General features: G+C 45.3%; 36 protein-coding genes (1 of these 36 running past the window's edge). 13 read left to right on the top strand and 23 right to left on the bottom strand.

Annotated elements, in window-relative coordinates; all coding sequences use genetic code 11:
• A protein-coding gene (locus G8O23_RS11125) for an LPP20 family lipoprotein (protein ID WP_166364785.1) crosses the window boundary here: on the bottom strand, positions 1-412 show its 5' portion. It extends 968 nt beyond the left edge of the window; the window shows 412 of its 1380 coding nt (coding positions 1-412); the start codon lies at positions 410-412; its stop codon lies beyond the left edge, outside the window.
• Between the two features lie 6 nt (positions 413-418).
• The gene (locus G8O23_RS11120; RefSeq protein ID WP_166364783.1) at positions 419-1798 is read right to left on the bottom strand and encodes a tetratricopeptide repeat protein; all 1380 of its coding nucleotides are present in this window, start codon (positions 1796-1798) and stop codon (positions 419-421) included.
• A gap of 208 nt (positions 1799-2006) precedes the next feature.
• Here G8O23_RS11120 and G8O23_RS11115 point away from each other — a divergent pair, with 208 nt between their 5' ends.
• The gene (locus tag G8O23_RS11115; protein WP_166364781.1) at positions 2007-4046 is read left to right on the top strand and encodes a hypothetical protein; all 2040 of its coding nucleotides are present in this window, start codon (positions 2007-2009) and stop codon (positions 4044-4046) included.
• 71 nt (positions 4047-4117) lie between these two features.
• Here the strand turns inward: G8O23_RS11115 and G8O23_RS11110 are convergent, their stop codons facing one another.
• Both G8O23_RS11110 and metG read right to left on the bottom strand, forming a co-directional pair.
• Entirely contained in the window at positions 4118-6745 is a 2628-nt protein-coding gene (locus tag G8O23_RS11110; protein ID WP_166364779.1) for a valine--tRNA ligase, read from the bottom strand.
• Between the two features lie 287 nt (positions 6746-7032).
• Positions 7033-9069, bottom strand: a complete 2037-nt coding sequence (gene metG, locus G8O23_RS11105) for a methionine--tRNA ligase (RefSeq protein WP_166364777.1) — start codon at positions 9067-9069, stop codon at positions 7033-7035.
• Positions 9070-9200: 131 nt separating this feature from the next.
• Here metG and G8O23_RS11100 point away from each other — a divergent pair, with 131 nt between their 5' ends.
• Positions 9201-10130, top strand: a complete 930-nt coding sequence (locus tag G8O23_RS11100) for a S66 peptidase family protein (RefSeq protein ID WP_166364775.1) — start codon at positions 9201-9203, stop codon at positions 10128-10130.
• 8 nt (positions 10131-10138) lie between these two features.
• Here G8O23_RS11100 and cysS read toward each other — a convergent pair whose 3' ends face one another.
• Entirely contained in the window at positions 10139-11602 is a 1464-nt protein-coding gene (gene cysS, locus G8O23_RS11095; protein WP_166364773.1) for a cysteine--tRNA ligase, read from the bottom strand.
• Positions 11603-11888: 286 nt separating this feature from the next.
• On the opposite strand from cysS, the gene G8O23_RS11090 reads away from it, so the two are divergent.
• The gene (locus G8O23_RS11090) at positions 11889-12428 is read left to right on the top strand and encodes a YfiR family protein (protein WP_166364771.1); all 540 of its coding nucleotides are present in this window, start codon (positions 11889-11891) and stop codon (positions 12426-12428) included.
• Positions 12429-12442: 14 nt separating this feature from the next.
• A complete protein-coding gene (locus G8O23_RS11085; RefSeq protein WP_166364769.1) occupies positions 12443-14176 on the top strand; it encodes a methyl-accepting chemotaxis protein in 1734 nt (577 codons plus the stop codon).
• A 40-nt stretch (positions 14177-14216) separates the two neighbouring features.
• Here G8O23_RS11085 and nth read toward each other — a convergent pair whose 3' ends face one another.
• From nth to mce, 6 genes are all read right to left on the bottom strand, one after another.
• Positions 14217-14858: an endonuclease III gene (nth, locus tag G8O23_RS11080; protein ID WP_166364767.1), complete on the bottom strand. Its 642-nt coding sequence runs from the start codon at positions 14856-14858 to the stop codon at positions 14217-14219.
• A gap of 100 nt (positions 14859-14958) precedes the next feature.
• On the bottom strand, positions 14959-16119 hold the full coding sequence (locus tag G8O23_RS11075; RefSeq protein ID WP_166364765.1) for a sodium ion-translocating decarboxylase subunit beta: 1161 nt from the start codon (positions 16117-16119) through the stop codon (positions 14959-14961).
• A 4-nt stretch (positions 16120-16123) separates the two neighbouring features.
• A complete protein-coding gene (locus G8O23_RS11070) occupies positions 16124-16567 on the bottom strand; it encodes an acetyl-CoA carboxylase biotin carboxyl carrier protein (protein ID WP_166364763.1) in 444 nt (147 codons plus the stop codon).
• Between the two features lie 12 nt (positions 16568-16579).
• Entirely contained in the window at positions 16580-17002 is a 423-nt protein-coding gene (locus G8O23_RS11065) for an OadG family protein (protein WP_166364761.1), read from the bottom strand.
• A 15-nt stretch (positions 17003-17017) separates the two neighbouring features.
• Complete coding sequence (locus G8O23_RS11060) at positions 17018-18583, bottom strand: acyl-CoA carboxylase subunit beta (RefSeq protein ID WP_166364759.1); 1566 nt, start codon at positions 18581-18583, stop codon at positions 17018-17020.
• Positions 18584-18621: 38 nt separating this feature from the next.
• Complete coding sequence (gene mce / locus G8O23_RS11055) at positions 18622-19032, bottom strand: methylmalonyl-CoA epimerase (protein ID WP_166364757.1); 411 nt, start codon at positions 19030-19032, stop codon at positions 18622-18624.
• 184 nt (positions 19033-19216) lie between these two features.
• Here mce and G8O23_RS11050 point away from each other — a divergent pair, with 184 nt between their 5' ends.
• On the top strand, positions 19217-19945 hold the full coding sequence (locus G8O23_RS11050; RefSeq protein WP_166364801.1) for a tRNA threonylcarbamoyladenosine dehydratase: 729 nt from the start codon (positions 19217-19219) through the stop codon (positions 19943-19945).
• A gap of 409 nt (positions 19946-20354) precedes the next feature.
• On the opposite strand, the gene G8O23_RS11045 is transcribed toward G8O23_RS11050, so the two are convergent.
• The 11 genes from G8O23_RS11045 to G8O23_RS10995 form a co-directional block, all read right to left on the bottom strand.
• Positions 20355-22439, bottom strand: coding sequence for a S9 family peptidase (locus G8O23_RS11045; protein WP_166364755.1), 2085 nt, complete (start codon positions 22437-22439; stop codon positions 20355-20357).
• Positions 22440-22677: 238 nt separating this feature from the next.
• Positions 22678-22857: a MarR family transcriptional regulator gene (locus tag G8O23_RS11040; RefSeq protein WP_166364753.1), complete on the bottom strand. Its 180-nt coding sequence runs from the start codon at positions 22855-22857 to the stop codon at positions 22678-22680.
• Positions 22858-22922: 65 nt separating this feature from the next.
• Positions 22923-23564, bottom strand: a complete 642-nt coding sequence (locus G8O23_RS11035) for a cation diffusion facilitator family transporter (protein ID WP_219932496.1) — start codon at positions 23562-23564, stop codon at positions 22923-22925.
• Between the two features lie 62 nt (positions 23565-23626).
• Positions 23627-24817, bottom strand: coding sequence for an ATP-binding protein (locus tag G8O23_RS11030; RefSeq protein ID WP_166364750.1), 1191 nt, complete (start codon positions 24815-24817; stop codon positions 23627-23629).
• A gap of 82 nt (positions 24818-24899) precedes the next feature.
• Positions 24900-26072 carry a TolC family protein gene (locus G8O23_RS11025; protein ID WP_166364749.1) on the bottom strand — a complete coding sequence of 391 codons (1173 nt, stop codon included), beginning with the start codon at positions 26070-26072 and terminating at the stop codon, positions 24900-24902.
• 150 nt (positions 26073-26222) lie between these two features.
• Positions 26223-29327, bottom strand: coding sequence for an efflux RND transporter permease subunit (locus G8O23_RS11020; protein ID WP_166364748.1), 3105 nt, complete (start codon positions 29325-29327; stop codon positions 26223-26225).
• Positions 29328-29409: 82 nt separating this feature from the next.
• A complete protein-coding gene (locus G8O23_RS11015; protein WP_166364747.1) occupies positions 29410-30648 on the bottom strand; it encodes an efflux RND transporter periplasmic adaptor subunit in 1239 nt (412 codons plus the stop codon).
• 204 nt (positions 30649-30852) lie between these two features.
• The gene (locus G8O23_RS11010; RefSeq protein WP_166364746.1) at positions 30853-31242 is read right to left on the bottom strand and encodes a hypothetical protein; all 390 of its coding nucleotides are present in this window, start codon (positions 31240-31242) and stop codon (positions 30853-30855) included.
• A 301-nt stretch (positions 31243-31543) separates the two neighbouring features.
• Positions 31544-32209: a DUF3575 domain-containing protein gene (locus G8O23_RS11005; RefSeq protein WP_166364745.1), complete on the bottom strand. Its 666-nt coding sequence runs from the start codon at positions 32207-32209 to the stop codon at positions 31544-31546.
• A 50-nt stretch (positions 32210-32259) separates the two neighbouring features.
• Positions 32260-33630 carry a hypothetical protein gene (locus G8O23_RS11000; RefSeq protein ID WP_166364744.1) on the bottom strand — a complete coding sequence of 457 codons (1371 nt, stop codon included), beginning with the start codon at positions 33628-33630 and terminating at the stop codon, positions 32260-32262.
• A gap of 259 nt (positions 33631-33889) precedes the next feature.
• Positions 33890-35260, bottom strand: coding sequence for a sigma-54-dependent transcriptional regulator (locus G8O23_RS10995; RefSeq protein ID WP_166364743.1), 1371 nt, complete (start codon positions 35258-35260; stop codon positions 33890-33892).
• A 208-nt stretch (positions 35261-35468) separates the two neighbouring features.
• Here G8O23_RS10995 and G8O23_RS10990 point away from each other — a divergent pair, with 208 nt between their 5' ends.
• From G8O23_RS10990 to G8O23_RS10965, 6 genes are all read left to right on the top strand, one after another.
• A complete protein-coding gene (locus G8O23_RS10990) occupies positions 35469-37451 on the top strand; it encodes a tetratricopeptide repeat-containing sensor histidine kinase (RefSeq protein WP_166364742.1) in 1983 nt (660 codons plus the stop codon).
• A complete protein-coding gene (locus tag G8O23_RS10985; RefSeq protein ID WP_166364740.1) occupies positions 37441-38091 on the top strand; it encodes a response regulator transcription factor in 651 nt (216 codons plus the stop codon). Before G8O23_RS10990 ends, G8O23_RS10985 begins: the two co-directional genes overlap by 11 nt.
• A 1585-nt stretch (positions 38092-39676) precedes the next feature.
• Positions 39677-39826 (top strand): hypothetical protein, encoded by a 150-nt coding sequence (locus G8O23_RS10980; protein ID WP_166364738.1) that lies wholly within the window; start codon positions 39677-39679, stop codon positions 39824-39826.
• Between the two features lie 29 nt (positions 39827-39855).
• A complete protein-coding gene (locus G8O23_RS10975) occupies positions 39856-41178 on the top strand; it encodes a hypothetical protein (protein WP_166364736.1) in 1323 nt (440 codons plus the stop codon).
• 6 nt (positions 41179-41184) lie between these two features.
• On the top strand, positions 41185-41706 hold the full coding sequence (locus tag G8O23_RS10970; protein WP_166364734.1) for a hypothetical protein: 522 nt from the start codon (positions 41185-41187) through the stop codon (positions 41704-41706).
• Between the two features lie 30 nt (positions 41707-41736).
• A complete protein-coding gene (locus G8O23_RS10965; protein WP_166364732.1) occupies positions 41737-43173 on the top strand; it encodes a right-handed parallel beta-helix repeat-containing protein in 1437 nt (478 codons plus the stop codon).
• 107 nt (positions 43174-43280) lie between these two features.
• On the opposite strand, the gene G8O23_RS10960 is transcribed toward G8O23_RS10965, so the two are convergent.
• Entirely contained in the window at positions 43281-44846 is a 1566-nt protein-coding gene (locus G8O23_RS10960) for an immunoglobulin domain-containing protein (RefSeq protein WP_166364731.1), read from the bottom strand.
• Positions 44847-45472: 626 nt separating this feature from the next.
• Between G8O23_RS10960 and G8O23_RS10955 the strand changes: the two genes are divergently transcribed.
• Both G8O23_RS10955 and G8O23_RS10950 read left to right on the top strand, forming a co-directional pair.
• Positions 45473-55273, top strand: a complete 9801-nt coding sequence (locus tag G8O23_RS10955; RefSeq protein ID WP_166364729.1) for a beta strand repeat-containing protein — start codon at positions 45473-45475, stop codon at positions 55271-55273.
• Between the two features lie 721 nt (positions 55274-55994).
• Positions 55995-57389, top strand: coding sequence for an aminopeptidase P family protein (locus G8O23_RS10950; RefSeq protein ID WP_166364727.1), 1395 nt, complete (start codon positions 55995-55997; stop codon positions 57387-57389).
• Positions 57390-57671 lie beyond the last annotated feature (282 nt).

Raw genomic sequence — 57671 nt, 5'->3', positions numbered from 1 at the left:
AACGCACCTTGGAAAGGCGGTAGTACACCCAGTAGTTCTCAAGGTCTTCCCAAGAATCAACCAGCTCGTACCCCTCGAGATCTTGCTGTGTTTGTGCCCTTATGGTTGATGTAAAGTCTTCGCGAAAACCTAAGTTCGACTCAAAGGCATGAAGAACCGAATTGCTCGATATTGTGGTTGATATCTCCCCCGCCATATCGGCCAATGCATTCTGGCGGGCAGCCTGTTGGTACTGACTAACATCCATCGACTTGCGAACTGCCCCTATTCCATAGTAATACGTGGGAGACGAGGGTCTCATCTTAACCCACTCGGGCTGTGGTGCCAACTGAGCTTGCTGTGCTTTTTTACCTCCGCTACACCCTATCAGTACAAATAGTAAAGTTGATACAAGAAGTAATCTTATCTTCATATGCTATTATTGTTCGGGATTGTAACTACTAATCTTTTGGGTTACCCTTCTCTCAATCTCGGCAAGGGCACTATTTCGTAAATCTTCAGCAGACATAATGGTTTGCTTGCCTCCAAAAAGTTGCTGTAGATTTCGAACCGCCATGGTATTATCATCAATACGATCTTTAGGTGAATCCTTGTCACTAAACTCCCAATGCCCTGGCACAAGCTTCTTATGATCGCCTTTAAAGGAGGCGTAGTTTATATCATCGCTTTGGTTAATGTTTAGAACATCCGAAAGGAGAACGGCCCCTGTTTCGGTTGAGCTAAGCTGGTACTGAACCGAAACGGAGGCAGAATTTGACTTTTGCGTTACAGTGTACGATACCTTATGGTATTTGGTCTCTCTCCGTTCCTCATTTGTATTCTTGTCTTTATACGTTACTACCTCCTTTAGATACCCCCTTTTGGTTTCGGTTTGCAAGCGTCCCTCAACCATATCGAAACGTATAACGGAACCGTTTAGAATAGCTCTTGCGGCTAGAATTTGCCCCACCCTAATATCTGAACCTAATGTGGTTCCCTTAACCTGTTGGTTGAGGAATTGTTCGGTGTTTTTAATATCAACCAGCTTTATGAATGGATCGTTGATACTGCTTATGGCTTTGCTAAGGGAACTCTCAACCATAAGGTGCGCCGACCTAAAGCGAGTTTTGTTATCTATCTCACCAATGGCAATGGTAAGCTGCCCCTTAGCCAGAGCCTCATCCATTAAATCCTTTGAGTCCTTATAAAGCCCTGCTTTGGATATGATATTGTTAAAATTGGCGTAAGCCTTGCGATACAATCCTGCATCCATAAACTCTTTACCCTGCCTGTACAGAGGCTCGCTTTGCGATACCTTCATAAACTCATCTACACCCTCGTAGGCTGGGTCAATGCGTTTAATCTCAGCAAACTTGGCCTCGGATTCCCTAAATTTTTCCTCATCGAGGAGCAGTCGGGCCTCATAAAACAACGATTCGAGGTAACGTGGCTTGGCCTCCTCGTAGTACGAACGAGTACCTTCCGAAAGCATTAACGATACTCCCGTAGCATTTACCTTTTTGAGATACGCTTGAGCATCCAAGTAGCTATAAACGGTCTCACGATCGTTATTGTTGAAGTAGGCCTTATGCACTTGTAGCGATTTCTCATCGAGTAATCGTTGCCCGTTTTTCTTTAGACCAACCACTGCGTCAACATTTTTTGCATTGGCCACAACGGCTTGGTAGTAGAGATCGGCAGCCATTTCATACATTCCAGCCTGTTCAAACTTTAATCCACGCTTGGCTAGTCGTTTTGAGGCACAACCCGAGAAAATTATAGCTAAAATTAGAAGCGAAAGGGGTAAAAATCTTTTCATATAATACTTATTTGGGTAGATAACAGGCGCAATTTAGTAATAATTAGGCTTATTCGTTTTCATATGACCATAAAACCTATACAATTCTTGCATATAATAAGTTAATGGCTTAGCAAATGCATTATTATCAACAACAATACCAAAAACCAAACAGATTTCTTAGATTTGTGAAATTCTATATTTATTTAGTATCAAAAATACTCTAATTATGAAAAAGTTATTTCTTATCACCCTAACAGCGATTGTGCTAGCATCATGTTCCACTGTCACAAAGGATGCAATGGAAACCAGCCCAATTGATAAAAAAACCATTGATTTGGTTATTGATAAGCTGATGGAAAAGCACGGTTCCGATTTCGAGTTTCGTGTTACCCGTGGCGTAAACCAAACCGCTTCGTTGTGGCGCGAGTCTGATGGCACAGCTGCCGATTTTGAAAATTTCTGTATGCAACGCTTTATTGCCGATGCCAAGGAGTTGGATTTGGTGTTCGACAGATTGGCTAACAACTTTGAGTACCTTTACGGTTACCTCGGGCGTATTAGCTTTGAGTTTAACCGTCAAATCCACGAGGATCGCGGCCCAATTCACCCCATCGACCAAATATTTGGGGCGTATAGCCCTGGTGCTCACGTTCAGCAAGACTTTTACGCCAACAAGCTGGCCTTTATCATCACGCTAAACTTCCCCAATTACTCGCTTAAGGAGAAGAATACGCTGGGTAAGGACTGGACCAATCGCCAGTGGGGTTACGCTCGCCTTGGCGATATGTACACCGCACGGATTCCTGCCAAAATACTTCAGGAGAACAGCAAGGTTTACAGCGAGGGTAGGCTATACATATCAGAATACAACATCTTTGCCGATCAGCTCCGTAACAACGATGGCCAAAAGCTATTCCCCGATGGCATGAAGCTACTTTCGCACTGGAATATCCGCGACGAGATTAAATCGAACTACGACTACGACAATGGCTTGGAGAAGCAGGAGATGCTTTACAACGTTATGCTTCGCATTATAGGTCAGGATATTCCTAAGCAGGTGATTAACAACCCTGCCTACCAGTGGAACCCGCTAACCAACCAGCTGATGCAGGATGGGAAAGAGGTTGCCGCAGAGCCCGAGGGAACCATTAGGTACGAACATTTGTTGGGCAATTTCAATGCAATGCAGAAGCTTGACCCCTACTACCCTACCCTCGATACCTATATCAAGCGCCGATTCGAGAGCAGCATGGAAATTCCCTTAGAGGAGGTGGAAAGCTTATTCCGAGAATACGCCGCATCGCCACTTATCCGCGAAGCGGGTAAACTCATCAGCCAGCGCTTGGGTCGCAAGCTGCGCCCATTCGACCTTTGGTACAATGGATTTGTAGGCAGGGCTGGAATTTCGGAAGATCAGTTGGACAAAATCACCAAAAGCAAGTACCCCACTGCCGAGGCCATGAACAAGGATCTGCCAAGGATACTCAAGGCTTTGGGTTACGATAGCAAAACCGCTGAGTTTATTGCCTCGAAGGTTGAGGTTGATGCGGCCCGTGGCTCGGGACACGCCATGCGAGCCTCGATGCGCGATATGACCTCGCACCTGCGTACCCGCGTTGCCGCCGATGGAATGGACTACAAAGGGTATAATATTGCTGTGCATGAGTTTGGACATAACGTGGAGCAAACCATTAGCCTGCATATGGTGGATAACCACTTTATTAACGGCATACCCAACACCGCCTTTACCGAGGCGCTGGCCTTTATGTTCCAGAAACGCGACCTTGAGCTGCTTGGCATCAAGCAGAGCGACCCCATGATGGAGCATTTGGATGTTCTCGACATTTTCTGGGATAACTACGAGATGATGGGCGTTTCGCTGGTTGACATGAAGGTTTGGGAATGGCTTTATGCAAATCCGAACGCCAATGCTGAAGAACTTAAAGCGGCAGTTATAAGCATAGCCAAGGATATTTGGAACGAATACTACGCCGATGTGTTTGGCGAGAAGGATGTGCCACTGCTTGCAATCTACTCGCATATGATACAATCGCCCTTGTACCTAATGAACTACCCCTACGGCAGGCTAATCATGTACCAGCTGGAGGATTACATTGCCGATAAGAATTTTGCCGAAGAAACTCTCAGAATATTCTCCATTGGCAGCATCACCCCACAGCACTGGATGCAGAAGGCCGTGGGAAGCCAAATCAGCAATGAGCCAATTTTTAATGCGGTTGAAAAGGCATTGAAGGTTGTTAAGTAGCTTAACGCCAAAATAAAACAACGAAAGGGTGGAGCTAAGCTCCACCCTATTTATTTATAACTGTTACGTCATTACTTCTTAATTCCAGTCAGTCGCTCCTCAATAACCCTAATTTTCTCCTCGGCATCGGCCTGCTTTTTGCGCTCAACCTCAACCACCTGGGCGGGTGCGCCATTAACAAATTTCTCGTTGCTTAGCTTCTTCATCACGCTGGTCAGGAATCCTCTGGTGTAGTTCAACTCCTCGGTAAGTTTGGCAATCTCCTCCTCCTCATTTACAAATCCCTCAAGAGGAACAAAAAACTCCGACGATTTAACCAGGAAGCTTGCACTGCCATCAACCTTATCGTCTGTGTACTCCAACTTATCTAGTCCAGCCAGCTTAACGATTACACTCTCAATCTCGGGGTTAAGCTTTTGGGTAGATTTAACAAATAGCGAAAGGGTCTCCTTGTTGGGGATATTCTTCTCCTGCCTAATATTACGGATACCAGCCACAATCTCCTTCATCTCATCGAAACGGGCAAGCAGCTCGGCATCGAACTCGTTGGCCTCTGGTTGCGGAGCAACCATAATGCTATCGCCGGCTTTGCGCTCATCGAGCAGCTGCCATAGCTCCTCGGTAATAAAAGGCATAAATGGATGAAGCAACCTAAGCATCTTATCGAAAATGGCCATCACCTCCGATTGCGTTTTGGCATCGATTGGTTTTTGGTAAGCTGGTTTAACAATCTCGAGGAACCACGATGAGAACTCGTCCCAGAAAAGCTTGTACACCTCCATCAGCGCCTCCGATAGGCGATACTTGTCGAAATGATCGTTGAGCGTTGTCACCTCACGGCTTATCAAACTGTTAAGCCACTCCACCGCAACTGCAGAATGCTTGGGTTGCGCTATATTTGCATCAACCTCCCACCCTTTTACCAAGCGGAAGGCATTCCATATCTTATTGCAGAAGTTACGCCCCTGCTCGGGTAAGTTCTCGTCAAACAGCAAGTCGTTACCGGCGGCAGAGCACAATAACATTCCCATACGCATACCATCGGCACCGTACTTCTTCACCAAATCGAGTGGGTCGGGGCTATTACCCAACGATTTGCTCATCTTTCTCCGTTGCCCATCGCGCACTATACCATGCAGGTAAATAGAACTAAACGGTTTCTGTCCACGGTACTCGTAGCCAGCAATTATCATACGAGCCACCCAAAAGAAAAGAATTTCGGGAGCCGTAACAAGAATATTTGTTGGATAGTAGTACTTGATATCCTCATTATCGGGGTATCGAATACCATCGAACACCGATATGGGCCAGAGCCACGAGCTGAACCATGTGTCGAGCACATCCTCGTCCTGACGTAAATCGGCAACGGTAAGGTTTTGATTGCCCGATCTTTCCTTGGCAAGGGCCAAGGCCTGTTCCTCTGTTTCGGCCACCACGTAACCACCCTCGGGTAGGTACCAAGCGGGTATGCGATGTCCCCACCATAGCTGACGCGACAGGCACCAATCCTTCACGTTCTCCATCCAATGGCGATAGGTATTCACAAACTTATGAGGATATATTTGTATCTCACCACTCTCAACAGCATCAAGTGCTGGTTTGGCCAGCTCCTTCATATCGAGAAACCACTGCATACTAAGCTTGGGCTCAATTACCGCATCGGTACGCTCGCTGTAGCCAACCTTGTTCATGTAGTCCTCAATCTTATCCACATTGCCAGCCTTCTCCAAATCGATAACAATCTGCTTACGAACGGCAAACCGATCCATTCCAACGTAAAGCTGAGCGGCAGGACTTAGTGTTCCATCGTCGTTGAAAATATCAACTGACTCCAAGTTGTGCTTATCGCCCAGCATATAGTCGTTGATATCGTGGGCAGGCGTTACTTTAAGGGCACCTGTTCCGAACTCCATATCAACATAATCGTCGAAAATTACCGGAACGCTACGCTTGATTAGAGGCACAAAAAGACGTTTACCCTTAAGATTTGCATATCGAGGGTCGTTGGGGTTTACGCACACGGCGGTATCGCCCAGAATGGTCTCGGGGCGGGTTGTGGCAATGGTTACATAGCCATCCTCGCCATCGATAAAATATTTTAGGTAGTAGAGCTTGCTCTGAACTTCTTTGTAAATAACCTCCTCGTCGGACACGGCGGTTTTGGCCTGGGGATCCCAGTTTACCATCCGCACACCGCGGTAGATTTTGCCCTTGTTGTGCAAATCAACAAAAACCTTTATTACGCTCTCCGAAAGGCTCTCGTCCATAGTAAATGCTGTACGCTCCCAGTCGCATGCAGCGCCCATCTTTTTGAGCTGCTCAAGGATTATCCCGCCATGCTTCTCCTTCCACTCCCATGCGTGCTCAAGGAACTGATCACGCGAAAGGGTGTTTTTATCAATACCCTCGGCCTTTAGCTTGGCAACCACCTTTGCCTCGGTGGCAATGGATGCATGGTCGGTACCGGGGACCCAGCAGGTATTTTTACCCTGCATTTTGGCACGACGGACAAGCACATCCTGAATGGTATTGTTGAGCATATGGCCCATATGCAGCACACCTGTTACATTGGGTGGTGGAATAACAATACTAAACGGCTCTCGTTCGTCGGGCTCCGAATGGAACAACTTGTTGTCCAACCAGTACTTGTACCACTTATCCTCGACCTCGGCAGGATTATACTTTGCGGGAATATCCATAGAATTTATTTGTTTATGTATGACAAAAGCAAGACCGCAAAATTAAGAAAATCTGCATATTTGCAGCTTTGTTTGCGTAAGCTTTTGCTTGTTTTTTAGCTAAATACAATGGATGAGCAGGAATGGTTAATGTGTTTTATGAACCAACCTATCTTTAGGGGCGAAACCAAACCAACTTTGCATCCGATGAATAAAGAAAGATATAGCACGTTTTGTGGTTAGATGGCAAGGTTAGTAAATACCTCTTATAACAGAGTCCGCCATATAATTCATATCAATACAGAACTCTAGCTCACTCCCGAACCGCTATCGACAGCCTCGTTGGGCTGAACAAAACGTAGGCTGCCATCGGAATTTTTGGCCATCAGTATCATTCCATGCGATACAATTCCGCGAATTTTGCGTGGTTCTAAATTTACCAAAACACAAACCTGGCGCCCAACAACCTCCTCGGGCTTAAAGTACTCGGCAATTCCCGAAACGATGGTTCGCTTGTCTATCCCTGTATCAATCTCGAGTTTTAGTAGCTTTTGGGTTTTTGGAACCACCTCGGCAGCAAGCACGGTGGAGATTCGAATATCCATACGCATAAAATCGTCATAGGTAATCGTATCTTTCTGTGGTTCTACTACTTTGATTACTTTGGCCTCGTTAGCAGCCTTGGTTGCCTGCAGCTTAGCCAGTTGTTTCTCCACCACCTCATCTTCAATCTTCTCAAATAGTAGCTCTGCTTTACCTATTTGGTGCCCAACAGGCAATAGATCAGCTTTGCCACCATTTTCCCAACCCAACGATTCTACATTGAGCATTTGGCTCAACTTATCGGATGTAAATGGTAAAAATGGCTCGGCCAGAATGGCAATGTTAGCACATATTTGTAGCGATATATTGAGAATAGTAGCCACCCGCTCGGGCTCGGATTTAAAAAGTTTCCAAGGTTCAGTATCGGCCAAATACTTATTTCCTAACCTTGCCACGTTCATAGCCTCACGCAGCGCATCGCGGAAACGGAATACCTCCAAGTTCTTCTCGATACCAGCTTTAAGCTTGGGCAACTCCACAAGGGTCTCCTTATCGTAATCGGTTAGCTCCCCTAAAGCTGGGATTTTGCCATCGAAATACTTATGCGTAAGCACAAGGGCACGGTTCACAAAGTTACCCAGAATAGCCACCAACTCGCTGTTGTTGCGAGTCTGAAAATCTTTCCAAGTAAAGTCATTGTCCTTGGTCTCGGGCATATTGGCGGTTAGCGTGTAGCGAAGCACATCCTGTTTGTCAGGAAACTCTTCGAGGTACTCGTGTAGCCAAACGGCCCAGTTGCGCGAGGTTGATATTTTATCGCCCTCGAGATTTAAAAACTCATTGGCAGGTACATTTTCGGGTAAAATGTAGCTACCCTCAGCCTTAAGCATCGATGGAAAAACGATGCAGTGAAATACGATATTGTCCTTACCTATAAAATGAATCATACGGGTTTCGGGATCTTTCCAGTACTTCTCCCAATCGGGGGTAAGCTCTTTTGTTGCCGAAATGTAACCAATGGGCGCATCGAACCAAACGTACAGCACCTTGCCCTCAGCTCCCTCAACGGGAACGGGCACACCCCAATCGAGGTCGCGGCTCACGGCGCGGGGTTGGAGACCATGGTCGAGCCAGCTCTTACACTGTCCGTATACGTTTACCTTCCACTCCTTATGATCCTCAAGAATCCATTTCTCAAGGAAACCTTGGTACTTATCGAGCGGTAGGAACCAGTGTTTGGTTGGTTTAAGAGCAGGTACTGCGCCGCTAAGCGTCGATTTTGGGTTTATCAGATCTGTTGCATTAAGGCTGGTTCCGCACTTTTCGCACTGATCGCCATAGGCGCTATCGTTTGAGCAATGCGGACACGTTCCGGTAATATACCTGTCGGCCAAAAACTGGTTAACCTCAGAGTCGTAATACTGCTCAGTGGTCTTCTCTATAAACTCTCCCTTATCATATAAATGCTTGAAAAATTCAGCAGAATGTTCGTGGTGCACTTTAGACGATGTGCGGGAATAAATATCGAAGGCAATACCAAAATCCTCGAACGATTTTTTAATAATACTATGGTACTTATCCACAATGTCCTGTGGTGACACCCCCTCTTGCCTAGCCTTTATGGTAATGGGGACACCATGCTCATCGGAGCCACAAACCGAAACTACATCCATACCCTTCATTCGCAAGTAGCGTGTGTAGATGTCGGACGGAATATACACACCAGCTAGGTGACCGATGTGAATGGGGCCGTTTGCATAGGGCAAGGCCGATGTAATTAAGTAACGTTTGTAGCCGTTCATAACTGAAATATTAGGTTTGCTCAAAAAAATAAGCCCATTCATAGGCTTCTTGCCAAAATCAACTAACTTAGTAATAGGAAAGATGGCAGAAAATTTAAAAGCAAAGGTAGTAACATTTTAGCAAAACGACAATGGAACTAATATCTCCTCCCATACTAAAAAAAGGTGATGCCGTGGGCATAGTAGCACCAGCCCGAAGGGTAACCCGAGAGGAGATAGAGCCCGCGATAAGAACCTTTGAGAGGTGGGGGCTTAAGGTAAAACTTGGGGCTCATCTATTTGGAGCGTACAACCAGTTCTCGGGTACGGATGTTGAGCGTGCAGCCGATTTTCAGAGTATGATTAATGATGATGAGGTTAAGGCCATTATATGCGCTCGGGGGGGGTATGGCACAGTGCGATTGCTCGATCATATTAACCTGCGAGATTTGCAACGCGACCCCAAATGGGTAGTTGGATATAGCGATATCACCGTGCTACACAGCATCCTAAACTCTTGGTTCAAGATGGAAACCATCCATGGCCTTATGCCCATAAATTTTCCACAACACGGAACGGACAACAACTCAACTAAAAGCCTGCACAAAGTGCTTTTTGGCGAGAGCCCCATCTACAATGTTGCTCCTCATAAGTTTAACAGACCCGGTTTGGCATTTGGAGAACTCTGTGGCGGTAATCTATCCATACTATACAGTATTGCTGGCACCGATGCCGACATTAACACCTCCAATAAGGTACTGTTCATTGAGGATTTGGACGAGTACCTTTACCACATTGATAGAATGATGATGAACCTAAAGCGCAGCGGAAAGCTTAGCCAGCTTGCAGGATTGGTTGTTGGTGGAATGACCAAGATGAACGATAACACCATTCCCTACGGATTGGAGGCAATAGAGATTATCCGCGATGCCGTTGCCGAATACGACTACCCTGTATGCTATGGGTTCCCTGCTGGGCACCTCGACGAGAACCTTGCCCTTATACTAGGCCGAAATGTGGAAATAAAAGTTGCCAACGATGGGGTTCAACTCTCATTCTCAGCCCCAGCCTGTGAACTATAAGCATCTCGCTATATCTCCCAATCGAAACCGTCTTTTCTATCCCTCACCGTTACACCAAGCTCTGTTAGCTGATCCCTTATCTGATCCGATTTGGCATAGTCCTTATTAGCTTTAGCCTGCATCCGCATTTCGAGGAGTAACTCTATTAGTTTTCCCGTAAGCTCAGCGTGTTTCGATCCTGCCGTTTGCTCATCGGTAAGGCCAAGTATATCAAACATCAAGCTGTTGAAAAGAGAAGTCAACTCATCAAGATCGGGCTGTGTAATCTGCTCCTTACCTTCGGCAAGGGAGTTGATAATCCGGACCCAGTCGAACAGCGTGGCAATGGCTATGGGGCTATTCAAATCATCGCAAAGTGCAGCAAATGCTTTGTCCCTTAACTCATCTACATTTACTGATGAACTTTTTGAGGGTTTCACCTTTGATAACATTCGGGAAGCAGCCATTAAGCGACCCAACCCCTTCTCAGCAGCCTGAAGGGCTTCGTTAGAAAAATCGAGCGTAGATCGATAGTGTGCTTGAAGTATAAAGAAACGTATGGTCATTGGGCTATAGGCCTGATCGAGCAGCTTATGCTTACCAGTAAAGAGCTCCTCAAGGGTTATGAAGTTACCCAACGATTTGCCCATTTTTTGCCCGTTGATAGTGATCATATTATTGTGCATCCAGTAGCGAACGGCCTCCTTGCCATTGGCGGCAACGCTCTGGGCAATCTCGCACTCGTGATGCGGAAAGAGCAAGTCCATGCCCCCGCCATGTATATCGAAAGGTTCGCCTAAATACTTGGTGCTCATAGCAGAGCACTCTAGATGCCAGCCGGGGAATCCCACACTCCAGGGCGAAGGCCAGCGCATGATGTGCTCGGGAGCGGCTTTTTTCCAAAGAGCAAAATCGATACCATTTCGCTTCTCATCCTGTCCGTCGAGTACACGATTGCTCGACATCATATCCTCAATTACGCGTCCCGAAAGTTTGCCGTAACTATGCTTGTTGTGATATGTTTCAACATCAAAATAAATGGATCCGTTGCTCTCGTAGGCGAATCCATTGTCAAGAATCCTCTTCACAAGCTCTATCTGCTCAATGATATGACCACTTGCACGTGGCTCTATACTTGGAGGCAAAACATTGAGCATATTCATAGCATCATGATACCTAATGGTATAATGCTGCACTATCTCCATTGGCTCCAGCTGGTCGAGACGAGCTTTCTTGGCAATTTTATCCTCACCCTCATCGGCATCATTCTCCAGATGGCCCACGTCGGTAATGTTACGAACGTAGCGAACCTTGTAATCTAAGTGCTTTAAAAGCCTGAATAGCAAGTCGAATGTAATGGCGGGGCGAGCATGCCCAAGGTGCGGATCGCCATAAACGGTTGGCCCACAAACATAGAGGCCTACATTTGGGGGCGTAATAGCCTTAAACTCTTCCTTTCTTCGGGTTAACGTGTTATAAATGGATAGTTTCATCCTACTGGAAATCTTTTATGTATATAAAATGATTTTGATAATCAACTGATTGAGGCCTCAAAGATAAGAAATATTAACAAATAAATCCGTATCTTTGTGGGATTGAAATTTTTGCCCTCAAGCAAAATAATGATATCAATCATCGTAATAACAGAGCCATAACTTAAGGTTTATTGTTTATTACTCGAACCTTTTTGGGTTAACTGCGTACATACAAAATATTCATGCTGCCCTCCGGGCTAAATTTGAAACTTAAAACTATCATTTATAAATAAAACTTGAACAGATGAACAGGACGAAAGCTTTCTCTTTTTTTAAGCCATTGGCTTTGGTGTTGATGCTAATGCTTAGCATAAATGCTAATGCACAGAAGGAAAGACTGCAGACAGCACTAATTTATCAATTGACCAGACTAGTTGAGTGGTGCCCCGAAGGAAAACAAGGGAATTTTGTTGTTGCAATCGTGGGTAACGAGCCAACACTACTTACCGAACTTCTTGCCCTTCAGGTGAGGCGTGTTGGAACACAGCAAATTGAGGTGAAGAGTTTTGCAAGTATTGGCGATGTAACCAAGGCAAATATACTTTTTATACCCGAATCGATGTTCGACAATGTTGAAGAAATCACGGCAAAGGCAGGGGGCGAATGCACTATGCTTATCAGCGATAAGGTGGGTGCAGCACGCCGAGGAGCAGGTGCTGATGTCAGCCTGGTATACAACACCAGGGTCTCTAAGCTTGAACTTGAGATTAACAGGGGAAATATGAGGAGCAAGGGCTTCAGCGTTAACGATCAGCTATATAACCTAGCGACTAATATCTACTAAAAACCCCACCAGCTATGGAAGTTAAGTTTTCCTTATCGAAAAAACTTTTTATTGGGTTTGGACTAATTATCGGCTTGTTTATCATCTCGTCTATTGTAACCTTTGTTATCCTTACACAAAACGATGAAATAAACCGGAAGCTGTCCGAACAGAACACCCCCTCAGTAAACCGGCTTATTGAGCTACAAAATCTAGTGGCTGAGTCGAAACTGCTGATAAAAAACTGGGTGTATATAGATAAACTCCCCGACACTCCGGACAAGAATAGGCTTCAAGAGCTCCATAGCTCCCTATACCCGGGTGTGGTTAGTGAGATTAGGCCGTTGATTGAAAACTGGAACGCTTCGGACAGGGAGCTTTTCAATGAGGTAAATCAGAAGGTAACTGAAACCCTATTTCGCGACCACAAGCATGTAATGACGCAGCTCAATACTTTTGACAGCTATAACGATTTTCTAATCCTTATGGATGTTGAGGGTATGGTTGATGCTGGTGGCTCTATTATCACCACAACCGACCAAATTCTCGATCAGCTTACAGAGCTTATAGCTAATCAGCAAAACGAAGCAGTAATTGCCTACGAGCAGATTGAATCATCAACATCATTCTTCAGAATATTTATCATCATTGGGGGATTACTAATTGTTTTCTTTGGCATAGTAATCTCTGTTTACATCACGTCAACCATCAAGCAGTCCATAAATACTGCTTCGGATGCTATCTCCAAGCTAGCCAATGGGGAACTTATGTCGGACTTTGACATAAAGGGAAGCGATGAGATTGCCAAGTTGCTGTTCGACCTTAAAGCAATGATAGGGAGATTGCGTGATACCGTTAATTCAATTATTGATGGTTCTAGCGAGATTGCCAGTGCCAGTATGGAGTTAAATAATATTGCTCAGGGAATTCTTGGTGGGGCGTCAACACAAGCAAGTAGCGCCGAGGAGGTTTCGTCGTCGATGGAAGAAATGGTGGCGAATATCCAACAAAATACGGAGAACTCGAGCAATACCAACAAGATTTCCGACAAGCTTGCCGTTGATATTGAGAAAATTGGAGCAGAATCGGAGAAGAGTATGAGCTCTATCAAAAAGATTTCCGATAGAATTAACATTGTAAATGATATCGCTTTCCAAACTAACTTGCTAGCCCTTAATGCTGCTGTTGAAGCAGCACGCGCGGGTGAGCACGGCAAAGGTTTTGCGGTTGTGGCTGCCGAAGTGCGTAAACTAGCTGAGCGAAGCAAGGTTGCTGCCGACGAGATACTGAAGCTTTCGAAGGAGAGCGTAACCAACACCGAATCTTCAGTTGAACTAATCCGTGAAATCATTCCCGAGATTAAGCGTACATCGGTGCTAATTCAAGAGATTACAGCAGGTAGCGTTGAGCAGAATAATGGTGCTGAGCAAATCAACAATGCCATTCAGCAGCTTAATAATGTTACTCAACAAAATGCCGCTAATGCCGATGTGCTGGTAACCAGCTCAGAGAAAATGAACGGTGAAGCTGAGAACCTTAAGCAAATAATTGGCTTCTTTAAAACTGAGCGTAGCAGCAGCGTGTTTACTAAAAAGGTGGCAGCACCTGTTAAGCCAGTGAAACCAACCCCAAAACCAGAGGTAAAGCCAAAGCTTAAAACAATTCCTCCAAAAGAAGCACCCCAGCCCATAAAGGGAAAAGGAGGGGTGAAGTTGAACTTGGGGGGTAACATTGGCCCTAAGGACGACGATGGGTACGAAAGGTTCTAATAACCCAACCATAAGTAAAGGCGGCCATTGGCCGCCTTTACTATTTGTTAAGCTTTGGGAATTCTTTGCACCATGCAGCTATACCGCACGAGGAACACTTGGGTGAACGGGCAATGCAGGTATATCGCCCATGCAGAATTAGCCAGTGGTGTGCCACCGCCCAGAGATCCTGTGGAATATACTTCATTAGCTGCTTTTCTGTTTCGAGTGGAGTTTTGGCGTTGTGCGACAACCCTATACGGCGGGCAACCCTAAAAACATGGGTATCCACAGCAATGGCAGCCGTATTGAAAGCCACCGAAGCCACCACGTTAGCTGTTTTCCTGCCTACACCGGGCAGGGATTGCAAGTCCTTGAGATCAGTAGGAATTTCTCCCCCAAACCTTTCCACCACCCCCTGAGCCATCCCAACCAGATTCTTAGCCTTATTATTTGGATACGAACACGACTTGATGACCTCATAAACCGCCTCGGGCTGAGCAAAAGCTAAGGTTTCAGGAGTTGGAAACCGCTCGAAAAATGAGGGTGTAATCATATTTACCCGCTTATCGGTACATTGTGCCGACAGAATAGTTGCCACAACAAGTTCATAAGGATTGTTGAAGTGGAGTTCAGTTTCGGCTACAGGCATATTCTCCTTAAAATACTCAATTACTTTCTCGAAACGTTCTTTACGAGTCATCAGTGTTTTGTATTAAATAAGCAGTAAAAGTATAGGCAGTAAAAATAAAGAAAACCGACAGGATTGCTGTCGGTTTTCACTAATAAAGTGTGATATATTCTTAGTAAAGGAAGCTAAGCAAGATACCCGCAGCAACTGCGCTACCAATAACACCAGCAACGTTAGGCGCCATGGCATGCATAAGCAGGTAGTTAGACTTATCGTACTCCATACCAATGTGGTGCGAAACCCTTGCGCTATCGGGCACTGCCGATACACCTGAGTTACCGATCAGCGGATTAATCTTATTCTCGGTGCTAAGGAAAAGGTTCATAAACTTAACAAAGAGAATACCAGTAGTTGTGGCAAGGATAAACGATGCAGCACCCAACCCAAAGATCATTACCGATGAGGGGTTTAAGAATACTGTGGCTTGGGTAGAGGCACCAACTGTAAGACCAAGCAGTATTGTAACAATATCTACCAGTGGGCCACGTGCAGTCTCAGCCAAGCGACGAGTAACACCACTCTCTTTAAGCAGATTACCAAAGAAGAGCATACCCAACAGCGGCAAACCACTTGGAACCACAAAAGTTGTGAGCAACATACCAATGATTGGGAAAAGGATCTTCTCCAACTTGGTAACGGTACGTGGGGGCTTCATTCTAATCACCCGCTCCTTTGATGTGGTAAGCAACCGCATAATAGGTGGCTGAAGCACAGGCACAAGAGCCATATACGAGTATGCCGAGATGGCAATGGCACCCATTAAGTGGGGAGCTAGCTTTGAGCTAATAAAGATAGCCGTTGGGCCGTCGGCACCACCAATGATACCAATAGCTCCTGCCTCAGCACCTGTAAATCCAAGGGCAAGTGCAAGTGCATAAGCACCAAATATACCAAACTGGGCCGCAGCACCAATAAGTATCAACTTTGGGTTGGAGATTAGGGTAGAGAAGTCCGTCATAGCCCCAATACCCAGGAATATCAATGGAGGATACACACCGTACCTAACTCCAAAGTACAGGTAGTTAAGCACCGACCCCTCCTCGTATATACCAACCATAAACCCTTCGGTAAAAGGAATATTCCCCACAATGATACCAAACCCAATGGGTATTAGCAGCATAGGCTCCCACTCCTTAGCAATGGCCAAGTATATAAAAAACAGCCCTATGGCTATCATAATACCGTGTCCCCAGGTGAAATTTGAGAAACCGGTATTGCTGTAGAAATGGAGGAGGTGTTCTGTTAAAAAGCTGAAAAAACTTTGTCCTTCCATACTGTTACTCTCCTATGGTTACTAGGATGTCGCCTTCCATAACCGAGTCACCCTTGTTCACATTAATTTTAACAATCTTACCATCCTTGTCGGAATCGATATTGTTTTCCATCTTCATCGCTTCAAGGCATAGCAACTTCTGGCCCTTCTTCACTGTTTCTCCCTCCTTAACATACAGGTCGAGAATTACACCGGGCAGTGGCGACTTAACGTAACCAGCTCCCTTGGGGGCCGATGGCGCACTAGTTTTGGATACTGATGGATGGCTATCGGTAGATGGAACAGCCGAAGGGCGAACGAGCTTGGGGGTTTTGGTTTGCTGAATAGCTTTCTCCATCTCCACCTTGTAGCTTGTTCCGTTCACCTCAACCTCGGCAATATTATCCTCTACGGAAACGACATTTACATCGTACTGATTGCCGTGTATAGTAAATTTATAGTTTTTCATTTTGATGTATTATTACGAGTAAGGGTTTCGTTTAACTGCTTTATTCATTATACCATAAATTTTGCTGCTCCAAGGCGAGTATGTCCTTGATATCTTATTGATGGTAAGGGTTAGGCTCTCCTGGTCATGCAGCTCGCTTTTGAAAAGATGCATTGCCATGGCAATGGCAGCCATCTCCTCTCCGCTCGATTTCACCTTCTCGGCTTTCTCTTCACCCTCCTGCTCGTTACCTTTTGGCTTGCGTTTAGCAAATAGCTTAGTAACAAAATGGATGAGGTTGTCGATATTCTGGAAAACTATGGCAGAAATTGCTAGCACTGATATCACCACCAGCATGGCCATTGCGGCCATCCCCACGCCATAGGGATCGAGCTTCACGAACTCCTCGGCAGCATTGGTTTGAGCAGCGGATAATAGAATTGGACTTATATTCATAGCTCTGCTGTGGATTTAAAGTGGTAAATTGGAGTGCTTACGGGGTGGATTCAAGTCCTTCTTGGTTTGCAACGACTGCAATGCCCTGACGATACGGAAACGCGTATTCCTTGGCTCAATCACATCGTCGAGATAACCAAACTTGGCCGCTACGTATGGGTTGGCAAACTTATCCTTGTACTCATTCTCCTTCTTAAGCAGGAAGTCCGCTTTGGCCTTCTCGTCCTCAATGGTTTCCAGCTCACGGCTCAGAAGAACTTCAATGGCACCTTTGGGGCCCATAACTGCAATCTCCGCACCCGGCCAAGCATAGTTAATGTCACCACGTAGGTGCTTCGAGCTCATCACGTCGTAAGCTCCACCGTAGGCCTTACGAAGGATTACAGTAACCTTGGGAACGGTTGCCTCACCGTAGGCGAAAAGCAGCTTAGCCCCGTGAAGAATAATTCCGTTGTACTCCTGACCCGTTCCGGGAAGGAATCCGGGAACATCAACAAGGGTTACAATTGGAATATTGAAAGCATCGCAGAAGCGAACAAAACGTGCAGCTTTACGCGAAGCGTTAATATCTAACACACCCGCCATATACTTTGGCTGGTTGGCCACAATGCCCACTGACATACCATTGAAACGAGCAAATCCAGTAACAATGTTAGGAGCGTAATGGCGGTGTACCTCAAGGTACTCGCCATAGTCGGCAATAGCTTCAATTACATCAAGCACATCGTAAGGTTTGTTAGCCACCTCAGGGATAATCTCGTTAAGCCTATCCTCAAGTCTGTCGATTGGATCGTCGCAGGGAGCAACTGGGGGATCCTCAAGGTTGTTTTGGGGTAGGTAGCTTAGCAGCTTACGGATAAGCTGAATGCCCTCCTCCTCTGTATCGGAAACAAAGTGAGCCACACCCGACTTAGATGCGTGCACATCGGCACCGCCAAGCTGATCGGCTGTTACCGTTTCGCCGGTTACAGTTTTCACCACTTTGGGGCCGGTAACAAACATGTAGCTGGTGTTACGGCTCATCACAATGAAATCGGTGAGCGCGGGTGAGTATACTGCACCCCCTGCGCAGGGCCCAAAAATTGCAGATATCTGAGGAATTACTCCTGAAGCCAGGATGTTGCGCTGGAAAATATCGGCATAGCCTCCCAAGCTCTTCACACCCTCCTGAATACGGGCTCCACCACTATCGTTTATACCAATTACAGGAGCACCCACCTTCATGGCCATATCCATTATTTTGCAGATTTTGGCGGCATACATCTCCGATAAAGAACCACCAAATACGGTGAAATCTTGCGAGAACACGTACACTATTCGGCCATCGATTGTTCCATAGCCAGTAACAACACCATCGGATAGGTAGGATTCCTTTTCCAATCCAAAGTCTATACAACGGTGCGACACGAACATATCAAACTCCTCAAAACTACCCTCGTCGAGCAGCATATCGATGCGCTCGCGGGCAGTAAACTTGCCCTTTTTATGCTGGGCTGCTATGCGTTTCTCGCCTCCACCAAGCTTCGCTCTCTCGCGTAGCTCAATTAGTTCCTGAATCTTTTGCTCCTGAGTCTTAGTCATTTTAACTAGTATTTTGGAAGTATTATCAATATTGTTGTTTACTTATTCTTGTTCTCGCATAGCTCAGTAAGCACACCAAAGGTTGACTTTGGATGTAGGAATGCAATATCGAGCCCCTCGGCGCCCTTACGTGGTGCCTTATCAATTAGATTTACTCCTTTCTCCTCGGCTGTCTGCAGCTGATCTTCAATCTTATCAACAGCATAAGCAATATGATGAACGCCCTCGCCCTTCTTGTCGATAAACTTACCGATTGGCCCTTCAGGGTCGGTCGATTCTAGCAATTCAATCTTTGTTTGGCCAACCATGAAGAAGGCGGTTTTCACCTTTTGCTCCTTAACCTCTTCAACGTTATAGCATTTAAGACCGAATACGTTTTCGTAAAAAGGAATGGCTTCATCCAAACTCTTTACTGCAATTCCAATGTGTTCAATGTGAGTAATCTTCATAGCTTGTGGGGGTTTAATTATTCTGACTACAAAAGTAGTAGGTAACCTTTTAACTAAGGTAATGAAAAATCAGCTTTTGAGCATATAACCACTTGTTGTGCAACATATTTTGTATGAGTGTTCAATATGAGTAGCTAGTGTGCGCCGCGTATTTTTGGTATTTTTGCACAGCATTAAACATATAATTAGTATGAATTGGCAAGAACGAACCGAGCTTCTTATTGGTGTTGAGGCTAGTAGCAACCTGAAAAACAAGCACGTACTGGTAGTTGGACTTGGTGGTGTTGGCGCCTACGCTGCGGAACAAATTTGCCGTGCTGGTGTGGGCGAAATGACCATTGTGGATGGAGATGTACTAAATCCAAGCAACCGCAACCGACAACTACCAGCACTGGTAAGTACAACGGGAAAGCCAAAGGCTCAAGTTGTTGGCGATAGATTGATGGATATAAATCCAGAGCTCAAGCTCAATGTCATACAAGAGTACATCCGCGACGATAGGATGATTGAGATTCTGGAAACAAAATTCGATTACGTGGTGGATGCCATTGATACGTTATCGCCTAAGATTTTTTTGATATATCACTCTTTGCAAAAGGGGCATAAGCTGGTTAGCTCTATGGGTAGTGGCGGAAAGCTCGATCCATCCAAGGTGGAAATTGCCGATTTCTCCAAATCGCGCATTTGTCCATTGGCCAGAGTACTTCGCAAACGGTTGGGGCGATTGGGCGTTAGGGGAGGTTTTATGGTGGTATTCTCCACCGAAGAGGTGCCAGAACATGCCATGGTTCCGTGCGAGGATGAGCCCAATAAGAAAACCACCATCGGCACCATCTCGTATATGCCCCCGCTATTTGGGTGTTTAATGGCCTCGGTGGTGGTGAGGGAACTTATTAGTGATAAAGCTTTATAGAAAATTACACTAGTGTCCGACTAAGTCTTTTTTAAAATGATAATAATGTAATAGATTTCTCGCTTCGCTCGAAATGACAGGCTGTTACGCTGTATGGGGTAAGGGGGAGAAGGCGGCTACGCCGCCTTCTCCCCCTTACCCCCTTAGACCTCTTGAAAGTACTGTCATTTCGAGCGAAGCGAGACCACGAAGTAGCAGCGAAGCTAAATCTATATTTATTAGTCGGTCAGTAGTGAAAATTCAGTATTTTCTTGGTGTCCCTTTGTGGCTACTTTGTGTCACTTCGTGAAACTGAATTGATAAACTATTTCACGAAAACCACAAAGGTTCACTAGATTTTTAGTTAATCCACTTCATTTATCCAAAATAGTCCGAGCACGACTTAGAGTCGCACTCGGACTAAATATTTTTACTCCTTCAACCACTTATCCAACCAAGCCTTAAACTCGCGCTGCCAAAGAATACCGTTTTGTGGTTTTAGCACCCAGTGATTCTCGTCGGGGAAAAAGAGGAATTTGCTTGGAATATCGAGCATTTGTGCCGTGTTAAAAGCGGCCATCCCTTGAGTGTATGGTATGCGAAAATCTTTACCGCCATGGATAACCAGAATTGGCGTATCCCAATTCTTAACATAGTTATGGGCGCTATGCTTATAGCTATTCATGGCCACCTTGTTATCGGTCTCCCAAGGGGCACCGCCCATCTCCCACTGATCGAAAAACATCTCCTCGGTGGTCATATACTCCATCTCGGAATGGAACACACCACAATGCGAGATAAACGCCTTGAATCGGTTATTATGATTGCCGGCAAGCCAGAAAACGGTGTAGCCTCCGTAGCTTGCACCAACTGCCCCAAGCCTTTCCTCGTCAACCCAAGGCTCCTGCTTTACCTCGTCTATTGCTGCAAGGAGGTCGCGCATTTCTTGTCCTCCATGATCCTTGCTAATCTCATCGGTCCAGGCCTGTCCAAAAGTGAGCGAGCCGCGACGAGCCGGGGCAACCACTACGTAACCGTTGGATGCCATGATGGAAAAGTTCCAGCGGTAGCTCCAGAACTGGCTAACGGGGCTTTGAGGGCCACCCTCGCAGTAAAGCAGTGCTGGATACTTTTTAGATTTATCGAAATTAGGTGGAAGAATAACCCAGGTATGTACCATCTTACCATCAGTAGATTTTATCCACCTACGCTCGATGGTTGGCATAGTGAGCTGGCTCATGATATGGGTATTTATTTCCGATAGTTGCTTCTGCTCGCCAGTTATTGGATTGATGCTAAAAATTTCGGCAGGCGAAACCATTGAAACCTTGTCGCCAATTAGCATATCGCCAGCAATGGCAACAGAATGGTAATCGTGTAGGCCATCAGTTATGGCAGTAATCTCACGAGTAGCAATATCCATTTTATAAATTTGGTGAGTAGCCTCAACACCAGCCACAAAGTATATAGAATTTCCGTCGGGGGTCCACTGAATATTCGAGGGTGAATGATCGAAATGAGGGGTTAGATAAGTTCTTTCTCCCGACTCCATATCCATCATAAAAACTCGTTCCTTATCGGCCTCAAAACCTGCACGCTCCATCGATAGCCACAGCATTTTATCGCCACTTGGCGAAAAATTTGGCTGCCAATCATAGCCCATCATCCCTTCAGTAAGGTTTTTGGTCTCTGCCTTCTCAATATTATATAGGTAGATATCGGAATTTGTGCTAAAGGAATACTCCTTGCCAGTTAACTTTTTACAGGTGTAGGCAATAGCCTTACCGCAGGGCGACCAGGTAATCTCCTCCATACCACCAAAGGGCTTTAGGGGCGAATCGTAGGGTTCGTTGGGCATTATATCAACAGGATTAAGAACCTTTTCGCCTGTAAAATCGGCTACAAAAATATGGCTGTAGAAGCCATCCTCCCATGTGTCCCAGTGGCGATACATCAAATCTTCGTACATCATTCCGCTAGCCTTGGGCAGGTCTGGATAAATATCGGCAGTGGCCTTATCGACCTTAACCTCGCTTATAAACAGTATTTTATCGCCTTTGGGCGAAATGGAAAACCCATTGATATCGCTCTCGAAATTCGAAATTTTTCTGCGGTTCTTACCATCGGCATTCATTGTCCAAACCTGTGCGGTTTCACCCTCGGTAGAGATAAATGCAAGCGTGCTATTATCAACCCAAGCCAAGTTATACTCGTGGGCAGCGGTTTTGGTAATCTGGATTTTGTTAGTGCCATCGGCATTCATCATGAACACCTCGCTGTTGCTGCGGTTCTGCTCAATGGAGTAAAACGAAACGGTGTAGGCAACCTTCTCGCCATTGGGCGATACGGCCACCTCGCCTAGCCGTCCAAACGACCACAGCACCTCGGGAGTTAACAATCCGTTCTCGATCGTAATGTCTGCGGGCCCAATAATATTTTCTGTTGATTTTTGGCTAGTGTTGCACGATACTGCGAGTAGCAAAACCAGCATCAACCATAGATGTATTTTTCTCATAGCTAGTTGAATTAGGAAAGTTTTGCTAAAGGTATGAATTGTAGGAGTAACGAACAATGATAATTGGTAGGAGATTTTTTGGAGGGGGAGATATAAAAAAAACAAACACAGACCTGCCCGCTGGCAGGCGGGGGCACTGAGGCACAGAGAAAGAGGATTTTGGAGAAAGATAAAGAGAAGAGAAACCGAACACAGACCTGCCCGCTGGCAGGTCTGTGTTGAAAAACAAAAAACGAATCTACTTCTTCAAATCATAGAAACACCTTTTGGGTGAGTGCAAAACGCCATCGGCCACAAGGCTTTTGATGCTCTTGTCAACTTCCTTTTTATCAATTCCGGCGGCTTCGGCCACCTCGCCAGCTTTCATGGGCTTGCCAGCGCTCTTAATGGTTTCGAGTACTTTGTCTTTTGGTTCCATAGCTAAATGATTAGTGTTTAATGAATAACGACAGTAATTTATATGGGTTTATGCAAATGTACATACTAATGGCAATTGCCCTCACATCCACAGCTCAGGTTGCCAGTGCGAGCCTTCTCGAACGCCTCGCGCCCCTCCGTAAATGCAAACCACGCAATGCCCAGCGATCCCAGGTTATCAACCCAGCCAATACCTGTAAACTCGTACAAAAGGCTAGATGCCAGAAGTATGAACGAGAGGTAAAAGCATGTTTTGGTACAGTTGGCATCGGCAATAATGGCTGCGGAATTAAGCTTACGCCCTACGTTTTGCTTTGCCCGCATTAAAAACCACATCGTTAGTATTGATGCTGATGAAACGATAATACCAACAACTGTTGTTCCGGGCTCGTCGCCAGTATAAAAATTTATTGCAACCCCTACTACCAAGCCAAGGGTTAACAAGTAAAAGGCCGTGCCGGTAATCCTAAGCGCATTCTTTTCAAAGCTATCGGGGGTTTCGGCCTGCGACTTACGCATCCTAAGCACCATATGCAGAATTCCAAATGCCGATATCATCTCAACAAAGCTATCAACCCCAAAGCCCAACAGTACTAGGGTGTCATCGCTTATGCCAAAGAAAACGGAGATTAACCCCTCGGCAAAGTTGTAGGTAAGGGTAATTATGGTTAGGATTAGGGCTAGCTGAATAAGTTTTTGTCGTTGCATTACTCTAGATTTACACATTCAAACACCCAACCTCAAAGTTTGTTTAAGGTTTTTAATGGTTTTTAATATATGAACCCGAATAACCACAAGGGAATTTGATTGCCATACCCAGTGTCAATGCCATCAATGGCTAGGTAAGCATTCTCTACCCCCTCAATTTGTTTGTGACTCTTGTTTTTTCCTCCAACTTCAAAGGTGTAACGACCATCAATTAAAAAATCGCCTTTTTGTGTGTAGCTAACTGCATGCTTTGCGCTTAGGGCATTGTAGAAAAACGTCTCGCGTTCATTACCTGTGTTTGATGATGTATTTGCTAGTGCAAACATAAGGTTGGTGTTGTGCAAATAAATTTTATCGGGTTTTGTTAATCGACTTATACCCTTGCTATCGGAGTACAACATGCTAATAAGAAGGGCATCGTTGAGATAATGGAGATAATCCTTTAGGGTATTCTTTGAAATTCCAATCCTTTCGCTGAGTTTTTCAATATTTGGTTTAAACGGAACGCTCTCGGATATAACATAAAGTAATTGCTTCAACTTGTTTATGTTACTATAACTAACTCCAGAAATATAGGGTAAGTCACTCTCAAGGATCTGAAGAATTACTCCATTCAACTTATGATGATAATTATCAATCCCCTCTAAAAAAAACGGGTAGTATCCGTGGTTGATGTATTGATTAAACCATTTTATGGGTTTTGTTTCTTTCCAAATATGCTTGGCAACCGATTCGTGGTCAGTCAATATCTCATCTAAAGAAATTGGAGCTAAATTTAACTTTGTAGAAAAGTTAATAAACTCTCTTAGCGACAATCCAGGCAAATTGTAAACTACGCTACGTCTTGACAAATCGCTTAGTCCTTTTGAAAGATGGAGAAGAGATGACCCGGTGTAAACAACTTTTAAATCAGGAAAAAGGTCGTAAATGTTTTTCAATTCCAACGACCAATTTGGATAGTGATGAACCTCGTCGATAAGTAAAACTTTACCTCCGTTTTTATAAAACTCATCGGCAAAATTGAGTAAACTATTCTCGGTGAAGTATAGATTATCGAGGCTTATATAAACAAAAGAATCGTTTTTTAGCAACGTTTTTGCATACTGCAACAGCAGGGTGGTTTTACCAACACCTCTACTCCCCTTAATGCCTATTAGCCTTTCGTTCTGTTTTAGCCACTCAATTTGAGGTCGAATATTAGTTACCTTAACCATTTCAACCACCCTTGCGGAAAAATCATAAATTGAATTCATAAAAAAACGGTTTGTGCATTGACCAAATATAGCAATTTATTGGTCAACACACAAACCGATCGTAAGTTTCTTAAAAAAATAGTTACAACTCAAACCTATGCAGTTCGGCGTAGCGCCTGGCATACTGTAGCTCAAGGTCAAAAACCTTATCGGTAATTTCGTAAAGGAATGTAACCTCGTTAAAGAAATCGATTACCGAAACCTCACCTGCCTCAAGGGCACGCTGGGTTAGCTCCAGATTATTGTTGCTCTTCAGGGCTTTTCGTAGCTCGTCGAGCTGCGATTTGATACTCAGCGTTTGCTGATACAACTCCTCAAACTCCAGCTCAAGCATTGCCCTCTGGCTAAGCGCATGGGCTTGCGATGAGTTCAACTTAATGGCTGCAGCCCGCCGATTTCCAGAGTTGCCCCATAAAGGTATGGAAAGGCCAGCCTTGAAACCAGTAAAATGCTCTGCACCTGTTTGCTCCGACTGGTAACCAATGTTTAACTCGGGTAATCCCTGATGCGCTACCAGCAACTTACTCTGCTCGGCCATAGCCACCAATTGCTGGGTTTCTGCAAAGCGAGGATCGGACTGGGCAAACTGACTGAAAACGGTCTCCCTTTCGTCCAACGGTAAAAGCAAAAGCAGCGAGTCGGTCACAGCCAGCTCCTGCCCGCCATTAAGCAACACAATTTTGCGACGCAAAATATTTTTCTGCGACCTCATGCTGCTGGCGTTCTGCGTTGCCTCAACCATTCGTAACCGCGCATTATTCAAATCTATTGCAGTTGCCTGGCCAGCATCAACCTTTTTTTTGATAATACCAAGCATATTGCTGGCAAACTTTTCGCGTTGATTCAGCTCTGCAAGCATTCGTTTTGCATGAATATAATCCAGAATAACGTGCTTGGCTTGCAGTAAAACCTCCTGCTTTGCTGCGCTGAAACTCACATCGGCAAACTTATCGTTGGCTCTGGCCAGCTGATTGCGCTTAGCGTACACCGTGGGAAACTCGAAGCTTTGGCTTACGCCCCAGGCGTACTTTACACCAGCTCCCTCAACAGCGGGAAATCGCCCACCCTCAAGGGTTGGGTTGGGGGGTAACAGGTTAGTTCGAGCCTCGGCCTTTTGAAAATCCACTTGAGCCTTAAGCGCTGCAATGGCTGGGCTATTTGCCTCAATTTGATTAAGGGCATCGTTAATACTAACCTGTGCCAACGATGTGAGGGTAATGGTAATTAGCAGTAATATTGATGTTATGTATTTCATACTAATATCGTTTCAATTGGTTTATGATGATTGCGTCGCAAGACTGGTTGCTGTTTCGAGCAATAAACTATACGTGCGACGCACTTACTCTTCGTTAACAACCACGGGCTTAAGCTCGTGGTAATTGATATTTAACCCCTACGGGGTTATCTAGTCATTCTTCCCTTCTAGCCTATCCCTTCTTTTATCGTAAACCATATAAATTGCTGGGACTACGAAAATATTGAGGAGGATGGAACTAAGCAATCCGCCTAGAATTACCACCGCCATTGGGCTTTGAATCTCGTTACCCGGCTTATCGCCCGCTAGGGCAAGCGGAATAAGAGCCAGCGCCGTGGTTAGGGCTGTCATGGCAATGGGCAGCAACCTATCGCGCGAGCCCTCAACAATCCTGTCGATTAGCGAAAGTCCCTCCGTTTTTAGCGCTTCGTAGCGCGATATGAGCAGGATTCCGTTTCGGGTGGCAATGCCAAAAAGCGTAATAAACCCAATAATAGCTGGAATGCTTAGCATACCCGACGATATCCAAATAGCCATAACTCCACCTATTAGTGCAAAGGGTAGGTTTGCCAGCACTATGGCCGAAAGCGTTGGCTGACGCAACTCGTGGTAAAGCAGCAGGAATATGGCAGCAATGGAAAGGATTGATGCCAGTAGCAATCGTTTTGTTGCCTCCGCCTCGCTCTCGAATTGCCCACCATACTCAACCCGATACCCCTCGGGTAGAATTACTTCAGAGCCAATTCGCTCCTTAATATCGTTCACCACGCTCAGCTGGTCGCGATTGGCCACGTTGATATTAATAGCAATCTTACGCTGCACATTCTCGCGGTTTATGGTATTTGGCCCCGATGCGCTTACCACGCTGGCCACCTGACCCAGCGGAACTTTATTCCCACTATCGGTATCAATTGGCGCATCAACAATATGGTTGAACGAGTTACGGAACTCATCATCGAACCTTATCACCATGGGGAAACTCTTATCGCCTTCAAAAACATCCGAAACTTTTGCTCCGCCAAATGCGGTATGCACAAATCTGTTAAACTGATTGGTTGCAATACCATAGCGAGCAAGCATTTGCCTGTAGGGCTGAATTTGCAGCTGGGGAATCTCTACCTGCTGCTCCACGGCCAAATCGGCAATGCCCTGAATGTCGGCAATAGCCTCGCTAATCTCGGTACCAAGGGTGTGCATCATATTCAAATCGTACCCAAAAATTTTAATGGCAATATTGGCCTTGTGGCCCGAGAGCATAGCATCGATACGATGGCTTATGGGCTGACCCACCTCAACCACAACACCCTCAAGGGTGTTTAGCTTATCGCGCACCTCGCGCAGAAACGCCCATCGCGAACGGCTGCCCAGCATATATGGCGCATCAATCTCCGACTGGTTCACATCGAACGAATGCTCCGAGAGATGCGACCTACCAGTTCGGCGAGTAACCGAGGTAATCTCGGGAATTGAAAGGAGCAGCTGCTCGGCCTTATTCCCAATATCATTGGAAACACCCAACGAAACGCCTGGCACAGTAGCCAAATTTATGGTAAGCGACCCCTCGTTGAATGGTGGCAAAAAGCTGCGCCCCTGCATTAGCAGCACAACAACCGACAAAGCAAACAGGCTAACGGCACTGCCAATAATCACCTTTTTATACCTAAGCGATTTACGAAGGATATTGGCGTAAGCGGCAGTCAGCTTTTTCTCCACCCAGCTGCCCTTGGCATTGCGCTCGAGCTGCTTTTGGCTGGTAAGCATATAGCTACACATCACCGGGGTAAGGCTAAGCGCCACCAGCGTTGATGCAAACAGCGAAACAATAAACGATATCCCCAGCGGCTTAAGCATTAGCCCCTCCATCCCGCTAAGGAAAAACAGCGGGATAAAAGCCACCACAATAATTAGCGTTGCATTGAATATTGATGAGCGAATCTCTACAGAGGCATCGTATACCACTTTCAGCATAGGCCTCTGCTCCGCCTTAGGCAGAATATGATTTTGCCTAAGGCGCTTGTACACGTTCTCCACATCAATAATGGCATCGTCAACCAGTGAGCCTATAGCAATGGCCATACCGCCCAAACTCATAGTATTGATGGTTAACCCAAGCCAGCGAAGCGTTACAAGCGTAACCAGAATGGAAATTGGAATGGCCACCACGGTAATAATTGTGGTACGGTAGTTCATCAAGAATATCATAAGCACCACAACAATTAGTATGGCCCCCTCTATCAGCGCCTTTTTAACATTGTTGATAGATGTATTGATAAAGGTAGCCTGCTCAAAAATATCGGTGTGGATTTGCACATCGGCAGGCAGCGTGCCCTGTAAATCGGCAAGAGCATCTTTTATCTTTTGGGTAAGCTTAAGCGTATTCACATTGGGTTGCTTGGTTACGGTTACAATTACCGCATCGGTGCCCCGATACGAACCATCGCCCTCCTTTGGGGCAGCACCAACTTTTACGGTGGCCACATCGGCAATGGTAATAGGATAGCCATTGGCTGTTTTTATTACCGTACTTGCAATATCGTATGGATTACTGGTGCGGGCACGGCCAACAACGGGATACTTATTGCCGTACTCCTCAATAAAGCCACCGGCCACGTTGGTGTTTAGCTCATTACAGGCAGTTAGCAGCTCATCGAGCGAAACGTTGTAGTGCTTCATCTGAAGCGGATTGGCAAGGATTTGATACTCCTTATCCTCGCCTCCGATGTACGAAACCTCGGCTACGCCGCCTATGGAAAGTAGCAAGGGACGAATTGTCCACGAGGCAATGGTATGCAAATCGAGCGGCGATGTTTCCTCCGATGTTAGGGCAAAAAGCATTATCTCGCCCATAATGCTCGATTGTGGCATGAGCATAGGCCTGTCGACCCCGCTGGGCAGCTCGTCGGCCACAAACATAAGGCGCTCGCTCACAATTTGGCGTGCGTTGTATATATCGGCCCCCCAGTCAAACTCGACCCAAATGGTTGAAAGCCCCATGCTAGAGGCTGAGCGTACACGGCGAATGCCGGTTGCCCCATTTACCGATGTTTCGATTGGGAAAGTAACCATCTTCTCCACCTCTTCGGGCGCCATACCCGGAGCGGGTGTCATTACCACCACAGTGGGTGCGTTTAGGTCGGGGAACACATCAACCTCGGTGGTTGTGGTAATCCACGTGCCACCAACCAGCAGCATAAGGCCAAGCATAAGCACCAGCAGGCGGCTATTTAGTGAGTATGATATTATTTTGTTTAGCATAATTTTGTTGTGGGTTGTATGTTGTCGGTTGTTCGTTGTTGGCTAAAAACCGACAACTGATAACCGACAACCGATAACTGTTCTAGTGTACATGCGCATGCTCGGGTAGCTGGCCCGACATTTGCGAAAGTTTAATTCTCGATACATTTGCTGTGGCTACATGGTCGCCCACCTTTAATCCTTGGGCAATGCGTACCATCTTGCCATCAGTTCCATCAATGTGCACGTAGCGTTTCTCCCAGCCTTCATGGCTCTCGACAAAAACGTAGTAGTTGCCAAACTCCTCAAGCAAGGCTGTTTTAGGAATGGCAATTGAATTTGTCTCAGTGGCAGATTTGAGGTAAACCTCTATGTATGTTCCCGATATTAAATCGCCCCTATTATCAATCTCAAAAATAACAGGGATGTAGTAACTGCCTTGCGCGGTGGACTTACCCCAGGAAATAAGTTTACCGTTTAACTCTTGAGTTGAAAAGACTTGCCCATTATATGGGGTGATAAAGTTTGCCGTGCGGATATTCCCAAGAGATGCCGCTGCCCGTTGGGGCATCTCGGCTTTAACCACCAGCCTACTGTTTTGCGCGATGGTGAAAAGCGGTTGACCTGCCTGCACAAACTCCCCTTCGGCAATATGGATACGCTTTACGAATCCACTAAAGGGTGCAAGCACTTTTTGGCCACCATTCTCATAATTTCTGCGGATATTATTATAGGTTAGCTGGCTTGTTTCGTATGCCAGCTTAGTATCGAGATACTGCCCCTCCGAAATAATGGTGTCGGCTACCAGCTTTTGGGCACGCTCGTAGTCCACCTTAGCTTTCTCGTATTGCGCTTTGGCCTCTAGGAAACCCGCTTCCAAATTATCATGCACCAGCGCACCCGAGGTAAGAGTAACCAACGTTTGATTTTGGGAAACCGCCACACCCTCCTGCATCGATTTGCTTGCAAAAAACACAAGCCCATCATGATTGGCAACTACAATCTGCTCGTCGCCGGGCGATTGAAGAATTTCTCCACCAACGCGTACCGATTGGCTAAAAGGCACCTCGCTAACATGAATTACACCGTACTCTTCATGATCATGCCCATGGTCATGCTCCTTGTGGTCATCGGCGCCTGCTGCATGTGAATGGTGGTGAGCATGCTCATGATCGTGGTTATGATCGCACTCATCGGTATGCACGTGAGTATTGGTTTTCGCTTTGGCTGGCGTATGGTCGTGAGAATGATCGTGACCACAGCCCAACAGCTCATGCCCTTGGTTGTTTTGGCATGATGCTAACGCTATAGCAATAATTGCTACTATTGAAAAGATTTTCATTGTGATTAACTATAAGGTTATGAATGAAAAAGGGAAATACAACTTTTTAAGAAGCCACTTAATTTATCCTTGCGTTTAAATCAAAATATTACACAAAGAGCACTAAGACGGCACAAAACGGAATAGTGGGAATTCTATACGTTCCCTAATATCAACCTAATAATAGATTGTATGTTACTAAGCCACTTAGGATGATATTAAAAGTTAAGCGGAGGGTGGCCCTCTGAACGAGAAGGTGTGGAAATACTCCGTTTCGGAGAAAACGGATTGGGGAATATGAATTGGCGTTTTGAGTAGTTCGAATACGCCGTACTGCTCGGCACAATGCTCGCAGGCATCGAAATGGAAATCGGAATGATTGCGCTTTAACTCCTGCGAATGAACCTGAATTTGAGGCTTGAAATTCTCGAACTTAATGTTCGAAAGAATGGTGCATGGCTGCACATCGTTGCTCTCGGTATCGTTATGCTCATGCGAATGGCAACAGGTATGCACCTCACCAGCCGAACTGTGGTGATGGTGTGGAATGGCCTCGTGCAGCATCATCCCGCTAAGGATAAGTAGCGCCGTTAGCTTTACCAGTATGTTTACCATTTGCTTCACAGGGCAAATATATGAAAAACTAAATACAACAGCACTACCAACTTATGGGGATTTTGGTAGATGGTTATCAGTTGTCTCTGCCTGACTGCCTGCCCGACTACTGCGGTCAGGCGGGCCGTCAAGGCAGGCAGGGATGACAGGTTTTCCGTCTTCTTAGTTTCAGCTTTCGACCCTTCGGCAGGCTCAGGGCATGCTTTCTACTTTCGAATATCAAAACACATAGCTCAACTAGTTTCCAACCACGAAAATCCAACAATGTATAGGAAGATTATGCTAAGCAATATACCATAAACTAAAAAGCCCAGCCCAAATTCAACTCGATATGCCAAACCGAAATGTGCAATGGCAGTGGAGCCAACTCGGAAAACAAACTTGAGCTGTTCTCATTGTAAAAACTCTTTGGGTTAAAACATAATCCTATGCCAAAATTGGGTTCCACAATAAAGTGTCCAATCATAAAGGTGTACCCAGCCGAAACTCCCCCTCCAAGAAAAATCCCATTCTTATCAATCGGAACGTTCTCGGAGTATCCATTCGCCTGAGTATAGATTCGTTTGGTAAGCACTCTGTGTCCATACATTGCATCGGCAAATGCGGCTATGTATAATCCTTTGGGCAATACTTTCTCAGGTTGGGACATATAATAAAGCTTGTAGCCTACCCGCAGGCCAGTTTTTCGAATTATATCGTAGGATGTTTCACTGTATTCAGCGGTATAGTCGGGCATATTATCGGTAATTATCTGCGTATTGTGAATAAACCCAAGCTTTAGGGCAACTTTGGGTTTTACCGAAAACTCAGCGCTTACACTTGTTCCTATCCCATATCTGTCAGAATATAAGGAACTCCGTATGGGTAAAACTACATCGGTACGTAACGACCATTGTGCAAACCCTGAAAGGCTAAAGAGAGACAGGAATATACCACTGAAAATTATGTGTTTACAAGATATTGTCATCACGCTTAATCGTAGTTTCGCTTAGGAGGTAATAATTAATGCTAAATCAACTAGAAGCTTACCCTAAAATTGGCAATGGTGTTACCTATGCGTGGGTCATTGGTTTTAGGAATTAAGTTGGCATTAGCTGCACCTAGCACTCCCATTGGATTAATTTGAAAGCTAAAGTTTGAAGCCTGAGAGGACTTATCTTTTCGGGTTTCTCTGAGAACCCAGTCGGACAGGAAGAATCCGCCAGTTGCACCAAGAGCAGTTAGCCAAAGGAAACCTGTTTCTTCAGCCTCGACTAAAATACCAAATCCGGCACCAATTAGTCCCCCGGCAAATGAACCCAGAGGGATTAGATTTCCCTGCTGGCGAGTGTAATCGTATCCTTTTGTTTTATAGATACCATAGGCCAACCCGCCAGTTGCACCAGCGGTTAGCATACCAATTATGGCTCTTTCGTTGCTAACATCGAGTGTCTCCATAAAAACCCCTCCCCAATAGGCACCCAGCGCTCCCAATGCATTGATTACCGAAGCATCGCCGTGGGTAATTGATTGGCTTTTATATAGGTGATGAGCAGCAAGGAACCCGCCAGCAGATCCCAGCATGGTCGTCGCTCCGTATAGCCTGATCTGCTCACTCTCAGAAGCCAGAAATGTAAGTGCAGCCCCATAGGCTGCTCCCCAAAGCCCCCCACTACCCATTATACTGGCATAACCCCATGAAATGCTATGCTTCTTGGCAAGCGACAAAGCCAAAATACTCTCGGTAATACTAAATGCAGTGGTAAAGCCCAAAATTGTTTCGAAACTACTGTCATCCTCGCCAAGCAGCAGCATATTGAGCGAAAGTCCATGGGTAAAACCAGTTGCTGCACCTAGGGTATATGCCCTCTCCATCCCATTAGTGATGTCATGCTTATTGGTAGCAAAAAGAGGGACAAAAAAACCAGCACCACCTATTAGCATATACGATGCGGTGTAAGCCTTGTAATCTCTCGCTTTTAGGGCCGTTGGCACAGCCCAGCTATAGTATCCTAATGAGTATGCCGAAGAGGAAATTATCAACCTACGCCGAGCCTCTTGAGTAGGATTGTCATACTCTGAGGTTACGCGCTGCTTTGATGTTGCGCTAATCTCTGAGCATATCTGCTCAACCTCTGTTCTGGTAAGGGGGATTCTGTCCACCTTGAAAATACCACCCTCCTTATACACTACATGGAGTTCAAAACCCTGGTCGAGCTGTTGAAGTGTTGCCTGCTGAAAATCGTTGTAATGTTTTAGCCTACTAATACTCGATGCCATTCGAGCATCTATTGTAGATATACCCTCGCAAATGGGTACCATGGCATCTTGGGCAAATACCAATTTGGAAAAACTTAGGAACAGAACTATTATCCAAAACTTTATTGGGTCGATTCGTAAAGTATTCATAGGTTATCATTTTAGGTCCAACCGTGGTTTATTGTACAACAAATATAAGTGATGTAAATATCCATTAAAAATGGATATTATTTTAAGTACAACGAATAATTATGGATTGGTGATTAAACTGTAAACTATGGAGAAAGATAAACCAAAATATTGTATGCCCCACAATACCATACTCTACCTTTTGCAAATAACGCAAATGTTCTTTGCGATAATCTTGAAAATTGAAAAACATCTAACTAGAACAAAATCGAGATCAGCTCTACAGCTGCAACCCGTACTGCTTCATCTTATTGTAAAGCGTTTTGCGGTCGATATTAAGTATAGATGCCGCTTTGCTCTTGTTGTAGCGTACTTTTTCGAGGGTTGTTAGGATTAACTCGCGCTCCGCCATCTCCTTAAGATCCCTTAGGTTTTCGGGTTGCTGCTGATTGTTGACAAGGGGACTTTGCTTACGTAGCTTGCCCGACACAATTTCGGCTGGTAAACTTTTGGTTCCCAATGTGTTTCCCTGCTCAACAAGCACTGCTCGCCTAATCACATTGCGAAGCTCGCGTATGTTACCCGGCCAGCTGTAGTGGCTAAAAACCTCCATGGTTTCGGCAGAGAACCCCCTCACGTTTTTGCCAAGCTCGGCATTGGCCTGCGAAAGGAAATGATTGGCAAACTGAGGAAGATCGTTAAGTCGCTCGCTCAAGGGAGCCACATGTATGGTAAACTCGTTAAGCCTATGGAAAAGATCCTCGCGAAACTTACCCTGCCTAACAGCTTCCTGCAGGTCGTCGTTAGTGGCAACGATAATACGAACATCTACCTTAACCTCGCGATTGCTACCTATGGGCTTTATGCGACGTTCCTGTATGGCGCGCAGCAGGTTTACCTGCACCTCGTACGACAGGTTGCCTATCTCATCGAGGAAGAGTGTGCCACCATTGGCCACCTCGAACTGCCCTGTTTTGTCGGATATGGCTCCTGTAAACGACCCCTTGATATGGCCAAAGAACTCGCTTAGCGCCAAATCCTTCGAGAGGGCACCGCAATCGACAGCCACAAACGGCTTGCTGCTTCGGTGGCTCTGGTTGTGTATTCGACGAGCCACGTACTCCTTGCCCGTTCCACTATCGCCTTGAATTATAACCGACAGGTTGGTTGGGGCAACCAGCTCAACATGCTCCTTCACCAGCAAGGCGTTGTCGCTCTCACCTTCAATAAAATCAGACGATTTTTCTTTTGAAGATACTTTTTGCTTGGGCTCCTTAACCTCCTTGGTACTGGTTTGCGATAGAAGACTTTGAATGGTAAGCGTAATCTCATCGGGGTTGATGGGCTTGGCCACGTAGTCGAAAGCACCAAGCTTAATGGTCTTAACGGCCATACGGATATCGGCGTAGCCTGTCATAATTATTACTCCTGCCTCGGGCTTTTGCGACTTAACCTCACGCAGAATATCTAGCCCAGAGCCATCGGGCAGGCGGTAATCGGTAAGTACAATATCAAACTCATCGGCAGCGAATTGCTTAAGCGCCTCGCTCACCGAGAAAGCCTCTGAAACGCTATGTCCCTTCTTGCTGAGAAAGGTTTTAAGCATAATACAGAAGCTGGAGTCGTCGTCAACTACAAGGATTCTAGCCATTTGCGACCAAGCGTTATTTGTGTTCCCCAATAAGCTAATATAGGAGCTTAATATCAGAAATCAAATACATCCGATGAATTAGCACACCTGCAAATAAATTTGTCAACTTGCTTAACCTTTCGAATGGGCTGGTAATAAAAATAGTTGTAAATTCATGCTGTTAGTGATTATAATCATACATTTTAGCAACAGTAATAAAGCCGAATTGGTGAAGAAAATAATTATTACCATCATTCTGGTTTGTGGACAATTTCTTAGCTCGTACTCCACGAACTCTTACCAAGAGCTTGTTTTCGCAAAAGCCGACTCCCTTTATGACGCTGGTGAGGTGGATGCGGCTCACACCCTTCTCGACGAGTACATAGCATTAAACCAAAACGCTCCGAAAATCAGCTACACATCCATATCGGAGGCTCACCTCAGGAAAGGGCTATTCCACCGTTTAGCGGGGGCAAACCATAAGGCAAGCCATCAAGCAGCTGAATCGTTAAAGTATGCAGTGCTTGCAAACGACTCGTCGCAAATAGCCAATGCTTATCGCGAGCTGGGGTACAACTATGTAATTGTTGGCAAATACCAAGAGGGGCTAGAGGCCTTCAGCAATGCCCTTGTGATTGACGAAAAGTTTGATGATAGGGAAAACATTTCAATTGACATAAACGCCATAGGAAAGATTTACGAGATTTGGCGCCAGTACGACAAGGCGCTTGAGTTTTTCTTCAAATCATTAGCTATTGCTCAGGAGAGCAACAATAGGAATCAAATTGCTGTACGCATGGCCTCCATTGCTTCGGTTTATAAATCGCAGCAAAAATTTGACCTTGCGCTGGAGTGGTTAAAAAAATCGCTGGCTCTTGAGGAGGAGTTGGGGAATGTTGTTCCCAAGGGTTATCGGCTCGACCAAATTGGAGAGGTGTACACTTTACAAAATCAATATGCGCTAGCCGAGGAGTACTTGCTGCGGGCACTTGCCATCTTTCAGGAGCACAGGGTATACGTATCGGAGTCGATTGTGCTAAATCATCTTGCCCTAAATCATTTCAAAAAGGGAGATATCCAAACAGCTGTTGACTACTACAACCAAAGCCTTGCCATTGCTCAAAGGGTAAGCTTCACGAATATGATCCTTAAGAACTACAGGGAGCTATCGCAGCTCTACGAGCAATTGGGCAACACCTCCAAGGCTTTGGATAACTATAAGCAGTACTATGTGCTGAAAGACTCGGTATACAACGAAAGAGCCCAAAAACAGCTGATGGATTTTCAGGCTAAGTACGAAACCGAACAAAAGGAGAAGGAGCTGGCCCTGCTAAATCAAGAAAAAATTGAGCAGGAGCTTAAGCTGAACCAAGCCAATCAGCAAAAATATCTAATGATAGGCTTTTCGCTGGTATTAATCATCCTTTTAGGATCGCTCCTCAGCCGATTTAACATCAAAAAGAAAACCCAACGGCAGCTAACCGAAATTAACGCGAGGCTCAACGAGCTAAACCACTCCAAGGATAAACTCTTTTCGGTGGTGGCCCATGATTTAAGGAACTCCATTGCGGGCTTCTCAACCATTGTGGAAACGCTAAACAGCCGGTACGACAGCATATCAGCCGATAACATAAAGCACTACCTTGGGGAACTTGCCCAGTCGGCCAACGCGCTTAAGGGGATGCTTAAAAATCTTTTGGGCTGGGCGCAATCGCAGCAAAACAATATTCCCGTGAAGCTGGAACCAATTGTAATTTGCGAGGTAGTTGATGAGGTTGTGGCACAGGCAGTACCCGTGGCAAACCTAAAGGGAATAGCCATTACAAAGCAAGTTGCCAGCAGTTTCAGCTTGGTGGCCGATTACAATATTTTGGAAACCGTTTTGCGAAACCTCCTATCCAATGCCATGAAGTTTAGCAAAAGTGGTAGCACTATCGAAATATCGGCAAAGCAACAAAACAACCTGCTTGAGATTATTGTGAGCGACCAGGGCGTGGGCATGACCCCCGAGGAGGTTGATACTCTGCAAAACACCAAATGCTTTGCCCAGGCCAAACCAGGACTTGATGGCGAAAAGGGTTCGGGACTGGGGCTGATGATATGCAAAGATCTTCTCCAAAGAATATCGGGGAGTCTACTTGTGGAGAGCGAGCCGGGACAGGGAAGCCGATTTACCATTGCATTGCCATATATTACAAACAATGAAGACTAAAATTGCCATTGTAGACGACCACAGGATTATTCGAGACGGCATAAAAGCCCTCCTTCTCGGCGATCCTAACTTTGAGCTGGTGTTTGAAGCGGCCAGCGCCCAGGGCCTAAAAGCAAGTATTGGAGACACGCGCCCCGACCTTGTTCTGCTCGATATTATTCTACCCGACATTTCTGGCCTCGATCTAATAGAGTTTTTCAAAAACAGCTACAGCTGCAGAGTGCTTATGCTAACTGCCGAGATGGATGAGGCCATTGTGTGCGAAGCTGTTAGTAAGGGTGCCGACGGCTTTTTAAATAAGGACTCATCGGGCGAGGAGCTGATTTTTGCCATGAAAACGGTGATGGAGGGAGAGCCCTACTTTGGTCAAAGCCTATCGTCGATTGTTTTCCGAAGCTTCAAAAGGAAAATTGATGAGCTCAAATCAATTAAAGCGATGCCCCACATTAGCGATAGAGAAAAGGAGATTATTCACCACCTTAGCAATGGGCTAAGCTTTAAGGAAATTGGGTCGAAGCTGTTTATTAGCCCCCGAACCGTTGAGAACCACAAAAACAACTTGCTGGAAAAGCTTGAGCTTAGAAATTCCATTGAACTAATAAAGTTTGCCATTAAAAACGATATCGTTTCGCTTGAGTAAGTACTACTCCCCTTCTCAATAAACCTATTAAAAACAAGCGATAAGTCGAGCATTTTAACCAATCGGTATTCAAGAAACTGTTTAAGTTTTATTCCTACAAAACACTTTACTAATTGCCACGGACTTAAGCCTGTTGGACAAGTTTGCTACAAAAATGGCTTTATCATGCCTATGTCGGTAGACACGCCAAATTCAACAGTGCTCTTATTGGGCCTGTCTACCACCATAGCCTTCTGTTTAATATCGTTTTCTCAGCAAGCATAGTGCCCTCAGGGCTCTTTGGTTATGCCCTCTTACTTTCTCCTTAAATGAGAAAGTAAACAAAGAATCAGGTGAAACAATGCTGCCACCCGCCCTTCCAAATCCTAAGCCCCATGGCGACGTAAGCGATTTGGATCGCACCGAGCAGATTGCTCACCCTTAGCATACCTGGGTTTTCAAAGTTTCCTCATCGTTCTACTTGTAATCCACCAATGCGCTCCAAATCGAACGCAAGCGCCCTCGCACATGGGGCTAAGGATTTGGCATTCCCGCCAACTCTCCCGCCCGTTTCACCTTCCCTCCGCACCTAGCTCATTGCAATCTGCTAGTATTCTCTACTTCATTCCTCCTTAACTAGTTTTTGGACTTTCGAATTGCTCCTCCCTCTAACTGCTGCCAGGCTAAGGCCCATATTACTTTTTACATATTAACTCCCGTGGCAATTATTAGAAACTGTTTAAATTTTGAAATCTCAATTAACAGCCGCCCTCGTTAGAGCCTGCCTGGCCGTTAGGCAGGGGCAAATAGCGATTGAAAACTAGTAAAAATTTAACGAAGCACCCCAGAGAGGGTGCAATAAAGAAAAAATATCTATTGCGCACTCTACGAGGCGCTAAGATTTCAAGAAAGTATTTTTCCCATCGCTATTTGCCACCTACGGGGGCTTTATAAAAAATTATAATTTAAACTTAAACAGTTTCTTCTATGTTGAAAATATATGGTTCTACCACGACTTTAATGGAAGATTCTTAACATAGTTATAACATTATCGGTGCGCCTGCCTGCAGCAGGCAGGCGCACCTTACCCCGTTGGATTTGTTTAACTTTTATACAAGTATTTACGCCCTGACTGCCATCAGGCAGGTGCTCTGCAGCTAATGTTTAAATGGTTCAAAAACGTATAGGTGCGTAGTACCGGTGATATTTGTAAAAAGAAACTCTTCTAATGTAAAAAGCAGGTGCAGGCGCACCGATAATATTGAAATGCTAAGGTTTTGCTTTATATTGAAGCACACAATATTTTAATGTAAATGAGCGACCCATTAAAGTCGTGGTAGAACCAAATATATAAGGTATATCCCATCTCTAAAGTTTGGGTTATTACCCTGGATTCCCCCTTCCAAAACCCTTCGCTCATGGGCACCCAACATCACCATCGCGGCTTGTAACCACAGATTTACGACACCCCCTTCCTAATTCCCCTATGCAAAATGAGGGTTTTCCCTCATGGTAATGCGCTACGGCTCAAAGTAACTTTGGTATATAAATAATTAAGTCTCCCCGTGGGACATAACCCAAATTTATTAACCAAAAAATCTGTATCATGAGAACAATTCAGCAAATCCTATCGACCATTCAGCGCATTCTTGGGATTTCAAACTCTATCCGCAGCACCACTAAAGGCGTTAAGCGCGAAGCATCTGCCATGACCAATTCGTCGAAATCCAAAGGCAAAGAGAATGAAATTAGCTAATGATGTACTAACCCACTAACTACACTGCTATGATTGACACGAAAAAAACGCTACAAGAGGCCAATGGCTACTTGCGAAATGCAGAAAGAAGCATGTTTAGCGGAAAGAACGACGAGGCCGTGGAGCTGCTAAACAAGGCCGATGAGATTTGCACTGAGGCAAAACAGCAGACCCCCGACGATTTTCAGGTGAAGTCGCTGATGCAGAAAATTGAGAAGCTTCGCAAAGATTTGGAGCGAAAAGGCGTGAGCACTCGCCCTGGCGGGAACAATCAGCTCCCCTTCGAAGCCCAGGCTCAGCTTAATCGAATCCGCGATCATATTGTTAGGAAAGAGCTCGAGTGGGCAAAGCGCGAGCTCGACACCTACTACTCTCGTTTCGCTGGACCACTAACCGATATCCCCGAAATAAAGGAGCTGGCTGAGCACATTAAGCTACTTGAACAAGAGGAGCGAGCCAACGCGCAGCAAAAAGCCGAGGCCAACAGGGAGATGGAGGTAAAGGCTCAGCAGAACGAGGAGCTGTGCAAACTCTGGGTCGATAGGTTTAAGGATATCCCCTATTTCGATGGTGCTCCCCAAAATATCCCCGGACTCCTTGAGCATAAGAAGAGTTTTGCAAAAGCTCAGGATCTGCTAGCCGAATACAGCCAGGTGGCTTTTGCTAGCCAAGTAACGATTACCCTCGAGAGCATTGTTACCGACACCAAGATGCGAGTTCAACAATTCCCCAGTCGGTTTGCCGAAACCTCCAAGCTGCTGGTAGACGAGGTTGGCAAGCAGATTAACGACAGGATAGAATTTCTGAACCGCGATGTCGATTGGATTAGCGATAAGAACCAGAAACCTTACCTAATTGGTAAAAAGGAGATTGATGGGTTTACCCAACAAATAGACGAGCTAAGACCCCTATTTACCGACTCGTCCTCAAGCCTCGAGTCGGTGCTCAACGCCCTATCGAAGCTCATAGAGCTTAACGAGAGCCGCAAGCAGGAGCGCAGCAAGCTAACAACCATGAAGCCCGAGGCTATTACCGATCCCGAGGCAGCAGAGCCCAAAGCGGCAGCACTCATGGCGCTTAGCACCTCAACCCCCAACGCTAAGGTGCTTAGGGTAGCCGTTGTTAAACCCTGGGAGAGCAAAAGGGTTGAGGAGTGGGCCGATAGCACCAAAACCCAGTGGGTTGTTAAAAACATTAGCGAAACAACGGTGCAAGTTGCGGCGGAGCTGCCCGATGGGTTATGCAAGCTGTACACTATGCATGTTGAGAAGGAGGTTGCACCCAACGGATCATTTGGTACCCCTCGAAGCCACATTATGTTCGAAGAGCTAATGGCAAAGGAAAATATTTAGCTGGTCATGACCCAAGAAATAACAATAAACTGGGCAGAGGTTTACAGCTCGCTAAATATTGACTTCCTAAAGCAAACGGGGAAGTGGATGCTAAAGGCAATACTAGTGGTTGGTGTGGTGGTGGTTCCATTATCCTTTTTTGCTTTCCCCCATTACCCTGAGGTGGGAATATTTCTATCCGTTGCATTCCTCTTTATTTGCCTGCGAATGGCCTGGCGAGTGGCTAGGCTGAATAAACTACCAAGAGTTTTGGTAGGGCCCGTAACCCAAAAAAGTACGCTTAGCTACAGGAACCGAAAAACCTTTACCCACACCACACGGCACTTTGTTAGCATAGCTGCACATGAAGCATTCGAAATCGATTCGGTGGGTAGGGCTCATGATTTACCTGTTAGCAGCAGGCCCAAAAGGTACGAGTGCCCAACCTCAGTCTTCAAAAGCATAAGTGAAAACGAACTGCTAATCGCGGTTATCATGCCACATGACAACTCTGTTGCGCAGGTAATTAAAGCCAACCCTACTAACTAACGATATTGTAAAACCTAAAAAAACAAAACGATGAAAGTACTTAAAACCATTGGGGCCATTGCCCTTGTTCTAATGATTGTAATGCCAGCTTCGGCTCAGATTAAAAATCTGAAGGATGTTAAAAAGAAGGTACCCGTAACCACAAGACCTGAGCAAAAGCAGGCCGACGAGAAAGCGGCGGAAACCAAACCAACTCCCGCTGCAACACCCGATGCAGCCACTCCCGCTACCGGTAGCAGCCAAACACTTTACGTTTCGATGACCAATGGTAGCAACCGAAACGATGGTAGCAAGGGCAGCCCCTTTAAGAATATCGACAAGGCCATAAACGTGGCCGAGCCCGGGGCAGAAATCCGCATTGCTGGTGGCGTTTACTACGGAACGCTTAACGTTGGCTTTATTGAGAGCAACAAGCCCGTTCGGCTCTACGGCAGCTTCGACGAGGGCTTTGGCAAGCAGGATATTGTGGCGCACCCTACCCTAATACAGCCAAACAACGAAAGCGCAAGAACATCGCGCAAGGCTCTGCTCAAGTTCACCAAGGATGTGGCGGGAACCGTAATTGACCATATAGTTTTCGATAGCGGCGAACGAAATGCCTACAGCCCAAACGATGGGGTTGTTGACGGTGTTGAAGGGGGCCGGCTGATGCTGCCCACCGAAAAGCCAGCCAACATGAACTCAACCGTTGGCGAGCCTCTGCTGCAGTTCGTTAGCGCCACCACCGGGGGCGATGTAACCGTGCAGAACTGCGTATTCCTAAATGGAGCCAGCTTTGCGCTCCAGGCAGGTCACCGAAGCGGATTGTTTACCGTTAAGAACAATGTGTTTGTGGCCAACAAAATGGCTGCCATCGAGATTTATGGCACTTGCGCTCGAACCGGTGGCCCCAATACGCTCACGCTTTGCAGCGATGTGGAGATAGCCAACAATACCATTCTGTTCAGCTGGAGTAGGCTAAAAGACTTTCTCGACATGGGCTACGGGGTACGGATAATGACTGGCTGCCAGTACAATATCCACCACAATGTGATTGGCGCCAGCATTCTGGCAGGGATCGACCATACCCGCTTTAATAACAACGAGTGGATTAGCATAGACCACAATATCTTCTTTGTAAACAAGGATAAGGATTTGCACTACAGCCCAGCCAGCAATACGCGAATACGAATAGATGCACAAGATTTTGACGACCTGGAGGTTGCCAGCGTTACAGGAAATAAGAATGAGATTCCTGCTGGGCTTAAGGTGAACAAAGCCTACCTCGAAGGCTACCTAGGGGCTCGCTACAGCGAAACCGTTGACTACGACCCTAACTCGCCCGCCAACCAGTGGCGTGCTGCCATGGGCATGAATAAGCAGGGCACAATATCGTCGAGCGCCACCATGTTTGCCAACAAATATCCATGGAGAGATGCCCTAAACCTGTTTGGCAATGTGCCCGGGTACGGCGCTCAAAAGCCGTAGGTAGTAAAATTGCTGCAAAATAATTACTCCACCTGCCGCATATGGTAGGTGGAGTAATTGTATTTTGAGGCTTGCCTATTTGGTAAGATTAAATTTTAATCCACTGTCTACTCCCCATAAGTATTGGGTATGTGGTACTGTGGGCCTGTTTCGGGGCGTTTCCAAACATCTACGGTTGCAGGTGTTACAACTCCAGCGCACCCGCTTGAATCCACAAAATTGCGAAGGGTAAAGGTGTATTCTGTGGGCTCGATAGGTCTAACAGAATTATCTATCCACTCAGGACATGTTACGTTAAAGATAAATCCACCAACGGGTTCTACCTGGCTGGTAACTGTCTGTAAAACCTCTTCTGTTCCGCCCTGAACGCTAACCAAGTTGAAAGAATATGGGCCAGTACCTTCGAGTGTTAAGGATATGGACAGATTACCACCAGCACAAGCAGAGCCAGAAGGATCGATTGTAACAGTGGCTATAGGTGCTGGAGTAATAGCAATAGTTCCTTCGGCTATTGGGGTACAAGGCGAATTTAAAGTCACAGTATAGTTAAATGTCCCTGCCTCGGTAGGTGTTCCAGAAAGAGTAACTACATCGGCACTCCAACTCCCTGAAACACCATTAGGCAATCCGCTAAACGTTGCACCTGTCGCCCCTGTTGTGCTGTATGTTATCTCCTGAATGGCAATGTTAAAACATATAGTTTGGTTTTCAGTTACAGCATCTGACGTAAGCGAAATAGAACACCCAACGCCTACCGTAAGTGTTGCCTCATCTGACTTTGTGGAACAACCGTTATCAAATTTAACAATGCACCGAAAATGATCACCATCCATTCCTGTAGTTATGCTATTTACCGTAAGGCTAGCGGTGGTTGCACCAGAATAGGTTCCGTCGTTATAAATGTTTGACCAGACTGTTCCTCCATTTTCTTTTATCTGCCACCTATAGCTTACCGGGGTTGAAGATGTAGTTAATGAAAATGTAACAATTGAACCTTCTGAAGCAGTAACATCGGTTGGTTGGGTGTCAATAACTGGTTTTGTAGAACAAGAGCCTTCGATTAAATCTTCATAAATTGGATCTTCTAGTATATCATCAAAATTTCCCCAATTACAGCCCTCAGTACCTACGTATCCAGTTCCTGAACAGTTAAAAACATCGCCAGGGTCATCGGCCCAACCCCCTGGCACATCTATAGTCCCTCCTATAAAGACATTTGATGGAGAATCATCACTAGTAAAAGATCCTTGGTTTGATGAACCCGTCTTATTAAAATCACCATAAACTATAAAATAACCATTTCCTGCAATATTTACTTGGTTAGCGACAAAAACACTTCCTGTTACTATAAGTACACCTCCATCGAAAATTGATAAATCATTATTATTCCCAAGAGTTAGATCCCCGTTAATAATTAAAGTATCCCTTACATATAGGTTTACATTGTTTTTACTAAATGTTAAATTGCCTTGTAATGTTATAAACCCATCAATATACACACTGTTCTGTGGATTAGCACTATTAGGAATCGTTCCCCCTACCCAGCTGTTAGAATCGTTCCACAAGCCCGTATAATTGTCCTTTGAGGTTTGGCTAAACACCCCGAAGCTGACTAGCGCCAGAGCAAGGGCCAGAATTTGGGCTTTACTTTTGTAAAGTATATATCGTCTCATATCGTAATATTATCCAATCCATTGTAATGACTCACAACATCCATTATTAAAGCAACATCTACGCCATTCGCCTTAACTAACAATTGTACAAATGTTTAACACAAACTAACTATTGGTTCGTGAGCCAAAATTGCCCGAAAACGGTCGCACAGCGCAAAGTTACTGTTAATACAGCACTTAAAGCGTTATCTATACGCACATATGTAGGTAATTGTTTAGCCTATCGGCCCAAAATTTGGCAAACAGCATGTTTTACTTGATAAAACACAGCATATGCTCTTCCAGCGGCATAAGCGCTTATGCCCGATTTCGTACCCCACACTTTCGCCACCCCAGCCTTTATGGGGTGAATATCTGAACGTTAAAGTATATGGCACAGGGGTTGCTTAATAGTATGTGTAATTTCCGTGTAGCTATGAGCAACAAAACATTAATGTAACAAGCAACATCATTAGCAATAAATATTTGGCTGTTAATCAATAATAATATGCGGGATTGCATATTTTACTAAATTTGCTGGTTAATGCAGCTAGCTGGGCCAACTGCTAACTTCTGCCTTTTTTCGGAAAGCATGGCGGTAGGCAACAAACTAAGGAAAACAATAATAAACTTACCATAAAATTGCTATGAACAGCTCTACTAGCATAAAACATAACCCAAAGGGCAATGGCTGCCCGAAATCTTTCAGAACGCTACTTCTTTTTCTTGCTCTCGCTCTTGTGGGGGGTGGGGCTTGGGGGCAAACTACCACTTACAATTCAGGTTCTGGAAACTACACTGTACCTGCGGGTGTATCAGAAATTATTGTTCAAGTATGGGGCGCTGGTGGTGGTGGCGGCGGTTCAAGTAATAACAATAATGGTGGTTCTGGTGGTGGTGGCGGTGGATATGCTAGGCAAGTTATTAGCGTTACGCCCGGGCAGGTTATACCATATAGCGTTGGTGCGGGGGGCAATGCGGGAGCTGCAAATGGAGGCAACGGAGGGGATGGTGGTGCAACCACATTTCTAACCCTTACTGCCGATGGCGGTAAAGGCGGTGGTGGAAATGCTGGTTCAATAGGGCAAGGTGGTTCTGCCACAGGTGGAGCAATCAACCTAACCGGGGGCAATGGAGCGCAGGGAGGTGGCTCAGGAGGCGATGGTGGTAATGGAGCCAATGGTGGTAATGGTGGTGATGGTAGAACCAATGATTCTGGCCAAAGTGGTACTGCCCCTGGTGGCGGCGGTGGCGGTGGTGAGCGGCAGCAAATTCTTTTTTTTGGAACTAATCATCCCGGCGGTTCTGGAGCCAATGGGCAAATAATAATTTCTTACACCCAACCAATTTTTTATTCCCAAGGCTCAGGTGAACATAACAATTTATCCAATTGGGAAACAAGTGAAGGACACTCTCCCTTTAATATGAATGATGACTATCAGACTTTTGTAATACAGAACGGCCACACCATGACCACCACTGGAGCATGGACTCTAGGCCTGTACTCAAGCATACAGATTGAGGATGGCGTGCTGAATGAGGATAATACAATTACCATACAGGCCAACGGTTTTCTTCAGGTTGACGATAACGGCACCCTAAACCATAATGTGGGTAACCTTAATATTTTCGGTGGCACCGTTACAATTGGCGCAGCATCTACCATAACATATGGGTTTGCTGGTGATCAGCAAATACTTGCCGAAGAATACGGAGACCTTACCATTAGTGGTGGTGGTACAAAAACCATTCTTGGCAATGTTAGGGTAAACAACAATCTTTCACTTACCAATGGGAATATAAGCTTGGGAGCTGGAACCAACAACCTTACCATTGACGCCAATGCTTCTATTACAGGCACCTTTGGCCCAACCCGAATGATAGTTTGCGACGGCGATGGAAGCCTAATAAAGGAAGGAGCTAGCAGCACCGATTTTCAAATGGTTTATCCTGTGGGAACGGGTTCAGTATATTCCCCTATGAATATAACTTCTTTCGCCTCAACGGGTAGTGGTTCTGTAAGCGTTAGGGTGGCAGGTGAACGAGCGCCCAACACCAATCCCACCGATTTAAATCGGCATTGGGTTACCAGCACTCAGGGTATCTCGGGCATTTCGGCAGATATAAATTTCACTTTTGACGCTAGCGATGTACAGGGAAACGACTACGAGGCAAAGTTTTGGGCTGTCGACGAGTGGTTAGATGTTCCCGGGGGTACTGTTGGGGCAACCTCATTTTCTGTTGCTGGAGCATCAAACCTTAGCGGAACATGGACTGCTCGCGAACCTATAAGAACTTACTATTCTTACCAGTCAGGGCCTTGGACTGCTGCCACCACCTGGACCACCGACCCATCGGGAACGCTATCGGTTAGCCCCGGTATACCAGGCGCCGACGATAGGGTGGTAATTCTTAACGGGCGTACCGTTACCAACCCTTCGGGTAGCATTACAGTGTTCTCCGTGCAGCTTAACGAGGGTGGAACTTTAGATTTGGGAACAACAACTGGTCATAATTTTGGTTGGGTTAAAGGTCAGGGTATGTTGCGACTGCAAACAAACAACTTCCCTACTGGCGACTTTTCTGAATTTGTCTCGGCAACAGGGGGTACTGTGGAGTACTATAATAATGCTAACTTTAATCTGAATCAATTAGACTATAACAATCTAATAATTAATTTATCTACACCAGCAACAACTGTAACCCTGCTTGGAAATCTTATAGTTGAAGGTGATTTAACAATACAGCAGGGTACATTCCGCGTAAACAACAATACTGCTACTACCCGAATCGTCTCAAACATTAATGGCAATGTTTTGGTTGGTGAGAATGGTTTGATTCGTTTGGGAACAGGAAATACTGGAACAGGAAATAACAATGCTCACCGAATAATTATTAAGGGTGATTTTACTAATAACGGTGATGTACAATTCACCAATCTAACTGCAGCAGCCTATAATGACAATAATCATCCAAATAACAGGGTTGATGTTGTGTTTAACAACCCCTCTTCTGATCAATCTGTTTTGTTAAATGGACCAACCCGTTTTTATAGAATTGAAATCAACAAAGGGGTCGACCAGACTTATATTCTAAATATTGATGCGACCAATTCAGCCTTCTTTAACCTTTGGGGTAAGACTAACCTTGATCCCTCAGGGACTCCCCCAAACATACCTAATCCTCAGGCGCTAGGTCTTCTTGCAGGCACGCTTAGATTAGGTGAGAACATTGTAGTACCATCTATAGCAGAAACAGGTGTATATAACATTGATGAGGATGCTATGCTTTGGCTCGATGGTGCAAACGTTACATATTCCGCACAAGCGAATACGGCTGATGGTACAGCCTTTATCATTTATGGCGGATTACGTATTTCAAGTAATTCTGTATTTAATGATAATTCTAAGCAGGGGTTGATAATGAGAACTACATCTTCATTACTTATTGAGGATGGTAGTATTACTACTGAGTGCGTTAGAACCTCCTATGAAGTTGGAACGCACAGGGGAGCATTTACAATGTCAGGGGGAGACCTTTCAATAAGAGCCGTTAATCTTCCTAATCTAGGAGGAATGAACATATACGCAGCCTTTACTCTACCATATCCCGACAACACTCTTACAATTTCAGGTGGAACAATAAACATCCTGTCTCCAAATCCTATAGCAGGTGGATCTGGGAGTAACTTTAGTTATGTCGTAGGGGCAAATCCTAATAACATAAGTATTACAGGGGGGGAATTCAATATAACTGTCCCAGCAGCACGTGATGCATATATTGCTTCAAGAGCTCCGTTCTGGAATTTAAATATAATATCTGACGTAACTAACCGCTCAGCACAACCTAGAACCTATACCGCAAACGCTCGTGTACCAGAGGCAATAACGGCACAACCCCTTGTAGTTTTAAATAACCTAACGCTAGAAAACAGAGCGGTACTAACCTCTGGCCCCAATAATGTTGATGTTTCGGTTGGCAATAACTTCACCATAAACAATAACACCACTTACTCTCCCGGAAATAACACCACCATTTTCAATGGCTCCGGGCCGCAAACCTTTACCTACAGCGGAACCATTACCAATGGCTTAAACAACTTAACGCTGGGTGGCGAATCGGATTTATCGTTGGCCGGAACGCAGGCAACCCTTGCCGTTAGAGGTAACTTGGAGCTGGGCAGCGGAACCACCCTGCGCGATGGAACCAAGGCAATAACCGTAGCGGGAAATATCTCCAATAGCGGAACGCATTACAGACCTGCTGGTGCTGCTGGCCGTATTGAGCTAACCGGGGGTGCAGTTCAAACCATATCAGGAAATGGAACCGGCAGCTTCAATAACCTTTCCATTAGCAAATCGGGGGGTAGCGTAACGCTTGCTAACCCAATGACCGTGAATGGCGATTTGAGGCTTGTTTCAAACCATCGGTTTAGCATTGGGAACAATACTCTTACTCTGGGGCTCAATGGCAGGGTATTCTCAACAGCAGCCACAACCGATCAGGTATTCAATGCCAATAAAATGGTTGTTACCAATGGGCTTGCATCGGATGGGGGTATTAAAAAGCATTTTTCTAACACCAACGAGTTTTTGTATCCCTTTGGTTTTGAACTTAGTGGTACATACTACTATATGCCAGCTAACATCCAATTTAGCAGTGCGCCAGCACAATGGGGTTCGGTTACGTCGCGCCCAGTTAACGAGAGGCATTACCTAGCTCAGGGAGCAACCAACGCCATTACTACCTACTGGAAAAATACTAGCGAAGGATTCTCTGGTATTACACCAAATTCGGTTACGCATAGCTATACTTACAACGCATCGGGAGCCAACAACTTTGTGCAGGGCAATGAGGCTAACTATATTCCAGCCGTTTACCGCTCAGGTTCCTCGTGGGTAACTATACCTGATGTAAACCAGGTTGACCAAGCAAATAACCGAATAACCTTTGCAAACCAGTCGGCTGGCAGTGGCGAGTATACTGCTGGTGAATCCTTAGCATTTCAGGCAATTCCAATTCTATACAGCAGTAGCACACCAACATTCTGGGACACGCCAAGTACTTGGTCGGCAGTTGGCGTGGGAGAACCCGGTGGTGACGGTGTTCCTGGCCCCAATACAATTGTTATTATTGGCGACGATACCCATAACCACACCGTTACAATTCAAACTCCTAACGAAGAATCGGGTGCACTTTTTATTGCCGAGGGTTCAATGCTCGACTTGGGAATCACTCAGGGTCATAACTTTGCGGCAATACCAGAGGAAACAGTTGCTGGAGCAGGAACTCTGCGTATTTCCAGCAGTAACTATTTTCCTGCGGGAGATTTTGGCGAGTTTATTGGATCAAATGGGGGGACGGTTGAGTTCTATTCAAATGCTGGACAAATTGATATCCCAACCATATCTGGAAGTGGACTTGCTCTTAACCAGTTCAACAACCTAATACTTAACCATCAGGGAAATATTGTTAACCTACCCGATTTAAACTTAACCATACACGATAATATAACTGTAAAGGGGAGTGTCCAATCGGCAAGGACAAATACAGGCAGTAATTGGACCACACTGAATGTTCTCGGGAATTTTAACGTTGAGTCGGGAACCTTTATCATAATGAATGGGACACCCTCGAAAACGTTGAGAATACAAGGCGATATTAATGTAAGTAATGGGGCTACATTTAGGGTAAGAGCAACAGCAGCAAACACAACCCATACACTTGAACTTCACGGTGATATAAACAATGAGGGGACATTCAATCTTCATCAAACAGATAGTCGAGTTTCCGCTGTATTCAAAGGAACCAATAACGCATTAATTGCCGGGAGTGGAACAACCTATAACTTTTACGATATTACCGTTGATAAAGGGAATGATGCTACACCTGTTGTCACGCTAGAGTCGGATATAACGACAGGTGTAACCAACCCGTTTCTAACCCTTACAAATGGTACATTCAGAGTGAATAAAGAGGGGCTTACAGTAACCATAACCGATGGAGGTACATCGTTTAGCATTCCCTCTACAGCCGCCCTATCTGTACAGAATGGAGATGTTAGGGTAGCCTATGGCACGGGTAACCTAATACTTGCAGGAAAACTTGAGGTTCTTGGGGGAAATATGTTTATTGGTAACCCAGCCACATCTAATAACAATAGTATTGAATATGCTGCTGCTGGGACTCCCGAAATTGTAGTCGAAGGTGGTAATCTTTCCGTGAATGGTCAAATCCGCAGGCCCACCACCATTTCAAGTGGCTCACTAAACTACATTCAATCTGGAGGTACAACCACTATTTATGGAAAAAGTAGAATTAACACCAGGGGATTAATTGAGATAGCCAACACAAACAGCCTCTTTTCCATAAGTGGAGGTACACTTGAGTTCGACAGGCCTTCGGTTAATGGAACAGCTTTCGGCGATATATACATCCGTCCCGATTCTTCATTGGTAACAGGCGGAACGTTGCAAATGGGCTTAAATGGTTCTACCGCTAATCACACCTTTAGACTAAGCAGTTCCTCTCCGCTTTGGAATGTAAGTGTTGGAGCTGTGGGATCCGATCAAATCCTACAAAACGAGGTACTTGCCTTATCAATCCTAAATAATTTAACTATTAATGGTAATTCACAGTTCAATGCTAATGGTTTAAACCTAAGTATTGGAGGAAGTTTTACCAATAATAACAATAACGCCTCGGCGGGGATTGGGAATGGAGGGTTTCTTGCTGGTTCATCTACCCAAACCGTAACATTCAATGGATCGGGAACGCAAAACATTGTTGGGAATGGAACAAACCTTACAAACTTTGCAAACCTCACCTTTGCCTCAGAGGGTACAGTTTCTCTACAACCAAACTCTTCTCTTAGGGTGAATGGTAACTTAAATCTATCCACAGGTATTCTGAATGATGGTGGCAACACCATTTCGGTGGTGGGTAACATCACCAATACATCAACACATACAAGCAGCACAGTTGATGGGGGATTAAACCTCATTGGCACACAAAACCAAAACCTCAATGGGGTAGGTGGCACCTATGGTAATATTATACTTAACAATACTTCTGGTGCATCACTCCAAAATAATGCTACCATAACAGGACGCTTAACGTTCACTAACGGGAGTATTTACATCGACGATTATAACCTGGTTTTTGGACAGAATGCCTCAATAGGTGGTACACCCGATAAAACAAGAATGCTTATTCTGAATGGTGTATTAAGCGATCAGGGGGTACGCAAAGTATTCACAGGAGCAAGTAGTTTTACCTTTCCAATTGGTGTTTCGGGTAAATACACACCTGCCAGTTACAATATATCTAGTATTGGAGCAGCTGGTACAATAACAGTTAGACCCATCAACCGACGTCACCCTGCTGTTGTTACCCCTTCGGAGAATGAACTGGCATACTACTGGAAAGTTGATTCAACAGGGTTCGATTCAAACCTAACTCTTACGCATAGCTACACCTACGACTCAAATGATGCTAAGCCCACAGTTGCTAACTATGTGGTTGGATTATACAAAATCCATGAATATAGATGGTTCGATTTGGGCAATAACGATGTGGGAAAACCGGGTATAGTTAATAGTGGTTTGAACAGCTTTTCGATTACTAATGTGGGCTACCTTTCGGGTGACTTTACTGCTGGTGAAGCCGATAATTTTACCCCTCCATTAGAAACTTATTATAGCCGAAATGTAAATGGAAGTTGGTTTACACCTAGTGACTGGCTAGTTGGAAGCCCCTCAGGTGCTGTTGCTACTCAAGCACCTAATGGTAACCCTGTTTTTATTCAGGAAAACCATACTATGACCCTTAATCAAGATGGTGCCTACAGCGTATCTGTTGAGGTTATTGGCACCCTAACTTGTGGAAATACTGTGTTCCACGATTTGGGAACGGTTTTCGGTACTGGCAAAATAGATATTACCTCAACAGTTGATGGATTCTTTGTATTTCCTGGCGGTTCTTTTGACGAATTTTTTGAGACCACTGGAACTACCGTTGAATTTATGGGTAGTAATACGGCATCGCTTCCACTAAAGCCTGGGAATATTTACAAACCCTATCAAAACGTAATCTTCTCTGGAACAGGGCAAAAAAATATGAGTGCTGAAAATATGAGGGTACTTGGGAACTTAACCATACGCAATGGGACACGACTTAATAATACGCTACACAACAAAAATCTATACATATCAGGAAGTTGGATAAATGAGAATATCAGTACAAATTCGTTTATTCCAGGAACAGGTACTGTTTTCTTCGAAGGCAGCACGCTCCAGAATATAAATGTTACTGCAAGGGAATCATTCTATAACCTTACGATGGTTAACACTGGTGATGGTGCAGAGATTGCTGGTAACTCTGGAATTGATATTGCCCGCAGGTTAACCCTAACCAATGGGGTGTTAAAATCTGCCTTAGGCAAAGAGGTTCGGCTAACTAACACCAATGCGTCTATAGCAGTTTCGGGGGGGAGTTCAGCTTCGTATGTTGATGGTCCTTTGAGTAAAAGAATCATAAATGGCCAATCGTTTAATTTCCCTGTTGGCAATGGTGGGCGTCTAGGTCGGATTATTCTTACAAATGTTTCGGCGGCTTCGTCTCCAGAATACTGGACAGCAACATACTTTAACAGTAACCCAGATCCAACATACCCAACTGCCAGTGAGAATTTGGACGGTGCTCTTACCGTAGTAAGTAATAATGAGTACTGGGTTGTTGATCGTCCTGGTAGTGGAACAGCAAACATAAGATTGCGATGGGATGCAGCCTCACTACCTGCATACACCACCAATGCGACGCTTAGGCCAAATTTAAGGGTTGTTGAATTCGAAAATGGTTCGCCAGGGATTTGGACTGCTAGAGGGCAAAACGTAAGCGGAACAGCTACCTCTGGAATAGTATCAACCACATCACCCGTTACTCAGGATGACTACATATTCTCAATTGGAGCAATTGGAGTAACAGCAGCAATTACAGATACATCGCCCCAAGAAGTTTGCGATAACGAGCAAACTGTTACAATACCTGTTGAGCTAACTGGTGTTGCACCTTGGAGTCTATCATATAGGGTTGGAGCAACTACACTCACTGAGAACAATATTAATGCATCTCCATATAATATTCAGATCCGTGGATCTGACTTTGGTCAGGGAGTCCATGTAGTTGAGCTTGTCTCAGTATCAGACGCAAGCAATCCGGGCGTAATAAACCCCGGTACCGTTACCATTACAGTGTTACAAACAGATAAACCAACAATAACAGGCCCAACAACTGTTGGAGTAAACGAAACTAGGATTTACTCTACGCCCGATAACGGCAACACTTACCTCTGGTCGTGGGTAGATATACCCGGTGGGGGTACAATTGCAACACCAGGTAACGCATCCACAAATATAACTTTTGGTTCAACCACAAATGACTTTACCCTAAGGGTTGTTGAAACAATGACCAATGGATGTTCAGCACAAGCGGAACAACTAATAACTGTTCTTAACGTTCCTTCTCCCGAGATTTCTCCCACAGAAGGTAATTTGTGTGAAGGAGTAACTATTACCTATCAAACTACAAGCAATGCTGGAAACCAATATAGGTGGAATGTTACTGGTGGCACATGCAATACTGCTGATTATAATAACTGGAGAACCGTAGCCCAGGGAGGCAACAGCATTGAGGTAGAATGGAGCAGTGTTGGAAATGGTTCAATAACTGTTGAGGAAAGGGTAGGAACAACAGCCACTCAGGGGTCTGACACAAGGAATTTTGTTGTTTACGAAAAGCCTACCCAGCCAACTCTTCAAAACTACACCGCGGGTGTTTGTGCCGGGTCGAATGTAGATATAGTTGTTGAAAACTCTGAAGTAGGTATTACCTACCAGTTAATGAGCAGTGGGACTCCTGTTGGTGCAACAATTGCTGGGGATGGAGGGTCAATAACACTTACAACACCAGAGTTAACAACTACTACTGTTTTCTACGTTAGGGCTTACAATTTGGGTTGCGAGGATTTCTCAACTGATTTTACAGCTAATGTTTATCTCAATCCAGTTGTAAACTGGGTAAGTCTAAGCGATACCGAAGGTGACTTATCTACCACAATTTGCGAGGGCGATCCCGCTGAACTCAACATTAACTATACGGTTTATACGGGTAACTTTAGCTTAGAGATTTTACATGACCTAGATACCAACCCTGTTGAGACTCTTGATCAAACTGTTGTAACAACAAATCCTTTTAAACGCAATGTTACACCTGTATGGGATGGTGTTTCCATTCCTCCTAGTACAACTTATAAATATAGAGTCGTAATAACTGATGAATATGGTTGCGAGAGTGAACCTGTTCCTGAGGCAAGTCAACCGGCTGTCACCGTTTGGAAAACCCCCGAAACCGGCCCCCAATACCATATACCCAATACCCACGGGATGTAAAACCAATTAGTATTGATATATAAAAGGCTTGGGCATTTGCTCAGGCCTTTTTTATTGATACGGGGGAAAATTCACCGCGTGTCTGTCTGCAGAAGATAAACTCAGCACCCGAAACTCAATCACAGAACAGTCGACAGCTTGGCCTCAGAAAGCAGGCCTGAAACCAAAGGGGACGCAACTTTTGAGAACCAATTACCACATCAAATAAACGCTGATATGATCCTTAGGCTATTACAGATTTATCCGCCGATAGGCAAGTTTACATCACCCTCCCCTATCCTCTTAACATACTGCCATATAAACCATCTTCCCTCCTGTCACTGATTACCGACTTCTGTCTTTCGACTTTCAGACGTTGGATTTTTAACTTTATTCTCTCATAGCATTAGCCCTACTTATTCACTAAAAAAACGCTGTCATATCCTACGGACCATGACAGGTTTCTCCGTCTTCGGTTGTCGGACGTCCTACTTCCAACTTCCTACTTCTCTCGTCAACCTAACGGTTTACGAGACAGGCGTCTTCCGACTTCCTACTTTAGACACTTTATTAACTCTAGGCACTTCCCAAACTTTCTTTACCCCACACCCCCCCCTCCCTTAACCCTTTTTAACAGCCATTCCTTCTCAACATGACAAAGGTTTTTGTGTTAACCAAAAAAAGGCTTTACCTTTAAGACCCATTAGAATTTTTGTATGTACTAATCATAAAAACTATCAATATGTTTGACAAGCAAGTTTATATCAATCGCCGATTGAACCTAAGGAAGAAGATCCGCTCGGGGCTAATCCTGATCACTGGCAACAGCGAGTCGCCCATGAACTACCCCAAAAACACCTACCGCTTTAGGCAGGATAGTAACTTCCTATACTTCTTCGGATTGGATCTGCCCGGTTTTGTCGGTGTTATTGATATTGAGGAGGGTAAGGACTGCCTGTATGGCAACGACTTCGACCTCGACGATATAATATGGATGGGGCCACAACCCAGCGTAAACGAACTGGGGCAGAGCGTTGGCATACCCTGCACCCACCCCATGAAGGAACTTGCCTCAACCCTTCAGCGCGCCATTCGGAATGGCCGTAAAATCCACTTCCTACCCCAATACCGTGCCGAGAATATCCTAATGATCGACAGGCTTATGGGCATTAGCCCTGCCTTGGTGGGGCAGTACGCTTCAACTGAGCTTGTAAAGGCCGTGGTTTCTCTCCGCTCAATTAAAGAGCCTGTTGAGATTGCCGAGCTGGATAAGGCCTGCGACGTGGGTTACCTTATGCATACTACTGCCATGCGACTTGCAAAAGCAGGTGTCCCAGAGCAGGAGTTGGTGGGTGCCATCGAGGGAATTGCCATTGGTAAGGGGTATATGACCTCTTTCCCAATCATACTATCGCAGAATGGCGAAACGCTGCATAACCATGATCACTCGCAAATTCTCACATCGGGACGTATGCTGCTAACCGACGCTGGTGCCGAAATTACCTCGCACTACGCATCGGATAACACCCGAACCTTCCCTGTGGATGGCAAGTTTACCCCCGTTCAAAAGGATATCTACAGCATTGTACTCGATGCGCTTAATAAGGGTATTGAACTTAGCAAGCCCGGCGTAACCAACCAGAGTATCCATCTGGAAACCGCCAAGGTGATCACCGCTGGCCTTAAGAATTTGGGTATTATGAAGGGCGATGTGGATGAGGCGGTAGCCAATGGTGCACACGCCATGTTCTTTCCCCACGGCCTTGGCCATATGATGGGTCTCGATGTTCACGATATGGAGGATCTGGGCGAAAATTATGTTGGATACGACGATGAAATTTCTCGAATCGATCAGTTTGGGACGGCCTTTCTTCGCCTTGGGCGCAGATTGCAATCTGGTTTTGTGCTAACCGTTGAGCCCGGCATCTACTTCGTTCCTGCCCTAATTGAGAAGTGGAAGAGCGAAAAGATTAACAGCTCCTTTATTAACTACGATAAGGCCATGGAGTACATCGGCTTTGGAGGCATTAGGCTCGAGGATGATATTTTGATTACTGATAACGGTTCGAGAATTCTTGGAGCCAAACGTATCCCTGTAACCATCGAGGAGATAGAAAATATTGTGGGCAAAGGATAACCCATAACACAAACCCCTCAAAGCCCCGATGAAGGATTTCACCCATCGGGGCTTTTTCGTAAATATTTACTATGCGAGCAATACCTTATACATAGGGTCTGCTGAAAAACTCGAATTTAGAATATGATTCGTTTTCCCTCTGGCATTGGCTGGTGAGCCGAAAAACAAGTGCAGCAGTCGGTAAAAAAAATCTGCTGTTTGAGCACCGACGTAGGAGGTGCGAGTTCAGATTTTTTCCGCCTGCAAGCGTAGTTTTTCGTGCGAGGCAGGCGTAGCCTTGAT

This window comes from Perlabentimonas gracilis (genome assembly GCF_011174675.1).
Lineage (GTDB): Bacteria > Bacteroidota > Bacteroidia > Bacteroidales > Tenuifilaceae > Perlabentimonas > Perlabentimonas gracilis.
The sequence above is the reverse complement of the archived record's forward strand: the minus strand, read 5'-3'. Positions and strand labels throughout refer to the sequence as shown.

Excerpts from the sequence above, each read along its gene's own strand:
- G8O23_RS11090 (WP_166364771.1), top strand. The coding sequence starts at position 11,889 with ATGAACAGGACGAAAGCTTTCTCTTTTTTTAAGCCATTGGCTTTGGTG.
- G8O23_RS11035 (WP_219932496.1), bottom strand. The coding sequence starts at position 23,564 with ATGCAACGACAAAAACTTATTCAGCTAGCCCTAATCCTAACCATAATT.
- G8O23_RS11065 (WP_166364761.1), bottom strand. The coding sequence starts at position 17,002 with ATGAATATAAGTCCAATTCTATTATCCGCTGCTCAAACCAATGCTGCC.
- metG (WP_166364777.1), bottom strand. The coding sequence starts at position 9,069 with ATGAACGGCTACAAACGTTACTTAATTACATCGGCCTTGCCCTATGCA.
- G8O23_RS10985 (WP_166364740.1), top strand. The coding sequence starts at position 37,441 with ATGAAGACTAAAATTGCCATTGTAGACGACCACAGGATTATTCGAGAC.
- G8O23_RS10965 (WP_166364732.1), top strand. The coding sequence starts at position 41,737 with ATGAAAGTACTTAAAACCATTGGGGCCATTGCCCTTGTTCTAATGATT.
- G8O23_RS10960 (WP_166364731.1), bottom strand. The coding sequence starts at position 44,846 with ATGAGACGATATATACTTTACAAAAGTAAAGCCCAAATTCTGGCCCTT.
- G8O23_RS11075 (WP_166364765.1), bottom strand. The coding sequence starts at position 16,119 with ATGGAAGGACAAAGTTTTTTCAGCTTTTTAACAGAACACCTCCTCCAT.
- G8O23_RS11010 (WP_166364746.1), bottom strand. The coding sequence starts at position 31,242 with ATGGTAAACATACTGGTAAAGCTAACGGCGCTACTTATCCTTAGCGGG.
- G8O23_RS11030 (WP_166364750.1), bottom strand. The coding sequence starts at position 24,817 with ATGAATTCAATTTATGATTTTTCCGCAAGGGTGGTTGAAATGGTTAAG.
- G8O23_RS11115 (WP_166364781.1), top strand. The coding sequence starts at position 2,007 with ATGAAAAAGTTATTTCTTATCACCCTAACAGCGATTGTGCTAGCATCA.
- G8O23_RS11015 (WP_166364747.1), bottom strand. The coding sequence starts at position 30,648 with ATGAAAATCTTTTCAATAGTAGCAATTATTGCTATAGCGTTAGCATCA.
- G8O23_RS10975 (WP_166364736.1), top strand. The coding sequence starts at position 39,856 with ATGATTGACACGAAAAAAACGCTACAAGAGGCCAATGGCTACTTGCGA.
- G8O23_RS11120 (WP_166364783.1), bottom strand. The coding sequence starts at position 1,798 with ATGAAAAGATTTTTACCCCTTTCGCTTCTAATTTTAGCTATAATTTTC.
- G8O23_RS10955 (WP_166364729.1), top strand. The coding sequence starts at position 45,473 with ATGAACAGCTCTACTAGCATAAAACATAACCCAAAGGGCAATGGCTGC.
- G8O23_RS11005 (WP_166364745.1), bottom strand. The coding sequence starts at position 32,209 with ATGACAATATCTTGTAAACACATAATTTTCAGTGGTATATTCCTGTCT.
- G8O23_RS11110 (WP_166364779.1), bottom strand. The coding sequence starts at position 6,745 with ATGGATATTCCCGCAAAGTATAATCCTGCCGAGGTCGAGGATAAGTGG.
- mce (WP_166364757.1), bottom strand. The coding sequence starts at position 19,032 with ATGAAGATTACTCACATTGAACACATTGGAATTGCAGTAAAGAGTTTG.
- G8O23_RS11100 (WP_166364775.1), top strand. The coding sequence starts at position 9,201 with ATGGAACTAATATCTCCTCCCATACTAAAAAAAGGTGATGCCGTGGGC.
- G8O23_RS11070 (WP_166364763.1), bottom strand. The coding sequence starts at position 16,567 with ATGAAAAACTATAAATTTACTATACACGGCAATCAGTACGATGTAAAT.
- G8O23_RS10980 (WP_166364738.1), top strand. The coding sequence starts at position 39,677 with ATGAGAACAATTCAGCAAATCCTATCGACCATTCAGCGCATTCTTGGG.
- G8O23_RS11040 (WP_166364753.1), bottom strand. The coding sequence starts at position 22,857 with ATGGAACCAAAAGACAAAGTACTCGAAACCATTAAGAGCGCTGGCAAG.
- cysS (WP_166364773.1), bottom strand. The coding sequence starts at position 11,602 with ATGAAACTATCCATTTATAACACGTTAACCCGAAGAAAGGAAGAGTTT.
- G8O23_RS11000 (WP_166364744.1), bottom strand. The coding sequence starts at position 33,630 with ATGAATACTTTACGAATCGACCCAATAAAGTTTTGGATAATAGTTCTG.
- G8O23_RS11025 (WP_166364749.1), bottom strand. The coding sequence starts at position 26,072 with ATGAAATACATAACATCAATATTACTGCTAATTACCATTACCCTCACA.
- nth (WP_166364767.1), bottom strand. The coding sequence starts at position 14,858 with ATGACTCGTAAAGAACGTTTCGAGAAAGTAATTGAGTATTTTAAGGAG.
- G8O23_RS11045 (WP_166364755.1), bottom strand. The coding sequence starts at position 22,439 with ATGAGAAAAATACATCTATGGTTGATGCTGGTTTTGCTACTCGCAGTA.
- G8O23_RS10995 (WP_166364743.1), bottom strand. The coding sequence starts at position 35,260 with ATGGCTAGAATCCTTGTAGTTGACGACGACTCCAGCTTCTGTATTATG.
- G8O23_RS11060 (WP_166364759.1), bottom strand. The coding sequence starts at position 18,583 with ATGACTAAGACTCAGGAGCAAAAGATTCAGGAACTAATTGAGCTACGC.
- G8O23_RS11020 (WP_166364748.1), bottom strand. The coding sequence starts at position 29,327 with ATGCTAAACAAAATAATATCATACTCACTAAATAGCCGCCTGCTGGTG.
- G8O23_RS11085 (WP_166364769.1), top strand. The coding sequence starts at position 12,443 with ATGGAAGTTAAGTTTTCCTTATCGAAAAAACTTTTTATTGGGTTTGGA.
- G8O23_RS10950 (WP_166364727.1), top strand. The coding sequence starts at position 55,995 with ATGTTTGACAAGCAAGTTTATATCAATCGCCGATTGAACCTAAGGAAG.
- G8O23_RS10970 (WP_166364734.1), top strand. The coding sequence starts at position 41,185 with ATGACCCAAGAAATAACAATAAACTGGGCAGAGGTTTACAGCTCGCTA.